The organism is Escherichia sp. MOD1-EC6475 (assembly GCF_003046645.1).
Taxonomy (GTDB): Bacteria; Pseudomonadota; Gammaproteobacteria; order Enterobacterales; family Enterobacteriaceae; genus Escherichia; species Escherichia ruysiae.
The window spans coordinates 1-57,671 of sequence record NZ_PZKQ01000027.1; the positions used below are offsets into that span (position 1 = coordinate 1).

The 57,671-nt window shown below is 51.5% G+C and carries 53 protein-coding genes, 1 tRNA gene, 1 pseudogene and 1 other annotated feature (1 of these 56 running past the window's edge); of the genes and pseudogenes, 28 read left to right on the forward strand and 27 right to left on the reverse strand.

What is annotated here, in order from left to right; genetic code table 11:
* The 9 genes from A7589_RS09365 to A7589_RS23670 form a co-directional block, all read right to left on the reverse strand.
* Positions 1–473: aromatic amino acid transport family protein (locus A7589_RS09365; RefSeq protein WP_286174494.1), on the reverse strand; the 473-nt coding region annotated here is incomplete at its 3' end.
* Between the two features lie 90 nt (positions 474–563).
* Positions 564–1,979 carry a tryptophanase gene (gene tnaA, locus A7589_RS09370; protein WP_010347274.1) on the reverse strand — a complete coding sequence of 472 codons (1,416 nt, stop codon included), beginning with the start codon at positions 1,977–1,979 and terminating at the stop codon, positions 564–566.
* 220 nt (positions 1,980–2,199) lie between these two features.
* Positions 2,200–2,274, reverse strand: a complete 75-nt coding sequence (tnaC, locus tag A7589_RS09375) for a tryptophanase leader peptide (RefSeq protein WP_032147965.1) — start codon at positions 2,272–2,274, stop codon at positions 2,200–2,202.
* A gap of 241 nt (positions 2,275–2,515) precedes the next feature.
* Positions 2,516–3,880, reverse strand: coding sequence for a tRNA uridine-5-carboxymethylaminomethyl(34) synthesis GTPase MnmE (gene mnmE, locus A7589_RS09380; protein WP_000019084.1), 1,365 nt, complete (start codon positions 3,878–3,880; stop codon positions 2,516–2,518).
* Positions 3,881–3,951: 71 nt separating this feature from the next.
* Positions 3,952–5,598, reverse strand: a complete 1,647-nt coding sequence (gene yidC, locus A7589_RS09385; RefSeq protein WP_000378258.1) for a membrane protein insertase YidC — start codon at positions 5,596–5,598, stop codon at positions 3,952–3,954.
* A 2-nt stretch (positions 5,599–5,600) separates the two neighbouring features.
* The gene (yidD, locus tag A7589_RS09390; RefSeq protein ID WP_001307474.1) at positions 5,601–5,858 is read right to left on the reverse strand and encodes a membrane protein insertion efficiency factor YidD; all 258 of its coding nucleotides are present in this window, start codon (positions 5,856–5,858) and stop codon (positions 5,601–5,603) included.
* Positions 5,822–6,181: a ribonuclease P protein component gene (gene rnpA, locus A7589_RS09395; protein WP_000239730.1), complete on the reverse strand. Its 360-nt coding sequence runs from the start codon at positions 6,179–6,181 to the stop codon at positions 5,822–5,824. The genes yidD and rnpA overlap by 37 nt, the downstream gene beginning before the upstream one ends.
* Positions 6,182–6,197: 16 nt before the next feature.
* Complete coding sequence (gene rpmH, locus A7589_RS09400) at positions 6,198–6,338, reverse strand: 50S ribosomal protein L34 (RefSeq protein ID WP_000831330.1); 141 nt, start codon at positions 6,336–6,338, stop codon at positions 6,198–6,200.
* A gap of 238 nt (positions 6,339–6,576) precedes the next feature.
* Positions 6,577–6,648, reverse strand: coding sequence for a hypothetical protein (locus A7589_RS23670; RefSeq protein ID WP_123056761.1), 72 nt, complete (start codon positions 6,646–6,648; stop codon positions 6,577–6,579).
* A 296-nt stretch (positions 6,649–6,944) separates the two neighbouring features.
* Between A7589_RS23670 and dnaA the strand changes: the two genes are divergently transcribed.
* From dnaA to yidA, 6 genes are all read left to right on the forward strand, one after another.
* The gene (dnaA, locus tag A7589_RS09405; protein ID WP_000059099.1) at positions 6,945–8,345 is read left to right on the forward strand and encodes a chromosomal replication initiator protein DnaA; all 1,401 of its coding nucleotides are present in this window, start codon (positions 6,945–6,947) and stop codon (positions 8,343–8,345) included.
* A 4-nt stretch (positions 8,346–8,349) separates the two neighbouring features.
* Positions 8,350–9,450 (forward strand): DNA polymerase III subunit beta, encoded by a 1,101-nt coding sequence (gene dnaN / locus A7589_RS09410; RefSeq protein WP_000673456.1) that lies wholly within the window; start codon positions 8,350–8,352, stop codon positions 9,448–9,450.
* Positions 9,450–10,523: a DNA replication/repair protein RecF gene (gene recF / locus A7589_RS09415; protein WP_000060088.1), complete on the forward strand. Its 1,074-nt coding sequence runs from the start codon at positions 9,450–9,452 to the stop codon at positions 10,521–10,523. The genes dnaN and recF overlap by 1 nt, the downstream gene beginning before the upstream one ends.
* A 28-nt stretch (positions 10,524–10,551) precedes the next feature.
* Positions 10,552–12,966: a DNA topoisomerase (ATP-hydrolyzing) subunit B gene (gyrB, locus tag A7589_RS09420; protein ID WP_000072052.1), complete on the forward strand. Its 2,415-nt coding sequence runs from the start codon at positions 10,552–10,554 to the stop codon at positions 12,964–12,966.
* 197 nt (positions 12,967–13,163) lie between these two features.
* Complete coding sequence (locus tag A7589_RS09425; RefSeq protein ID WP_473087412.1) at positions 13,164–13,604, forward strand: YidB family protein; 441 nt, start codon at positions 13,164–13,166, stop codon at positions 13,602–13,604.
* Between the two features lie 114 nt (positions 13,605–13,718).
* Positions 13,719–14,531 carry a sugar-phosphatase gene (gene yidA, locus A7589_RS09430; protein WP_000985555.1) on the forward strand — a complete coding sequence of 271 codons (813 nt, stop codon included), beginning with the start codon at positions 13,719–13,721 and terminating at the stop codon, positions 14,529–14,531.
* Positions 14,532–14,574: 43 nt separating this feature from the next.
* On the opposite strand, the gene A7589_RS09435 is transcribed toward yidA, so the two are convergent.
* On the reverse strand, positions 14,575–15,231 hold the full coding sequence (locus A7589_RS09435; protein WP_000055722.1) for a YidX family protein: 657 nt from the start codon (positions 15,229–15,231) through the stop codon (positions 14,575–14,577).
* 53 nt (positions 15,232–15,284) lie between these two features.
* Positions 15,285–16,388: a colicin M resistance lipid reductase CbrA gene (gene cbrA / locus A7589_RS09440; protein ID WP_016231523.1), complete on the reverse strand. Its 1,104-nt coding sequence runs from the start codon at positions 16,386–16,388 to the stop codon at positions 15,285–15,287.
* A 100-nt stretch (positions 16,389–16,488) separates the two neighbouring features.
* On the opposite strand from cbrA, the gene A7589_RS09445 reads away from it, so the two are divergent.
* Entirely contained in the window at positions 16,489–17,703 is a 1,215-nt protein-coding gene (locus tag A7589_RS09445; protein WP_010350484.1) for a YidR family protein, read from the forward strand.
* Here the strand turns inward: A7589_RS09445 and A7589_RS09450 are convergent, their stop codons facing one another.
* Positions 17,704–18,036 carry a YceK/YidQ family lipoprotein gene (locus tag A7589_RS09450; protein WP_064732606.1) on the reverse strand — a complete coding sequence of 111 codons (333 nt, stop codon included), beginning with the start codon at positions 18,034–18,036 and terminating at the stop codon, positions 17,704–17,706. It abuts the gene before it with no gap.
* A 238-nt stretch (positions 18,037–18,274) separates the two neighbouring features.
* Positions 18,275–18,347, forward strand: a sequence feature (ROSE (Repression Of Heat Shock gene Expression) occurs in the 5'-region of heat shock genes and acts as an RNA thermometer to modulate expression.).
* Between A7589_RS09450 and ibpA the strand changes: the two genes are divergently transcribed.
* From ibpA to A7589_RS09465, 3 genes are all read left to right on the forward strand, one after another.
* Positions 18,341–18,754: a small heat shock chaperone IbpA gene (ibpA, locus tag A7589_RS09455; protein WP_001243437.1), complete on the forward strand. Its 414-nt coding sequence runs from the start codon at positions 18,341–18,343 to the stop codon at positions 18,752–18,754. Its footprint overlaps the feature before it by 7 nt.
* Before the next feature lie 111 nt (positions 18,755–18,865).
* A complete protein-coding gene (gene ibpB, locus A7589_RS09460; protein WP_001243431.1) occupies positions 18,866–19,294 on the forward strand; it encodes a small heat shock chaperone IbpB in 429 nt (142 codons plus the stop codon).
* A 196-nt stretch (positions 19,295–19,490) separates the two neighbouring features.
* The gene (locus A7589_RS09465; protein ID WP_016159930.1) at positions 19,491–21,152 is read left to right on the forward strand and encodes a putative transporter; all 1,662 of its coding nucleotides are present in this window, start codon (positions 19,491–19,493) and stop codon (positions 21,150–21,152) included.
* Between the two features lie 66 nt (positions 21,153–21,218).
* Here the strand turns inward: A7589_RS09465 and yidI are convergent, their stop codons facing one another.
* Complete coding sequence (gene yidI, locus A7589_RS09470) at positions 21,219–21,668, reverse strand: inner membrane protein YidI (protein ID WP_000352014.1); 450 nt, start codon at positions 21,666–21,668, stop codon at positions 21,219–21,221.
* A 107-nt stretch (positions 21,669–21,775) separates the two neighbouring features.
* Between yidI and A7589_RS09475 the strand changes: the two genes are divergently transcribed.
* From A7589_RS09475 to A7589_RS09485, 3 genes are read left to right on the forward strand one after another with little or no spacing between them, the layout of a single operon-like run.
* A complete protein-coding gene (locus tag A7589_RS09475) occupies positions 21,776–22,123 on the forward strand; it encodes a YidH family protein (protein ID WP_000703956.1) in 348 nt (115 codons plus the stop codon).
* Positions 22,113–22,475, forward strand: a complete 363-nt coding sequence (locus A7589_RS09480) for a DUF202 domain-containing protein (RefSeq protein ID WP_001285299.1) — start codon at positions 22,113–22,115, stop codon at positions 22,473–22,475. Before A7589_RS09475 ends, A7589_RS09480 begins: the two co-directional genes overlap by 11 nt.
* A complete protein-coding gene (locus A7589_RS09485) occupies positions 22,472–22,969 on the forward strand; it encodes a radical SAM protein (protein ID WP_000148079.1) in 498 nt (165 codons plus the stop codon). The genes A7589_RS09480 and A7589_RS09485 overlap by 4 nt, the downstream gene beginning before the upstream one ends.
* 6 nt (positions 22,970–22,975) lie before the next feature.
* On the opposite strand, the gene emrD is transcribed toward A7589_RS09485, so the two are convergent.
* Both emrD and tisB read right to left on the reverse strand, forming a co-directional pair.
* Complete coding sequence (gene emrD, locus A7589_RS09490; RefSeq protein WP_016159931.1) at positions 22,976–24,160, reverse strand: multidrug efflux MFS transporter EmrD; 1,185 nt, start codon at positions 24,158–24,160, stop codon at positions 22,976–22,978.
* A 282-nt stretch (positions 24,161–24,442) separates the two neighbouring features.
* A complete protein-coding gene (gene tisB, locus A7589_RS09500) occupies positions 24,443–24,532 on the reverse strand; it encodes a type I toxin-antitoxin system toxin TisB (protein WP_000060506.1) in 90 nt (29 codons plus the stop codon).
* Positions 24,533–25,095: 563 nt separating this feature from the next.
* On the opposite strand from tisB, the gene ivbL reads away from it, so the two are divergent.
* From ivbL to uhpT, 7 genes are all read left to right on the forward strand, one after another.
* Positions 25,096–25,194: an ilvB operon leader peptide IvbL gene (gene ivbL / locus A7589_RS09520; protein WP_016159932.1), complete on the forward strand. Its 99-nt coding sequence runs from the start codon at positions 25,096–25,098 to the stop codon at positions 25,192–25,194.
* A 104-nt stretch (positions 25,195–25,298) separates the two neighbouring features.
* The gene (gene ilvB, locus A7589_RS09525) at positions 25,299–26,987 is read left to right on the forward strand and encodes an acetolactate synthase large subunit (RefSeq protein ID WP_000168415.1); all 1,689 of its coding nucleotides are present in this window, start codon (positions 25,299–25,301) and stop codon (positions 26,985–26,987) included.
* Positions 26,988–26,990: 3 nt separating this feature from the next.
* A complete protein-coding gene (gene ilvN, locus A7589_RS09530; RefSeq protein ID WP_001181709.1) occupies positions 26,991–27,281 on the forward strand; it encodes an acetolactate synthase small subunit in 291 nt (96 codons plus the stop codon).
* 73 nt (positions 27,282–27,354) lie between these two features.
* Positions 27,355–27,945 carry a response regulator transcription factor UhpA gene (gene uhpA / locus A7589_RS09535; protein ID WP_000633679.1) on the forward strand — a complete coding sequence of 197 codons (591 nt, stop codon included), beginning with the start codon at positions 27,355–27,357 and terminating at the stop codon, positions 27,943–27,945.
* On the forward strand, positions 27,945–29,453 hold the full coding sequence (gene uhpB, locus A7589_RS09540; RefSeq protein ID WP_010350494.1) for a signal transduction histidine-protein kinase/phosphatase UhpB: 1,509 nt from the start codon (positions 27,945–27,947) through the stop codon (positions 29,451–29,453). Before uhpA ends, uhpB begins: the two co-directional genes overlap by 1 nt.
* A 9-nt stretch (positions 29,454–29,462) precedes the next feature.
* Entirely contained in the window at positions 29,463–30,782 is a 1,320-nt protein-coding gene (gene uhpC, locus A7589_RS09545) for an MFS transporter family glucose-6-phosphate receptor UhpC (protein ID WP_010354443.1), read from the forward strand.
* Between the two features lie 202 nt (positions 30,783–30,984).
* On the forward strand, positions 30,985–32,376 hold the full coding sequence (uhpT, locus tag A7589_RS09550; RefSeq protein WP_000879190.1) for a hexose-6-phosphate:phosphate antiporter UhpT: 1,392 nt from the start codon (positions 30,985–30,987) through the stop codon (positions 32,374–32,376).
* A gap of 43 nt (positions 32,377–32,419) precedes the next feature.
* On the opposite strand, the gene adeD is transcribed toward uhpT, so the two are convergent.
* Positions 32,420–34,186 (reverse strand): adenine deaminase, encoded by a 1,767-nt coding sequence (adeD, locus tag A7589_RS09555; protein WP_021551665.1) that lies wholly within the window; start codon positions 34,184–34,186, stop codon positions 32,420–32,422.
* A gap of 174 nt (positions 34,187–34,360) precedes the next feature.
* On the opposite strand from adeD, the gene adeQ reads away from it, so the two are divergent.
* The 3 genes from adeQ to nepI all read left to right on the forward strand — a co-directional run bounded on the left by adeQ (position 34,361) and on the right by nepI (position 37,601).
* Positions 34,361–35,695, forward strand: coding sequence for an adenine permease AdeQ (gene adeQ / locus A7589_RS09560; protein ID WP_016159934.1), 1,335 nt, complete (start codon positions 34,361–34,363; stop codon positions 35,693–35,695).
* Between the two features lie 52 nt (positions 35,696–35,747).
* Complete coding sequence (locus A7589_RS09565; RefSeq protein WP_010354440.1) at positions 35,748–36,200, forward strand: DUF1198 domain-containing protein; 453 nt, start codon at positions 35,748–35,750, stop codon at positions 36,198–36,200.
* A gap of 210 nt (positions 36,201–36,410) precedes the next feature.
* Positions 36,411–37,601, forward strand: coding sequence for a purine ribonucleoside efflux pump NepI (nepI, locus tag A7589_RS09575; RefSeq protein ID WP_001289202.1), 1,191 nt, complete (start codon positions 36,411–36,413; stop codon positions 37,599–37,601).
* A gap of 41 nt (positions 37,602–37,642) precedes the next feature.
* Here nepI and yicS read toward each other — a convergent pair whose 3' ends face one another.
* Complete coding sequence (yicS, locus tag A7589_RS09580) at positions 37,643–37,936, reverse strand: protein YicS (protein WP_010350505.1); 294 nt, start codon at positions 37,934–37,936, stop codon at positions 37,643–37,645.
* Between the two features lie 219 nt (positions 37,937–38,155).
* On the opposite strand from yicS, the gene nlpA reads away from it, so the two are divergent.
* Complete coding sequence (gene nlpA / locus A7589_RS09585) at positions 38,156–38,974, forward strand: lipoprotein NlpA (RefSeq protein WP_000779441.1); 819 nt, start codon at positions 38,156–38,158, stop codon at positions 38,972–38,974.
* Between the two features lie 3 nt (positions 38,975–38,977).
* Here nlpA and A7589_RS09590 read toward each other — a convergent pair.
* A pseudogene (locus A7589_RS09590) lies at positions 38,978–39,902 on the reverse strand (carboxylate/amino acid/amine transporter).
* A gap of 484 nt (positions 39,903–40,386) precedes the next feature.
* Between A7589_RS09590 and fliB the strand changes: the two are divergent.
* On the forward strand, positions 40,387–41,604 hold the full coding sequence (gene fliB, locus A7589_RS09595; RefSeq protein ID WP_001165569.1) for a flagellin lysine-N-methylase: 1,218 nt from the start codon (positions 40,387–40,389) through the stop codon (positions 41,602–41,604).
* 162 nt (positions 41,605–41,766) lie between these two features.
* On the opposite strand, the gene A7589_RS09600 is transcribed toward fliB, so the two are convergent.
* Positions 41,767–41,861, reverse strand: a tRNA-Sec gene (locus A7589_RS09600).
* A gap of 305 nt (positions 41,862–42,166) precedes the next feature.
* Here A7589_RS09600 and yicI point away from each other — a divergent pair.
* On the forward strand, positions 42,167–44,485 hold the full coding sequence (gene yicI, locus A7589_RS09605) for an alpha-xylosidase (protein WP_000702869.1): 2,319 nt from the start codon (positions 42,167–42,169) through the stop codon (positions 44,483–44,485).
* 52 nt (positions 44,486–44,537) lie between these two features.
* Here the strand turns inward: yicI and A7589_RS09610 are convergent, their stop codons facing one another.
* Positions 44,538–46,247, reverse strand: coding sequence for an AsmA family protein (locus tag A7589_RS09610; RefSeq protein ID WP_105282458.1), 1,710 nt, complete (start codon positions 46,245–46,247; stop codon positions 44,538–44,540).
* A 120-nt stretch (positions 46,248–46,367) separates the two neighbouring features.
* Positions 46,368–47,759, reverse strand: a complete 1,392-nt coding sequence (gene xanP / locus A7589_RS09615) for a xanthine/proton symporter XanP (RefSeq protein WP_010352595.1) — start codon at positions 47,757–47,759, stop codon at positions 46,368–46,370.
* 279 nt (positions 47,760–48,038) lie between these two features.
* Here xanP and gltS point away from each other — a divergent pair, with 279 nt between their 5' ends.
* Positions 48,039–49,244, forward strand: coding sequence for a sodium/glutamate symporter (gltS, locus tag A7589_RS09620; protein WP_000468835.1), 1,206 nt, complete (start codon positions 48,039–48,041; stop codon positions 49,242–49,244).
* Positions 49,245–49,431: 187 nt separating this feature from the next.
* Here the strand turns inward: gltS and recG are convergent, their stop codons facing one another.
* From recG to gmk, 5 genes are read right to left on the reverse strand one after another with little or no spacing between them, the layout of a single operon-like run.
* Entirely contained in the window at positions 49,432–51,513 is a 2,082-nt protein-coding gene (recG, locus tag A7589_RS09625) for an ATP-dependent DNA helicase RecG (RefSeq protein ID WP_000678476.1), read from the reverse strand.
* Positions 51,514–51,518: 5 nt separating this feature from the next.
* Positions 51,519–52,208 carry a tRNA (guanosine(18)-2'-O)-methyltransferase TrmH gene (gene trmH / locus A7589_RS09630; protein WP_001070180.1) on the reverse strand — a complete coding sequence of 230 codons (690 nt, stop codon included), beginning with the start codon at positions 52,206–52,208 and terminating at the stop codon, positions 51,519–51,521.
* Between the two features lie 6 nt (positions 52,209–52,214).
* Positions 52,215–54,323, reverse strand: a complete 2,109-nt coding sequence (gene spoT / locus A7589_RS09635; RefSeq protein ID WP_000280472.1) for a bifunctional GTP diphosphokinase/guanosine-3',5'-bis pyrophosphate 3'-pyrophosphohydrolase — start codon at positions 54,321–54,323, stop codon at positions 52,215–52,217.
* 18 nt (positions 54,324–54,341) lie between these two features.
* Positions 54,342–54,617 (reverse strand): DNA-directed RNA polymerase subunit omega, encoded by a 276-nt coding sequence (rpoZ, locus tag A7589_RS09640; protein ID WP_000135057.1) that lies wholly within the window; start codon positions 54,615–54,617, stop codon positions 54,342–54,344.
* A gap of 54 nt (positions 54,618–54,671) precedes the next feature.
* Positions 54,672–55,295 carry a guanylate kinase gene (gene gmk / locus A7589_RS09645; protein ID WP_010356049.1) on the reverse strand — a complete coding sequence of 208 codons (624 nt, stop codon included), beginning with the start codon at positions 55,293–55,295 and terminating at the stop codon, positions 54,672–54,674.
* 257 nt (positions 55,296–55,552) lie between these two features.
* On the opposite strand from gmk, the gene ligB reads away from it, so the two are divergent.
* Entirely contained in the window at positions 55,553–57,238 is a 1,686-nt protein-coding gene (ligB, locus tag A7589_RS09660) for an NAD-dependent DNA ligase LigB (RefSeq protein WP_010356047.1), read from the forward strand.
* Here ligB and A7589_RS09665 read toward each other — a convergent pair.
* A protein-coding gene (locus A7589_RS09665; protein WP_000924289.1) for a trimeric intracellular cation channel family protein crosses the window boundary here: on the reverse strand, positions 57,235–57,671 show its 3' portion. It continues 181 nt past the right edge of the window; the window shows 437 of its 618 coding nt (coding positions 182–618); its start codon lies beyond the right edge, outside the window; its stop codon occupies positions 57,235–57,237. The genes ligB and A7589_RS09665 overlap by 4 nt on opposite strands.

A 57,671-nucleotide genomic window follows, 5' to 3' on the forward strand; every position in this document is an offset into this window, starting at 1 on the left:
GGTTCAGGGGGCCAGTCTATAATACGGCTGGCGGCTAACGAACTTATCCATAATATGCTGGCGACGAAAATGGCCGTGCAGATCCCGACAATGCGAGGATTGGCATGGTAGCCCAAATTCATTGATATCGTTTCGCTAATGATCGCGCCGTTAGCAGAGATATAGGCGTAAGTGAGAATATAGAGAACGAAGGCAACGGTAATGCCGCTGATAATGTTCCAGGTGTTACCGATTAAATCTTTAGTGATGGTATTAAAACTGGAGCCGACGGGATAATTTAAATTTGCTTCTAATAATAGTAACCCAGAATGTAGCATTGAAAACCAGGCAATGATAAGGATAAAGGCACCCCAGAAAAACCAGGCGCCGGCAAGATCAACAGGTAAAGCAAACATACCTCCACCGATTACTGTACCTGCTATAACCATAACACCCCAAAATGCAGAGTGTTTTTTTTCTGCTTGTTCAGTCATGATGCCACCTTTAGAGGAAGGCTATTTTTGTTATTGAGGATGTAGGGAATGGAGTGGCTAACATCCTTATAGCCACTCTGAGTGTATTAATTAAACTTCTTTCAGTTTTGCGGTGAAGTGACGCAATACTTTCGGTTCGTAGGTAAAGGTCAATCCTTTAATATTGGCTGCATTTTCTTTCACATGTTTGAAGGCTTCAATAATAAAGTCCATATGTGTTTGAGTATAGGTCGCGCGTGGAATGGTTAAACGCAGCAATTCTGCCGGGCACGGCAGTTGTTTACCGGTTTTCGGATCGCGGCCTAACAGGAAAGACCCAATTTCTACCGCACGGATACCGGCGACTTTATACAGCTCGCACGCCAGCGCCTGTGCCGGGAACTGATCTGCCGGAATATGCGGCAACAGTTTACCGGCATCAACGAATGCCGCGTGACCGCCCGCTTGCTGGCAGACAACGCCAATCTCTTCCAGACCATCGACCAGATACTGCACCTGCGCAATACGATAGGCCAGCCAGTCATGATTCATGCCGTCATACAGACCTACCGCCAGACGCTCCATCGCGCCGCCTTCCAGTCCACCATAAGTCGGGAAACCTTCCTGCACCACGCAAAGGGTTCTGCACTCGGTATAGACATCGAAGAAGCTGTCGTCTTTCACGCACAGCAGGCCGCCCATTGGCACCATCGCATCTTTCTTGGCGGACATTGCCAGCATATCGGCATATTTGTAGGTTTCGCGGGTAATCTGCTCGATAGTCCAGTCTTTGTATTCAGCTTCACGTTGCTTGATGAAATAGGCGTTTTCAGCAAAGCGCGCGGAGTCCATCACTACAGGAATGTCATATTTCTTCGCAATGCTGTACATCGCTTTCATATTTGCCAGAGATACCGGCTGACCGCCTGCGGAGTTACTGGTGATGGTAGCAACGATATACGGCACGTTATTCGGGCCAACTTCTTCAATACCGCGTTCTAATCCTTCGAGGTCAAAGTTGCCTTTAAAGTCGTAACGCACGCCAGTATCGAAGGCTTCTTTGATATAGACGTTACGCACAGTACAGCCGTTAATCTGGCTATGGCCCTGAGTGGTGTCGAAGAAATAATTCGAGAACGCTACCATTTTGCTGCGATCCAGGCCTTTTTCCTGCTCGCGTTTTTTAATCAGTACCGGAATGTAGATTTGCTCTGCGCCACGCCCCTGGTGAGTCGGAATGGTGTATTGATAACCAAAGATATTCTTCACTGACTCGGCTAATGCGTAGTAGCTGCGGCTGCCGCTGTAGGCTTCGTCGCCGCGCATCATCGCTGCCTGCATACTTTGAGTTACCGCTCCGGTGCCACTGTCGGTCAGTAAATCGATAAACACATCTTCGCTATCCAGCAGAAATGGGTTCATACCGGATTTAATAATCGCTTCTTCACGGTAAGCACGAGTGGTACGTTTTACTGGCTCAATAACACGAATGCGGAACGGTTCAGGGAGGTGTTTAAAGTTTTCCATTGCATAATCCTTCATTTATTTTAATTGCAGTGATCCCTGTGAATATTACATTTGCAATATCTATTAATTTCCCACATATATACAAGAACCGTTACTGCTTTAAGAAAGCAATTAAATCAGTAATAGCGTATATAAAAAAAGAAAATAAAGACGTAGCAAACTCATAGATCACATTGAATCTAATTCGGTTTGACTCTGATGATGGCTACAGAAGGGCAAATTAAGGGCGGTGATCGACAATTCTGTTGTCAATATTAAACCACTTTGAGGTCACACATATATGTAAGGTATTCATAATGTACTTATCCTCGAAAGACACAACGTTACAGTATAATACTCAAGATTTTTGTCTATTCTGAAATTGTTTAAATGTGAATCGAATCACAAACGGTTGCGAAACAATATTAAATGCTTTTTTAAGAAAATAAGTTACGTAAGAAGGCTAAGGTTTATAAAAAGGGTTGAGTAATAATAAGAGTGCTAACAAGAAAGCAAAGCCGCATCAGGCAATCTGGATGCGGCTTTGTAGGTACGGGTTACTTACCGATACAGAAGCTGGAGAAAATTCGCCCCAGCAGATCGTCAGAAGTAAATTCCCCGGTGATTTCGCTTAAGTTTTGCTGTGCCAGGCGTAGTTCTTCCGCAAGCAATTCACCCGCCCATGCACCTAACAGTTGCGCTTTGCCCTGTTGCAGATGCTCCGCCGCTTGTTCTAGCGCCTGCAGGTGACGACGGCGCGCCAGGAAACCGCCTTCCATATTAGTGTCGAAACCCATGCTCTGTTTGAGATGGTTACGCAACACATCCACGCCTTCGCCAGTCCTTGCAGAGAGACGAATCAACGCGTGACCGTTCACTTCGCTCATTCCCAGCGTTTCGCCGGTGATATCAGCTTTATTGCGCACAACAGTGATCGGTAGTTTCGCAGGCAGACGGGCGATAAATTCCGGCCAGATTTCTGCCGGATCAACGGCGTCTGTCGTCGTGCCATCAACCATAAACAGCACGCGGTCGGCCTGTTCAATTTCCTGCCACGCTCGCTCGATACCAATACGTTCAACTTCATCGCTGGCTTCACGTAGCCCGGCGGTATCGATGATATGCAGTGGCATTCCGTCAATGTGGATATGCTCACGCAGCACGTCACGCGTGGTTCCGGCTATATCAGTCACTATCGCCGCTTCACGCCCTGCCAGCGCGTTTAACAGGCTCGATTTACCGGCGTTAGGACGCCCGGCAATCACCACCTTCATCCCTTCGCGCAGCAGACTGCCCTGACGTGCTTCTGCACGTACTGCATCGAGATCGGCAATCACGTCATTGAGCTGGGCTTCAATTTTACCGTCGGAGAGGAAATCGATCTCTTCATCGGGGAAATCAATCGCCGCTTCGACGTAAATGCGCAAGTGGGTGAGGGCTTCAACCAGATGATTGACCCGTGCGGAGAACGCGCCTTGCAGTGAGTTAAGCGCCGAACGAGCCGCCTGTTCTGAGCTGGCGTCGATAAGATCCGCAATCGCTTCGGCCTGGGCTAAATCGAGTTTATCGTTAAGAAACGCGCGTTCTGAAAACTCACCAGGGCGAGCAATCCGCAGTCCAGGAATGGTCAGAATACGTTTTAACAGCAGGTCGAGGATGACCGGACCGCCATGACCTTGCAGTTCCAGCACATCTTCACCGGTGAACGAATTCGGGCCAGGGAACCATAGCGCGATGCCCTGATCCAGCACGCTGCCGTCGGCGTCTTTGAACGGAAGATAATCGGCGTAGCGCGGCTTCGGCAATTTACCCAGCACGGTTTCGGCAACTTCACGGGCTTTGAGGCCGGAGATGCGCAGGATGCCCACACCACCGCGTCCCGGTGGGGTTGCCTGGGCGACGATAGTGTCGTTATGGCTCATGGTTTATCTCATCAATACAAATAAAAAAGGCGGTCAACTGACCGCCCTTATTTTAGCGAAAACTCACCGAATCAGGATTTTTTCTTCTCGCGGCTATGCAGACCACGTTTTTCCAGACCACGGTAAATCAGCTGCTGCTGAATAATGGTTACCAGGTTGCTGACGATATAGTACAGCACCAGACCTGACGGGAACCACAGGAAGAACACGGTGAAGATGACCGGCATGAAGGTCATGATCTTCTGCTGCATCGGGTCGGTCACGGTGGTCGGCGACATCTTCTGAATGAAGAACATCGTTACGCCCATCAGGATCGGCAGGATGTAGTACGGGTCCTGTGCAGACAGGTCGTGGATCCACAGTGCAAATGGCGCCTGGCGCAGCTCAACGGAACCCATCAGCATGTAGTACAACGCCAGGAAGATTGGCATCTGGATCAGCAGCGGGAAGCAGCCGCCCAGCGGGTTAACCTTCTCAGCTTTATACAGCGCCATCATTTCCTGGCTGATACGCTGTTTGTCATCGCCCAGACGCTCACGCATTGCCTGAATCTTCGGCTGCAGCATACGCATCTTCGCCATGGAGGTGTACTGCGCTTTGGTCAGCGGGTACATGATGCCACGAACGATAAAGGTGATGATGATAATGGAGAAGCCCCAGTTACCCACAAAGCTATGGATCCATTTCAGCAGTTTGAACAGCGGCTGAGAGATGAACCACAACCAACCGTAATCAACGGTCAGATCCAGGTGCGGAGCAACGGCCGCCATTTTGTCCTGGATTTCCGGGCCAACCCACAGGGTGCTGTTCATCGCGCCAGTCTGACCTGGCTGAACCAGTACCGGCTGAGACTTATAGCCGATAGCGGCAATGCCGTTACCCAGATTAGCGGTATAGAAGTTGTTGGTGCCGTCGTTATGCGGGATCCATGCAGTTGCGAAATACTGTTGCAGCATCGCAACCCAACCACCTTTCGAAGAGATGTTCAGGTTTTCGTTGTCAGCAATAGTATCGAACTTGTATTTCTCGTACTTCTCGTCAGGCGTGGAGTACGCCGCGCCACGGAAGGTATGCAGCGCAAAGTTGCTGCTTCCGGTATCGAGATGCGGTGGCAGAGTGATGGATTGCTTCAACTGACCAAAAGTGGAGATCTCCAGCGGTTTTTCGCCAGCGTTCTGCACGTTGTAGTTGACGTTGACAGCGTAATCACCACGTTTCAGGACAAACGTTTTGGTAAACGTGTTGCCTGCCGCGTCGGTATACGTCATCGGCACCTGCAGTTCGTTTTGACCCTCCGCCAGCACATAAGCGTCTTTTTCGACGTTATACAGCGGACGCGGGCCATTAGCCGGGTTATCCGGGCCATCACGACCGGTCAGACCGCTCTGTGCCTGATAAATAAACTGCGGTGAGGTTTCCAGCAGCTGGAACGGCTGGGTAGAGTTCAGCTCTTTCGGGTAAGCCGGCAGCAGGGCCTGCTCAACATCACCACCACGGGTGTTGATGGTCAGATCAAGCACGTCGGTTTTAACCGAAATCAGTTTCCCCTGGCCACTGGCCGGTACGCCCTGGTCGGCGGCGCTACCCGCTGCGGTGGTCGTTGTCTGCGTGGTCTGTTGAGCCTGAGGTTGCGGGTTTTTATCCTGCTCCCAGGCTTGCCAGATCATGAAAGACACGAACAGCAAAGCGATGACTAAAAGATTGCGTTGCGAATCCATCGTTAGTGTTCTCTGGTATCAAATGGTCCGGGCGGGACGGGATCGTCACCACCAGGGTGTAAAGGGTGGCATTTTAATACGCGTTTCACCGTCAACCAACTGCCTTTTATCACTCCAAACCTGCGCAATGCCTCAATTCCGTAGCTTGAACAGGTTGGAGTGAAACGACAATGCGGCCCGAGTAGCGGACTAATCAGGCGTTGGTAGACCCGAATGAGGGCTATCAGGACCCGCGAGCCAGGCGACAGTGGCGGCGCCATAATTTTTCCAACGCTTCCGAGAGAGCACGGTTATCGAGGTCGGCAACCCCTTTTTTCGCCACCACCACGAAATCCATAGCCGGGAGTTCATGTTGGCGTAGACGGAAGCTTTCACGCGTCAGACGTTTAATCCGATTGCGTTCATGCGCTCGTCGAACGTTTTTCTTGGCGACTGTAAGACCGATACGGGGATGCCCCAGCGAATTCAGGCGGCCGAGGATGGTGATTTGCGGCGTGCCAGCCCGTTGTGGCTGCTGGAAGACGAATGTGAATTGACTGGGAGTTAACAAGCGTAACTCCCTGGGAAATGCGAGCTTAACCACTCAGGGGTTAGCTTTATTACTTAGAAACGGTCAGACGAGCACGGCCTTTAGCACGACGACGTGCCAGTACCTGACGACCATTTTTAGTAGCCATACGAGCACGGAAGCCGTGAGAACGGTTGCGCTTCAGTACAGACGGTTGAAAAGTGCGTTTCATGGCGATTTCTACCTAAACTTGAATAAATTCAATGGCTTTATTGGATATCCGTCCGAAAATCGAACGATGGACACCGAAGCCATGGGTGATTAAAGAGGCCGGATTGTAATAATTGTACACTCCGGAGTCAATTCTCTTTCCTTATTTACCGCGCTTTTCCGCACCTTTTCACAGGGAAAAAGTGCAACTGTATACCGGTGAAAACCAGCATTGCGCGCCGGGTGGAGGATTATACGGGCTACCAGGTAAAGCGCAAGGATCGCTCAGGATCTTTATTAGATCGATTAAGACTAATTTTGTTTATGGTCATTAAATTTTCCAATATGCGGCCTAAATCGTGCCCGCCTTGTGCCTGGATCGTTTACACTTAACGGGTTCTGGAAAGCCCTGTGGATAAATCGGGAAAATCTGTGAGAAACAGAAGATCTCTTGCGCAGTTTAGGCTATGATCCTCGGTCCCGATCGTTTTGCAGGATCTTGATCGGGCATATAACCGCAGACAGCGGTTCGTGCGTCACCCTCATGCAGGGTCTTTTCGACGTGCGTCAACAATCATGAATGTTTCAGCCTTAGTCATAATCGACTTTTGTTCGAGTGGAGTCCGCCGTGTCACTTTCGCTTTGGCAGCAGTGTCTTGCCCGATTGCAGGATGAGTTACCAGCCACAGAATTTAGTATGTGGATACGCCCATTGCAGGCGGAACTGAGCGATAACACGCTGGCCTTGTACGCGCCAAACCGTTTTGTCCTCGACTGGGTACGGGACAAGTACCTCAATAATATCAATGGACTGCTAACCAGTTTCTGCGGAGCGGATGCCCCACAGCTGCGTTTTGAAGTGGGTACAAAGCCCGTGACACAAACGCTGAAAGTCCCTGCCAGTAACACCGTTGCACCCGCTCAGGCAGCTCAGGTGCAACCGCAACGTGCTGCACCTGCGACGCGCTCGGGTTGGGATAACGTTCCGGCTCCGGCAGAACCGACCTATCGTTCCAACGTTAACGTTAAACATACATTTGATAACTTCGTCGAAGGTAAATCTAACCAACTGGCGCGCGCGGCGGCTCGCCAGGTGGCAGACAACCCTGGCGGCGCCTATAACCCGTTGTTCCTTTATGGCGGCACGGGGCTGGGGAAAACTCACCTGCTCCATGCGGTGGGCAATGGCATTATGGCGCGCAAGCCCAATGCCAAAGTGGTTTATATGCACTCCGAACGTTTTGTGCAGGATATGGTAAAAGCCCTGCAAAACAACGCGATTGAAGAGTTTAAACGCTACTACCGTTCTGTTGATGCGCTGCTGATCGACGATATTCAGTTTTTTGCTAATAAAGAACGATCCCAGGAAGAGTTTTTCCACACCTTCAACGCCCTGCTTGAAGGTAATCAGCAGATCATTCTCACCTCGGATCGCTATCCGAAAGAGATCAACGGCGTTGAGGATCGTTTGAAATCCCGCTTTGGCTGGGGACTGACTGTGGCGATCGAACCGCCAGAGCTGGAAACTCGCGTGGCGATCCTGATGAAAAAGGCTGACGAAAACGACATTCGTTTGCCGGGCGAAGTGGCGTTCTTTATCGCCAAGCGTCTACGATCTAACGTACGTGAGCTGGAAGGGGCGCTGAACCGCGTCATTGCTAACGCCAACTTTACCGGACGGGCGATCACCATCGACTTCGTGCGTGAGGCGCTGCGCGACTTGCTGGCATTGCAGGAAAAACTGGTCACCATCGACAATATTCAGAAGACGGTGGCAGAGTACTACAAGATCAAAGTCGCGGATCTCCTTTCCAAGCGTCGATCTCGCTCGGTGGCGCGTCCGCGCCAGATGGCGATGGCGCTGGCGAAAGAGCTGACTAACCACAGTCTGCCAGAGATCGGCGATGCGTTTGGCGGTCGTGACCACACGACGGTGCTTCATGCCTGCCGTAAGATCGAGCAGTTGCGTGAAGAGAGCCATGATATCAAAGAAGATTTTTCAAATTTAATCAGAACATTGTCATCTTAATCCTATGAAATTTACCGTAGAACGTGAGCATTTATTAAAACCGCTACAACAGGTGAGCGGTCCGTTAGGTGGTCGTCCTACGCTACCGATTCTCGGTAATCTGCTGTTACAGGTTGCTGACGGTACGTTGTCGCTGACCGGTACTGATCTCGAGATGGAAATGGTGGCACGTGTTGCGCTGATTCAGCCGCACGAACCAGGGGCGACGACCGTTCCGGCGCGCAAATTCTTTGATATCTGCCGTGGTCTGCCTGAAGGCGCGGAAATTGCCGTGCAACTGGAAGGTGAGCGGATGCTGGTACGCTCCGGGCGTAGCCGTTTTTCGCTTTCTACCCTGCCTGCGGCAGATTTCCCGAACCTCGATGACTGGCAGAGTGAAGTTGAATTTACCCTGCCGCAGGCGACAATGAAGCGTCTGATTGAAGCGACCCAGTTTTCAATGGCGCATCAGGACGTTCGTTATTATTTAAACGGTATGCTGTTCGAAACCGAAGGTGAAGAGCTGCGCACCGTGGCGACCGACGGTCACCGTCTGGCGGTCTGCTCAATGCCGATTGGTCAGTCTTTGCCGAGCCATTCGGTGATTGTGCCGCGTAAAGGCGTGATTGAACTCATGCGTATGCTCGACGGCGGCGACAATCCGCTGCGCGTGCAAATTGGCAGCAACAACATTCGCGCCCACGTTGGCGACTTTATCTTCACCTCCAAACTGGTGGATGGTCGCTTCCCGGATTACCGTCGCGTTCTGCCGAAGAACCCGGACAAACATCTGGAAGCAGGCTGCGATCTCCTCAAGCAGGCTTTTGCTCGTGCGGCGATTCTCTCTAACGAGAAATTCCGTGGCGTGCGTCTGTATGTCAGTGAAAATCAGCTGAAAATCACCGCTAATAACCCAGAACAGGAAGAAGCGGAAGAGATCCTCGACGTCACCTACAGCGGCGCAGAGATGGAAATCGGCTTTAATGTCAGCTATGTGCTGGATGTTCTGAACGCGCTGAAATGCGAAAACGTGCGCATGATGCTGACTGATTCGGTTTCCAGTGTGCAGATTGAAGATGCCGCCAGCCAGAGCGCGGCTTATGTTGTCATGCCAATGAGACTGTAATGTCCCTCACCCGCTTGTTGATCCGCGATTTCCGCAATATCGAAAACGCGGATCTCGCTTTATCTCTTGGCTTTAACTTTCTGGTGGGTGCCAACGGCAGTGGCAAAACCAGCGTGCTGGAAGCCATCTATACGCTCGGTCACGGTCGGGCGTTTCGTAGTTTGCAGATTGGTCGCGTCATTCGCCATGAGCAGGAGGCGTTTATTCTCCACGGGCGATTACAGGGTGAAGAGCGCGAGACGGCAATTGGTTTAACCAAAGATAAACAGGGCGACAGCAAAGTCCGCATCGATGGTACTGACGGGCATAAAGTTGCGGAGCTGGCGCACCTGATGCCGATGCAACTGATAACGCCAGAAGGGTTTACTTTACTCAACGGCGGCCCCAAATACAGAAGAGCATTCCTCGACTGGGGATGCTTTCACAACGAACCCGGATTTTTCACCGCCTGGAGCAATCTCAAGCGTTTGCTCAAGCAGCGCAATGCGGCGCTGCGCCAGGTGACACGTTACGAACAGCTACGCCCGTGGGATAAAGAACTGATCCCGCTGGCGGAGCAAATCAGCACCTGGCGCGCGGAGTATAGCGCCGGTATCGCTGCCGATATGGCTGATACCTGTAAGCAATTTCTTCCTGAGTTTTCTCTGACTTTCTCTTTCCAGCGCGGCTGGGAGAAAGAGACAGAGTACGCTGAGGTGCTGGAACGTAATTTTGAACGCGATCGCCAGCTAACCTACACCGCGCACGGCCCGCACAAAGCGGACTTACGCATTCGCGCCGACGGTGCTCCGGTGGAAGATACCTTATCGCGTGGGCAGCTAAAGCTGCTGATGTGCGCCTTACGTCTGGCGCAAGGAGAGTTCCTCACCCGTGAAAGCGGGCGGCGGTGTCTCTACCTGATAGATGATTTTGCCTCTGAGCTTGATGATGAGCGTCGCGGACTGCTTGCCAGCCGCTTAAAAGCGACGCAATCACAGGTCTTTGTCAGTGCGATCAGTGCTGAACACGTTATAGACATGTCGGACGAAAATTCGAAGATGTTTACCGTGGAAAAGGGTAAAATAACGGATTAACCCAAGTATAAATGAGCGAGAAACGTTGATGTCGAATTCTTATGACTCCTCCAGTATCAAAGTCCTGAAAGGGCTGGATGCGGTGCGTAAGCGCCCTGGTATGTATATCGGCGACACGGATGACGGCACCGGTCTGCACCACATGGTATTCGAGGTGGTAGATAACGCTATCGACGAAGCGCTCGCGGGTCACTGTAAAGAAATTATCGTCACCATTCACGCCGATAACTCTGTCTCCGTACAGGATGACGGGCGCGGTATTCCGACCGGTATTCACCCGGAAGAGGGCGTATCGGCGGCGGAAGTGATCATGACTGTCCTGCACGCAGGCGGTAAATTTGACGATAACTCCTATAAAGTGTCCGGCGGTCTGCACGGCGTTGGTGTTTCGGTAGTAAACGCCCTGTCGCAAAAACTGGAGCTGGTTATCCAGCGTGAAGGTAAAATTCACCGTCAGATCTACGAGCACGGTGTACCGCAGGCACCGCTGGCGGTTACCGGCGATACCGATAAAACCGGCACTATGGTACGTTTCTGGCCAAGCCTCGAAACGTTCACCAATGTGACCGAGTTCGAATATGAAATCCTGGCGAAACGTCTGCGTGAGTTGTCGTTCCTCAACTCTGGCGTTTCCATTCGCCTGAAAGACAAGCGTGATGGTAAAGAAGACCACTTCCACTATGAAGGTGGTATCAAGGCGTTTGTCGAGTATCTGAACAAGAATAAAACGCCAATCCACCCGAATATCTTCTACTTCTCCACCGAAAAAGACGGTATCGGCGTCGAAGTGGCATTGCAGTGGAACGATGGCTTCCAGGAAAACATCTACTGCTTTACTAACAACATTCCGCAGCGTGACGGCGGTACTCACCTGGCAGGTTTCCGTGCGGCGATGACCCGTACACTGAACGCCTACATGGACAAAGAAGGCTACAGCAAAAAAGCCAAAGTCAGCGCCACCGGCGACGATGCGCGTGAAGGGTTGATTGCGGTTGTGTCTGTGAAAGTACCAGACCCGAAATTCTCCTCCCAGACCAAAGACAAACTGGTTTCTTCTGAGGTGAAATCGGCGGTAGAACAGCAGATGAACGAACTGCTGGCAGAATACCTGCTGGAAAACCCAACTGACGCGAAAATCGTGGTCGGCAAAATCATTGATGCTGCCCGTGCGCGTGAAGCTGCACGTCGCGCCCGTGAAATGACGCGTCGTAAAGGCGCGCTGGACTTAGCTGGCCTGCCGGGCAAACTGGCGGACTGTCAGGAACGCGACCCGGCGCTTTCCGAACTGTACCTTGTGGAAGGGGACTCTGCGGGCGGCTCTGCAAAACAGGGGCGTAACCGCAAGAACCAGGCGATTCTGCCGCTGAAGGGTAAAATCCTCAACGTTGAGAAAGCCCGTTTCGATAAGATGCTTGCTTCCCAGGAAGTGGCGACGCTTATCACCGCGCTTGGTTGTGGTATCGGTCGTGACGAATACAATCCGGACAAACTGCGTTATCACAGCATCATCATCATGACCGATGCGGACGTCGACGGCTCGCACATTCGTACATTGCTGTTGACCTTCTTCTATCGTCAGATGCCGGAAATCATCGAACGCGGTCATGTCTACATTGCTCAACCGCCGCTGTACAAAGTGAAGAAAGGCAAGCAAGAGCAGTACATTAAAGACGATGAAGCGATGGATCAGTACCAAATTTCTATCGCTCTGGATGGTGCATCTTTGCATACCAACGCCAGTGCACCAGCTTTAGCTGGCGAAGCGTTAGAAAAACTGGTGTCGGAGTACAATGCGGCGCAGAAAATGATCGTTCGCATGGAACGTCGCTATCCGAAAGCAATGCTGAAAGAGCTTATCTATCAGCCGACGCTGACGGAAGCGGATCTCTCTGACGAGCAGATTGTGACCCGCTGGGTGAACGCGCTGGTCAGCGAACTGAACGACAAAGAACAGCACGGCAGCCAGTGGAAGTTTGATGTCCACACCAATGCCGAGAAAAACCTGTTCGAGCCGATTGTTCGCGTGCGTACCCACGGCGTGGATACTGACTATCCGCTGGATCACGAGTTTATCACCGGCGGCGAATATCGTCGTATCTGCACGCTGGGCGAGAAACTGCGTGGCTTGCTGGAAGAAGATGCGTTTATTGAACGTGGTGAACGTCGTCAGCCGGTAGCCAGCTTCGAGCAGGCGCTGGACTGGCTGGTGAAAGAGTCCCGTCGCGGCCTCTCCATCCAGCGTTATAAAGGTCTGGGCGAGATGAACCCGGAACAGCTGTGGGAAACCACTATGGACCCGGAAAGCCGTCGTATGCTGCGCGTTACCGTTAAGGATGCGATTGCCGCCGACCAGCTGTTCACCACGCTGATGGGCGACGCCGTAGAACCGCGTCGTGCGTTTATCGAAGAGAACGCCCTGAAAGCGGCGAATATCGATATTTAATGGCGTTAACCATGCGAGCGTGCCTGATGCGCTACGCTTATCAGTCCTACGAGACTCCTGCAATGTATTGAATTTGCATGATTTTGTAGGCCGGATAAGGCGTTAACGCCGCATCCGGCAAGAAGCTATAAAAAAAGGGCGGAGATCATCTCCGCCCTTTTTATTTCTGCAATCCGCAATTATCATCCCGCAGAACTATACTTTTTGGGTCAACACGTAACGCTTTACAGGTGATTATCATGGGGCTTTTTGATGAAGTTGTCGGTGCCTTTCTGAAAGGCGATGCGGGAAAATATCAGGCGATTTTAAGTTGGGTTGAGGAGCAGGGAGGCATCCAGGTGCTGCTGGAAAAACTGCAAAGTGGCGGTTTAGGTGCCATTCTCTCAACCTGGTTGAGTAATCAACAGGGCAATCAGCCGGTGAGTGGCGAGCAACTGGAGTCGGCGCTCGGCACAAACGCGGTGTCCGATCTCGGGCAAAAACTCGGCGTAGATACCAGTGTTGCTTCCAACATGCTGGCGGAACAATTGCCGAAGATTATTGATGCCCTCTCGCCGCAGGGTGAAGTGTCACCACAAGCCAATAACGATCTGCTTTCCGCTGGTATGGAGTTACTGAAAGGGAAACTCTTCCGCTAAGCAAAAGGGGAGCACGCAACGCGCGTTGCATCCCCCTTTTCCCTCGGGTGTTGTACTGATTTTTGAGCGGAATCGCGTTAGCATGGGTCAGGAACCAATCTACCTGGGGAACTCATGGCTATCAAACTCATTGCTATCGATATGGATGGCACCCTTCTGCTGCCCGATCACACCATTTCTCCCGCTGTTAAAAACGCGATTGCCGCCGCTCGCGCCCGTGGCGTGAATGTTGTGCTGACAACAGGGCGTCCTTATGCAGGTGTTCACAACTACCTGAAAGAACTGCATATGGAACAGCCGGGCGACTACTGCATTACTTACAATGGCGCGCTGGTGCAGAAGGCCGCTGATGGTAGCACCGTAGCGCAAACCGCTCTCAGCTATGACGACTACCGTTTCCTGGAAAAACTCTCTCGTGAAGTCGGTTCTCACTTCCACGCGCTGGATCGCACCACGCTGTACACCGCCAACCGCGATATCAGTTACTACACGGTGCATGAGTCGTTTGTGGCCACCATTCCGCTGGTATTCTGCGAAGCGGAGAAAATGAACCCTGACACCCAGTTCCTGAAAGTGATGATGATTGATGAACCCGCCATCCTCGACCAGGCCATCGCGCGCATTCCGCAGGAAGTAAAAGAGAAATACACCGTGCTGAAAAGTGCACCGTACTTCCTCGAAATCCTCGATAAACGCGTCAATAAAGGCACCGGCGTGAAATCGCTGGCGGAAGTGTTGGGCATTAAGCCGGAAGAAATTATGGCGATTGGCGATCAGGAAAACGACATCGCAATGATTGAATATGCAGGCGTTGGTGTGGCGATGGATAACGCCATCCCGTCAGTGAAAGAAGTGGCAAACTTTGTCACCAAATCCAACCTTGAAGATGGCGTGGCGTTTGCAATCGAAAAGTATGTGCTGAATTAATCAATGGGCGGGCAAACAGCATAAATGTGTTTGCCCGCAGCGATTAACAATTTCTGGTCGTGCATAAAATCAGGAACTGGAGTGGTGAAGTCACAATATCCAGCGTAATGGTGACTGGCAGCAGCGCATTAGCGAGTCCGCGCGGGACGCCATTTGTTGTTTTGTACTCATAAAATCCCACCGTAAAGGGCTGATGGAAAACCATCACATTTGAGTAATCCGCTTTTTTATTTTTCTGGTGGATAGAGCCTTTCAGGCCGTCCAGCATCCATGTACAACGCTGAGAATCACACACAAAACCATATTGTGTCGCCAGTGCTTTATCTTCCTCGTTATCCCAGTCGTAATAGAGCGTTATTGCACCAGAAAAATTCGTATCACTGCTGCTTAAAATAAATTTCGCATTATCGGAAACGGTGATTCTTTCGCCATGAATAGCCGGATCGTTCAGCATTTTAACCACCTCACCGCCGCCGGTGGTCAACAGGTAGTCCAGCGATTCGCCAACAAAAACATAGCCTTTCGTTCCGTTACTGTCTTCAGCCAGCGATAACCCCTTAATCGTGTCTGACCGCCATTGCTGGGCATGTGGACGGCTTGCGGTATTGGAAACCAACCCCCAGGTGATACATCCGGTCAACGCAAATGCCAAAAAACACAAACCGGCAGCCTTAAAAAATCCCTTAAAATTCAAACTCATGATTAATCCTTTAAACAACAATGAAACAGCTGAAAGCATACCTTTCTTTTCACTTATTTAGGATAAAGCATCCTGCTTTCAGAATAGTGCCCGGCGCAATTCATCTGCGGAATATGCGCCACACCACTGCGCATAATCCACTTTCTTAAGGCAGGTGCAGTCAGGCATCGGCTTTTTAATATCTTGCCGTAGAGTTTTAAACGCAATTTGCGGGTGGCGCGCCAGTAGGCGGTATTGATCTTCTCTGGCTGCTTCAGTAATACCGAACGAAGAATGTCTGCGCTATCGAGCGCATAGCTAATCCCCTCCAGTGAGCTGGCGCTGATGAATCCCGCCGCTTCACCAATAAGAAAGGCGTTGTCCTTACCGCAGACAAAATCCTGCCAGCGTGAGGGAAATAACACCGTGCATTTTTCGCTTTTCACCGCTTTGCCAAACTGGAACTGAAAGGCGTTCATTTTTTCTTTCAGCGCCGCGAAACGCGCCTGACCGTCTTTCATCGGATAGGCTCCGCCAAAGATAAAATAACCGTCTTTGCTAATACTCCATGAATAACAGTCCGTTATCGCATTATCAAAGATACAGGAGTAGAACGGCACCGGATGTTTCTCTGCGAACCACTGCTGGATAGCGACATATTTACGAATCTGATGATCCGGGTAGAGATGTCGCCGCACCATCGAGTTGGCACCATCGGCACCGATCAGATAGCGGGCGGTAATATGCTGCTCCCAGCCGTCTGCGCGAAAAATGACATGCCATTTATCATCCTCACGCCAGATTTTTCGACACAGGCTGTCGTGGTAAACCTCAACGCTGGCGGGGATCAGTGACTTCATCCACAAGTCGAAAGCATGGCGATTAATATTGATATAGCTCCGTTGGTAGTTACGCGTGAGCGATGCGGCGACGTCGACGGTTTTGACGCTGAAAATCTGCGGATTGGCGATCACATCGACAGGAAGCGTCAGTCCATCGCGAATAAAAGAACGCTGTGCGTCCGGTGCCAACAGACCGCCACAAGGCTTGCTGAAACCTTCAGTACCGCACTGGTGCTTTTTATCCAGCGCGATCACCTGCATTTTGCCTGCTAACTGCCGCGCCAGCGCCGAACCTGCCGGGCCGAGGCCAATAATCGCCACGTCGAAATGTTCCATCTTTTTACTCACATTCATCACGATGGCAAAAGACTATTGTCTGAAAGTGAAGTCCTTGTGAAGTATGATGGCGGGAACCGTTTTGTATCAGGATCACGCCATGAAACAACTCACCAACGCTTCACGAAATCACTTGCTCACCAATACCAATACCTGGACACCCGACAGCCAGTGGCTGGTGTTTGATGTGCGCCCTTCTGGCGCGTCGTTTACCGGCGAGACCATTGAGCGCGTGAATATCCATACCGGCGAGGTCGAGGTTATCTACCGGGCGTCACAGGGCGCACACGTCGGCGTGGTGACCGTTCATCCGAAGTCAGAGAAATATGTCTTCATCCACGGTCCTGAAAATCCTGATGAAACATGGCATTACGATTTCCATCACCGTCGGGGTGTGATTGCTGAAGGCGGCAAAGTGAGTAATCTCGATGCAATGGATATTACCGTTCCGTACACTCCAGGGGCGCTACGCGGCGGCAGCCATGTGCATGTTTTTAGCCCGAACGGTGAAATGGTGAGTTTTACTTATAACGACCATGTAATGCATGAACTTGATTCGGCGCTGGATTTGCGAAACGTCGGGGTGGCGTCACCGTTTGGCCCGGTCAACGTACAAAAGCAGCATCCGCGTGAATACAGCGGTAGCCACTGGTGCGTGCTGGTGAGTAAAACTACGCCCACGCCGCAGCCTGGCAGTGATGAAATCAATCGCGCTTATGAAGAAGGATGGGTAGGAAACCACGCACTGGCGTTTATTGGCGACACGCTTTCGCAAAAGGGCGAGAAAGTGCCGGAGCTGTTTATTGTTGAGCTGCCGCAAGATGAAACAGGCTGGAAAGCAACAAGTGATGCGCCGTTAAGCGGAACGGAAACAACCCTGCCCGCGCCACCGCGCGGCGTCGTGCAGCGACGTTTAACCTTTACACACCATCGGACTTATCCGGGGTTAGTCAACGTCCCGCGCCACTGGGTACGCTGTAACCCGCAGGGAACGCAAATCGCGTTTTTAATGCGCGATGATTACGGCATTGTGCAACTGTGGCTTATCTCGCCAAAGGGCGGTGAGCCGCGCCAGTTAACTCATAACAAAACGGATATTCAGTCTGCATTTAACTGGCATCCGTCAGGAGAATGGTTGGGCTTTGTGCTGGATAATCGGATTGCTTGTGCCCATGCGCAAAGCGGTGAGGTTGAGTATTTAACTGATAATCACGCCAACCCACCTTCGGCAGACGCCGTGGTCTTCTCGCCGGACGGTAAATGGCTGGCGTGGATGGAAGCAGGTCAGCTGTGGATCACCGAAACGGGTCGCTAGTCAGTTCGCTGGCATTCTGGCTGGTGGAATGACGGCATTGATGGCTTGCGCGTCGGCTTCGCTTTTTTCCACGCGCGAGCGCACCGAACTGTCTTTGCGGAACGCATCCCACGGCAGCAAAAGTGTGTCCATGACTGCGGTAAATGGCATATCGAGAATCGCCAGCGATTTGGTTCCCCAGTTTGTCGTGTCATCGCCAATCATGGTGACACTAGCGCGGGTGCCGGGATACGTTCCCTCCTTACCTCCGGTATGGGACATTACGCTGGAGCATCCTCCGAGTAATGTCATTCCGCTGCATATCATGGACGCTAACAACACATTTCTTATCATAATAAATTCATCTGTTAATCGTGGGTGTTGGCATGATGTGTTATAGCGATCCCTTGCCGAAAATAACATCATCATCATGTCGCACTGTGGCGGCTATCGCACTTTAACGTTTCGTGCTGTCCTCCAGTCTATGCAATAGACCACAAACTGCAAAAAAAAGTCCGTTGGAAAGGCTTGAAAAGTGCATATCCAGACCCATTTTTATACCGTAGCTGATGAGAACGCGCCTGATGGGTGTTCTGGCTACCCGACCTGTCCATTGTGGAAGGTCTTATATTCTCGCTGATTTCAGGAGCTATTGATTATGCGTAACTTTGATTTATCCCCGCTTTACCGTTCTGCTATTGGATTTGACCGTTTGTTTAACCACTTAGAAAACAACCAGAGCCAGAGTAATGGTGGCTACCCTCCGTATAACGTTGAACTGGTAGACGAAAACCATTACCGCATTGCTATCGCAGTCGCGGGTTTTGCTGAGAGTGAACTGGAAATTACCGCCCAGGACAATCTGCTGGTGGTGAAAGGTGCTCATGCTGACGAACAAAAAGAGCGCACCTATCTGTACCAGGGCATCGCTGAACGCAACTTTGAACGCAAATTCCAGTTAGCCGAGAACATTCATGTTCGTGGTGCTAACCTGGTAAATGGTCTGCTGTATATCGATCTCGAACGTGTGATCCCGGAAGCGAAAAAACCGCGCCGTATCGAAATCAACTAATTCCCTAAGGCCGCCAGGCGCGGCCTGACATTTCCATGCTCGCCGTCAGGGAGCATATGCGAATCTTCGGATTTGCAGGTACTTACTCGCTTCTTAGAAGGAGAAATGACTATGCGTAACTTCGATTTATCCCCACTGATGCGTCAATGGATCGGTTTTGACAAACTGGCCAACGCATTGCAAAACGCCGGTGAAAGCCAGAGCTTCCCGCCGTACAACATTGAGAAAAGCGACGATAACCACTACCGCATTACTCTGGCGTTGGCTGGTTTCCGTCAGGAAGATTTAGAGATTCAACTGGAAGGTACGCGCCTGAGCGTAAAAGGCACGCCTGAGCAGCCAAAAGAAGAGAAGAAATGGCTGCATCAAGGGCTTATGAATCAGCCGTTTAGCCTGAGCTTTACGCTGGCTGAAAATATGGAGGTCTCTGGCGCAACCTTCGTTAATGGTTTACTGCATATTGATCTAATTCGTAATGAGCCTGAACCCATCGCAGCGCAGCGTATCGCTATCAGCGAACGTCCCGCGTTAAATAGCTAATTAGCTATTCTCTTTGCCCCGCCAGTTTGGTGGGGCTTTTTTTTGCCTGCAATCTTCAACAATGTTTTAATTTTCGCCAGGTTAAGATGTTCCGGCACTTTCTTTACCGTGATAATGTGCGCCATAAGGCAAATCTGCTTCACCGATTCAGCCATAATCCGTAGCAATTAAAATGTTATTTCAAGAGAAATGGACGATGAGTGATATAGCATTAACGGTCAGTATTCTGGCTTTGGTGGCGGTCGTCGGTTTGTTTATCGGCAACGTCAAGTTTCGCGGCATAGGATTAGGTATTGGCGGCGTGCTGTTTGGTGGGATCATCGTCGGCCATTTCGTTTCTCAGGCTGGGATGACATTAAGTAGCGATATGCTGCATGTTATCCAGGAATTTGGCCTGATCTTGTTTGTTTATACCATCGGGATTCAGGTGGGGCCGGGCTTCTTTGCCTCATTGCGCGTCTCCGGGTTACGCCTCAACTTGTTTGCTGTTCTGATAGTCATTATCGGCGGTCTGGTTACCGCTATCCTGCATAAACTTTTCGATATTCCACTGCCTGTGGTGCTGGGGATTTTCTCTGGCGCGGTCACCAATACGCCAGCATTGGGGGCAGGTCAGCAAATCTTACGCGATCTCGGCACACCGATGGAGATGGTCGATCAGATGGGGATGAGTTACGCGATGGCGTATCCATTCGGCATTTGTGGGATTTTGTTCACCATGTGGATGCTGCGGGTTATTTTCCGCGTCAATGTTGAGACTGAGGCCCAGCAGCACGAGTCCACGCGAACCAACGGCGGTGCGCTAATCAGGACGATTAACATCCGTGTTGAGAACCCTAATTTGCATAATTTAGCCATTAAAGATGTGCCGATTCTTAATGGCGATAAAGTTATCTGCTCACGATTGAAACGAGAAGAAACCCTAAAAGTGCCTTCGCCAGAGACCGTTATTCAACTTGGCGATTTGCTGCATCTGGTGGGACAGCCTGCGGATTTGCATAATGCACAACTGGTGATTGGTCAGGAGGTGGATACTTCGCTATCAACGAAAGGCACCGATTTGCGCGTCGAACGCGTGGTGGTCACCAATGAAAATGTGCTCGGTAAACGTATTCGCGACCTGCACTTTAAAGAACGCTATGACGTTGTTATCTCGCGCCTGAACCGTGCCGGGGTTGAACTGGTCGCCAGTGGCGATATTAGCCTGCAATTTGGCGATATCCTCAACCTGGTGGGGCGGCCTTCTGCTATTGATGCCGTTGCCAATGTATTAGGTAATGCGCAGCAAAAACTGCAACAGGTTCAGATGTTACCGGTGTTTATTGGTATCGGTCTTGGCGTGTTGTTAGGCTCCATTCCCGTGTTTGTGCCTGGATTCCCGGCGGCATTGAAGCTGGGGCTGGCGGGGGGGCCGCTGATTATGGCGCTGATCCTTGGGCGTATCGGCAGTATCGGCAAGCTTTACTGGTTTATGCCACCAAGCGCCAACCTGGCGCTGCGGGAGCTGGGGATCGTACTGTTCCTCTCGGTAGTGGGTCTGAAATCCGGCGGCGATTTTGTCGATACCCTGGTCAATGGTGAAGGGCTAAGCTGGATTGGTTATGGTGCCCTGATCACTGCAATTCCGCTGATTACAGTCGGCATTCTGGCGCGGATGTTAGCCAAAATGAATTACCTGACCATGTGCGGGATGTTGGCTGGCTCCATGACCGATCCTCCGGCGCTGGCGTTTGCCAATAATCTTCATCCTACCAGCGGTGCGGCGGCACTCTCTTACGCCACGGTGTATCCGTTAGTCATGTTCCTGCGCATTATCACACCACAGTTACTTGCGGTGCTTTTCTGGAGTATCGGTTAATTCTTTTGCGGGTGGAGTTGCCGTAAACGGCACACCACCCGGCATTTCAGAACACCACCGAGCCGCTTAAACCAGTGAACCGCCGGTCAGGAAGGAAAAGATCAGGAATATCAGCAGAAGACCGCAGATGATGCCGATACCAAAAAGCAAGGTATGGAAAGCCAGCGTCCCGCCGCCAAAAACCAGAGCGCCGCGAATGCCCCAGCGATTTTCCTTACGCATACCGCCAACAAATGCGCAAAGTAGCGCGGCAATGGCCAGTGCGATGCCGCCTTGATCGAGGATTTTATCGATATCAGGCGTCTCTTTTTTCTCCACTGTCGTAATTTTTTCACCTTTTATTCCAGCGAGAAGACCTCTTTTAATTTCAGCCGTTTTGTCCGCCACGATGCTTTCAAGCGTTGGCGGCGGTGCGGAAAAAGGGCCGAAGGAAAAGTGGATAATGCCCATCATTAAAGCGATGGCACCGAACAGCATACCCAGTGAACTGATTTTATTTTGCGCTAAGATATCCATCTGACCTCCTTGTAGCGGATGGCAAAGCATATCAAGAAAACATCGACCGAAATTCCTAAAAATAGACGGATAAAACATCACTATTGTGAAATTGCAAAGGAGCCATAATGAAAATATCCCGCCTCGGTGAAGCACCCGATTACCGCTTCTCGTTGGCTAATGAGCGTACATTTTTGGCGTGGATCCGTACTGCATTAGGGTTTCTGGCAGCAGGTGTGGGGCTGGATCAGCTTGCGCCGGATTTCGCCACGCCAGTCATTCGCGAGCTGCTGGCGTTATTGCTATGCTTATTTTCTGGCGGACTGGCAATGTATGGTTACTTGCGCTGGTTACGCAATGAAAAAGCGATGCGTCTGAAAGAAGATTTACCCTACACCAACAGCTTATTAATCATCAGCTTAATATTGATGATCGTGGCGGTGATCGTTATGGGACTGGTATTGTATGTCGGATAGCCGCAAAGCCAGACGGATTGCCGACCCTGGCCTTCAGCCGGAACGCACATCGCTGGCATGGTTTCGCACCATGCTGGGCTATGGCGCGTTGATGGCGCTGGCCATCAAACACAACTGGCATCAGTCAGGCATATTGTTCTGGATTTCTATTGGCATCCTCGCCTTTGTGGCACTAATCCTCTGGCGCTATACACGAAATCGTAATTTAATGGATGTGGTTAATAGCGATTTTTCCCAAATTTGCGTAATCCGTGACAAATTTATGATCTCCCTCGCGGTGTTATCTCTCGCAATACTGTTTGCTGTTACGCATATACACCAACTTATCGTATTAATTGAGAGAATCACATGACAGGAAGTCAGGTTATAGATGCTAAAGAGGACAGGCATAAACTGGTTGTAGAGTATAAAGATGCATTACAACCAGATGATTTTTATCAGAATTTCAAACAGAGGGGCATCCGCGCCGTGCAACTCATTCCCCATATAGAATTTGATGACCGGGGCGAGCTGACGGCAGCGTCGGTGACAACCGAGTTATGGGGACAATTTTTAATCGCCCTGTTCGAGTGTTGGGTGCGGACAGATATCAGTCGTATATCAATCGAGCTTTTTGATGTCACGCTGCAAAAATGGTGCGGGAACGACAGCCAACAACCACGGCGGGGCTGTCAGGAGTGTGACTGGTATCTCCTGTGCCCTCATGCCAGGGATGGTCAGTCGGGCAAGGTACTTTGTGCTGGCTATCAGGCTTTTTATTCCCACTCCGCGCCGCACATGCGGGTAATGCGCGACTTGATAAAGCAGCATCGTTCTCCAGTGGAGTTGATGACGATGCTGTGGTGAGGTGAGTTAAACGGGCTGTCCCTGCTGCGACATCCGCGTCGCCAGCGGCAGCCAACACAGCACGATCAACAATCCCATTAAGGTCATCAATAACCCCAGGCTGCCCTGACCGGTTTGCGGCAACATCGCGGAGAGCGACGCCAGCACGCCGGAACCAATGTTTTGCAGACCACCGACCAGTGCGCCAGCCGTGCCCGCCAGGAAGGGGAAAGGCTCCATCGCGCCGCTGGTTGCCAGCGGAAATAGCATCCCGGCACCGAAAAAGAACAGTGCTGCGGGAACGAGCAGCGTCCAGACATTCATCACGCCAAACCAACTGGGGAGCCACATCATCAGTCCTGCCAGCAGGCAACAGATAACGGACTGCCACATCAACGAAGCGAACCGTTTATTCGGGCGTCCGGCAAACCATGCACCGAAAAATGCCGCCGGAATTGGCAGAATAAACAAAATACTGACCGTCATACTGCTCAGTCCTAATACTGCGCCCATCAGCACACCAGAACAGGCTTCGAAGGCGGCGATCCCTGCCAGACCGCCAATCAGCATCAGTAAATAGCAGTTAAAACCGCCATTTCCAAAGAGCGTTTTGTAGCTGGTGAGCAGACGCGTACGCGGCGCATCGACAGGGCGCGTTTCTGGCATCCAGCGCGCCATACTGAAGGTCACGCCAGCACAAAGCACCAGTAAAAACAGGTAGCAGGCCCGCCAGTTCCACATGGTATCCAGTAGGCCGCCAATTAATGGTGCGAGCAAAGGGCTGACCAGAATACCCATATTTAACATGCTATTAGCGTGGCGTAGCTGTGTCCGTTCATACAAATCACGCGGCAATGTACGTGCCATTACACCACCGACACCGGTTCCCATCCCCTGCATTGCGCTGGCAGTAATCAATACCGTCAGGCTGGAGGTGGTGACCGCAACCAGCGTCGCTAACATAAAAATGGACATTCCGACGAGGATCACCGGCCGACGACCAACCCTGTCGGAAATTGGGCCATAAAATAGTTGTGAGACACCGTAGGTCAGCAGATAAGCGCCCATTACGCTCTGCACCGCCCCTTCACGGACGTTGAGATCGCGCGCCATATCGGCAATAGCAGGAATATAAATAGTTTGCGCCATCTGACCGACGGCCACGAGTAATACCAACATCAATAATAAATTGACGTTTCTATGCCTTTTCATTATCACAGACGCTTATAAAAATATATTTAGAATAAGTTACTACGCATTCGAATAAATGCGGGAGAGAAATCTATCACATTGATAAATGTTAGCCAGATATATATGAGGAATAGTAATAAGAAAAACGGCAGAATATATAAACAAAAGCGGCAATAAATGTTGCCGGAATAGGGATAAAACCTTAACGCCACATCCGCCAGCATCGCATCCGCCACTCATTTGCAAGCAGAATATGAAAGGGGAGCGGTTTCCCGCTCCCCTTTAGTGCGGCTTGAATCTGAATTACTTAAGATATTTCAGAACAGCATCAAGCAGTTGCAGTGCTGCAACAATGAGTTTGAGGATAAGAATGGCGATATCCACCAGGCTCATACGCGTCTCCTGTGGTTCAGGAGCACTACCAGCCGACGTACCTTTCCGCTGCCTGTGGTCGGCTGTTGTGCACGCGGTATCTCAAGGAGAAACGTTGTGCTGTTGACATAACACAGTGTGCTCACGCGGGGTTAAGGCGCTGACGGCACCACCCGTTTCAGCCAGGACTTAGTGCGCCGGGTAACGATGCGGCCCCGCATAACACATTGCGTACAGTGATATTATAGAATTGCACTGTATAAATAAACAGTAATTTTTAGACAAAACGCAAACTGTGATCGATACTCAACTATGCGCTAAATAAGTCAAAATTCGTGCCGAAATTGCGTGTTCTACGTGGAACACGTATACTTTCAGTGTTGACATAATACAGTGTGCTTTGCGGTTACCAGCCGCGAGCGGCTGACGAAACCTCGCTCCGGCGGGGTTTTTTGTTACCCGCGATTTCAGTACAAAACGTGATCAATCCCTCAATTTTCCCTTGATGAAAAATTTTCCATTGTCTCCCCTGTAAACCTGTGCTTGTATAAATATTGTTAAACACAAAACCAACAAGGTCCCCAATGACTATTTCCATGCTCAACGCAAAACTACTACCAACTGCGCCATCCGCCGCAGTGGTCGTCGTGCGTGTGGTGGTGGTCGTCGGCAATGCGCCGTAGGGACTGGAACAACACACGATTCCAAAACCCCGCCGGCGCAAACCGGGCGGGGTTTTTCGTTTAAGCACCCCCGGAAAGTCGGCTCAAAAGAAAAGGACTGGAGCATGGCAAGTTCGGGCATAACATCGACACGCAAGCGTTTTACCGGCGCAGAATTTATCGTTCATTTTCTGGAACAGCAGGGCATTAAGATTGTGACGGGGATACCGGGCGGCTCGATTCTCCCTGTCTATGACGCCTTAAGCCAAAGCACGCAAATCCGCCATATTCTGGCTCGTCACGAACAGGGCGCGGGATTTATCGCCCAGGGGATGGCGCGTACCGACGGCAAACCAGCGGTTTGCATGGCCTGTAGTGGGCCGGGGGCGACTAACCTGGTGACCGCCATTGCCGATGCGCGGCTGGACTCCATCCCGCTGATTTGCATCACCGGTCAGGTTCCGGCCTCGATGATTGGCACCGACGCCTTTCAGGAAGTCGATACCTACGGCATCTCTATCCCCATCACCAAACATAACTATCTGGTCAGGCATATCGAAGAACTCCCGCAGGTCATGAGCGATGCCTTCCGCATTGCGCAATCAGGCCGTCCTGGCCCGGTGTGGATAGACATTCCTAAGGATGTGCAAACAGCGGTTTTTGAGATTGAAGAACAGCCGGCTATGGCAGAAAAAGCCGCCGCACCCGCCTTTAGCGAAGAGAGTATTTGTGATGCGGCAGCGATGATTAACGCTGCCAAACGTCCGATACTTTATCTGGGCGGCGGTGTGATCAACGCACCTGAGCGGGTGCGTGAACTGGCAGAGAAAGCGCAATTGCCCACCACTATGACCTTAATGGCGCTGGGCATGTTGCCAAAAGCGCATCCACTGTCGCTGGGTATGCTGGGGATGCACGGCGTGCGCAGCACCAACTATATCTTGCAGGAGGCGGATCTGCTGATTGTTCTCGGAGCACGTTTTGATGACCGGGCGATTGGCAAAACCGAGGAGTTCTGTCCGAACGCCAAAATCATCCATGTGGATATCGACCGCGCAGAGCTGGGTAAAGTGAAGCAACCGCATGTAGCGATTCAGGCGGATGTCGATGACGTGCTGGCGCAACTGATCCCGCAGGTGGAAGCCCAGCCGCGAGAAGAGTGGCATCAACTGGTGGCTGATTTACAGCGCGAATACCCGTGTCCAATTCCAAAAGCGTGCGATCCCTTAACACATTACGGCCTGATTAATGCCGTTGCCGCCTGCGTGGATGACAACGCGATTATTACCACCGATGTTGGTCAACATCAGATGTGGACGGCGCAGGCTTATCCGCTCAATCGTCCACGTCAGTGGCTGACCTCTGGCGGGCTGGGAACGATGGGCTTTGGTCTGCCTGCGGCGATTGGCGCGGCGCTGGCGAACCCTGATCGCAAAGTGTTGTGTTTTTCCGGTGACGGCAGTCTGATGATGAATATTCAGGAGATGGCCACCGCCAGCGAAAACCAGCTTGATGTCAAAATCATTCTGATGAACAACGAAGCTCTGGGGCTGGTGCATCAGCAACAAAGTCTGTTCTACAAGCAGGGTGTTTTTGCCGCTACCTATCCGGGCAAAATCAATTTTATGCAGATTGCCGCCGGATTCGGCCTCGAAACGTGTGATTTGAATAATGAAGCCGATCCGCAGGCCGCGTTGCAAGAAATTATTAATCGTCCTGGTCCGGCACTGATTCATGTACGGATTGATGCGGAAGAAAAAGTTTACCCGATGGTGCCGCCAGGTGCGGCGAATACTGAAATGGTGGGGGAATGAACCATGCAAAATACAACTCATGACAACGTGATTCTGGAACTCACCGTTCGCAACCATCCTGGTGTAATGACGCATGTTTGTGGGCTTTTTGCCCGCCGCGCCTTTAACGTTGAAGGCATTCTCTGTCTGCCTGTTCAGGACAGCGACAAAAGCCATATCTGGCTACTGGTGAATGATGATCAGCGGCTGGAGCAGATGATAAGCCAGATCGACAAACTGGAAGATGTGGTAAAAGTGCAGCGTAATCAGTCCGACCCGACCATGTTTAACAAGATTGCTGTGTTCTTTCAGTAACCGCTCAAGGCTTGAACAGCGGCGCGCTTATCGTTAAGGTAAGCGCGTTTTTTTTACCCGCCAGGACAAGACCATGATAACCGTTGCCCTTATAGACGATCACCTTATCGTCCGCTCCGGCTTTGCGCAGTTGCTGGGGCTGGAACCTGATTTGCAGGTAGTTGCCGAGTTTGGTTCGGGGCGCGAGGCGCTGACCGGGTTGCCAGGGCGCGGTGTGCAGGTGTGTATTTGCGACATTTCCATGCCGGATATTTCCGGACTGGAGTTATTAAGCCAGCTTCCAAAAGGTATGGCGACGATTATGCTCTCCGTTCATGACAGTCCGGCGCTGGTTGAACAGGCGCTCAATGCGGGCGCACGCGGCTTTCTCTCCAAACGCTGTAGCCCGGACGAACTGATCGCTGCGGTGCATACCGTTGCCACGGGCGGCTGTTATCTGACGCCAGATATCGCCATTAAACTGGCATCCGGTCGCCAGGATCCGCTGACCAAACGCGAACGTCAGGTGGCGGAAAAGCTGGCGCAAGGGATGGCGGTGAAAGAGATTGCCGCTGAACTGGGCTTGTCGCCGAAAACTGTGCACGTACATCGCGCTAATCTGATGGACAAACTGGGCGTCAGTAACGATGTTGAACTGGCTCGCCGCATGTTTGATGGCTGGTGATGAAGACATTTTTCTCCCGCTTAAATACTGTAATTTCCTGCTTTTTTATCTTCTCTGCTGCATGGTTTTGCCTGTGGAGTATTAGCCTGCATCTGGTTGAACGACCGGATCTGGCGGTATTGCTGTTTCCGTTTGGTCTGCGACTGGGGCTGATGTTGCAATGCCCGCGCGGATACTGGCCCGTGTTGCTGGGCGCGGAATGGCTGCTGATTTACTGGCTGACGCAGGCTGTCGGGTTAACGCATTTTCCGTTATTGATGATCGGTAGTTTATTGACGTTACTGCCCGTGGCGTTGATTTCCCGCTTTCGCCATCAGCGCGACTGGCGCACATTGTTGTTACAGGGGGCTGCGTTGACGGCGGCAGCGTTGTTACAGTCGCTGCCCTGGCTTTGGCACGGGTATGGTAACGAATCGTGGAACGCGCTGTTATTAACCTTAACTGGTGGTCTGACGCTGGCTCCTGTTTGCCTTGTGTTCTGGCACTACCTGGCGAATAACACCTGGCTGCCGCTGGGGCCGTCGCTGGTTTCTCAGCCGATAAACTGGCGCGGGCGGCATCTGATTTGGTACTTGCTGCTGTTTGTTATCAGCCTCTGGCTGCAACTGGGGTTGCCGAACGAACTGTCGCGTTTTACGCCATTCTGCCTGGCGCTGCCGATTATCGCTCTGGCCTGGCACTATGGTTGGCAAGGGGCGCTGATTGCGACGTTGATGAATGCCATTGCGCTGATTGCCAGCCAGACATGGCGCGATCATCCGGTAGATTTATTGCTCTCGCTTCTGGTGCAAAGTTTGACGGGGCTGTTACTTGGCGCAGGTATTCAGCGACTGCGTGAGCTTAACCAGTCGCTACAAAAGGAGCTGGCACGCAATCAGCATCTTGCCGAACGTTTGCTGGAAACCGAAGAGAGCGTGCGCCGCGATGTGGCGCGTGAACTGCACGACGATATCGGTCAGACCATCACTGCCATTCGTACTCAGGCGGGCATTGTTCAGCGGCTGGCGGCAGATAACGCCAGCGTGAAGCAGAGCGGGCAGTTAATCGAACAACTGTCGCTGGGAGTTTACGACGCGGTGCGCCGCTTGTTAGGGCGGTTACGTCCGCGCCAGTTGGATGATCTCACCCTGGAGCAGGCTATCCGTTCACTGATGCGAGAAATGGAGCTGGAAGGTCGCGGCATTGTCAGTCATCTCGAATGGCGGATAGATGAATCAGCATTAAGTGAAAACCAGCGTGTGACGCTGTTTCGAGTCTGCCAGGAAGGGCTGAACAACATTGTGAAACATGCCGATGCCAGTGCGGTCACGCTGCAAGGCTGGCAGCAGGATGAGCGATTGATGCTGGTGATTGACGACGATGGTAGCGGTTTGCCGCCAGATTCAGGTCAACACGGTTTTGGTCTCACCGGAATGCGCGAGCGCGTAACGGCGTTGGGCGGCACCTTGACCATATCCTGTCTGCACGGCACGCGCGTCAGTGTCTCTCTACCCCAACGTTATGTGTAAGGCTTGATGATGTTGCAGTTCCTGAAAGCGCCTGCCGACGCGCCGCTGATAAGCGATAAACGTGAAATTGATGCCCGCTATCGCTACTGGCGTCGGCATATTTTGCTGACAATCTGGTTGGGCTATGCGCTGTTTTATTTCACGCGTAAGAGTTTTAACGCCGCGATGCCGGAAATCCTCGCCACCGGCGTGCTAAGTCGTAGCGATATCGGCCTGTTAGCAACCCTGTTTTACATCACCTACGGTTTGTCGAAGTTTGTTTCCGGCATTGTCAGCGACCGCTCAAATGCGCGTTATTTTATGGGGATGGGGCTTATTGCGACTGGCATCATCAACATTCTGTTTGGATTTTCCACTTCGCTATGGGCGTTTGCCGTGCTCTGGGTGTTGAACGCTTTTTTCCAGGGCTGGGGTTCGCCGGTTTGTGCGCGGCTGTTAACCGCCTGGTATTCACGTACCGAGCGCGGCGGTTGGTGGGCGTTATGGAACACGGCGCATAACGTTGGCGGCGCGTTGATCCCCATTGTGATGGCAGCAGTCGCGCTGCATTATAGCTGGCGTATCGGGATGATGGTTGCCGGCTGTATGGCGATAGTTGTGGGGATTTTTCTCTGCTGGCGACTGCGCGATCGCCCGCAGGCATTAGGTTTACCGGCGGTCGGCGAATGGCGGCACGACGCGCTGGAGGTTGCCCAGCAGCAGGAAGGAGCAGGGCTGACGCGTAAAGAGATCCTCACCAAATATGTGTTGCTGAATCCGTATATCTGGTTGCTTTCGTTCTGCTACGTGCTGGTCTACGTGGTTCGCGCAGCGATCAACGACTGGGGCAACTTGTACATGTCCGAGACGCTTGGCGTCGATCTGGTCACGGCGAATACAGCAGTGACGATGTTTGAACTGGGCGGATTTATCGGTGCGCTGGTTGCCGGTTGGGGTTCGGACAAACTATTTAATGGTAATCGTGGGCCGATGAATTTGATTTTCGCCGCCGGGATTTTGCTTTCAGTCGGCTCGCTGTGGCTGATGCCTTTTGCCAGCTACGTGATGCAGGCGACTTGCTTCTTCATCATTGGTTTTTTTGTTTTTGGCCCACAGATGTTAATCGGTATGGCGGCGGCAGAGTGTTCCCACAAAGAAGCGGCAGGGGCGGCGACGGGGTTTGTCGGCTTGTTTGCTTACCTGGGAGCGTCGCTTGCTGGTTGGCCACTGGCGAAAGTGCTCGATACCTGGCACTGGAGCGGTTTTTTTGTGGTTATCTCTATTGCCGCCGGGATTTCGGCCTTGTTATTACTGCCCTTTTTGAATGCTCAGGCACCGCGCGAAGCGTGATACATCTCACCTTTTTACCTCATATCCGGCAAAACTAAGAAATTTTCCAGGTTTTGCCTGGACACTATCTCAGGCCTGATTGGCCGCTGATTTTTACAATGCCATCATTCATTAATTCTTTCCCCAATTAATTCAAGTCGCAGGAATACATGCAGCTAAAGCACCTGCGGCTTGAAGAATGATGGGAAATCAGGAGTAACCCATGCTGGCTTTCCTCAACCAGGTTCGCAAGCCGACTCTGGATCTTCCGCTCGAAGTGCGGCGCAAAATGTGGTTCAAACCGTTCATGCAATCCTACCTGGTGGTCTTTATTGGCTACCTGACGATGTATCTGATTCGCAAGAACTTTAACATTGCGCAGAACGACATGATCTCCACTTACGGGTTGAGCATGACGCAGCTGGGGATGATTGGCCTGGGCTTCTCCATCACTTACGGCGTGGGTAAAACGCTGGTTTCCTACTATGCCGACGGCAAAAACACTAAACAGTTCCTGCCGTTCATGCTGATTCTCTCCGCCATTTGTATGCTGGGCTTCAGCGCCAGCATGGGCAGCGGCTCGGTTAGCCTGTTCCTGATGATTGCCTTCTACGCCTTAAGCGGCTTTTTCCAGAGTACCGGCGGCTCATGCAGTTACTCCACCATCACCAAATGGACGCCACGTCGTAAGCGCGGGACGTTCCTCGGTTTCTGGAACATTTCCCACAACCTCGGTGGCGCGGGCGCGGCGGGTGTGGCGCTGTTCGGTGCAAATTACCTGTTCGACGGTCATGTGATCGGCATGTTTATCTTCCCGTCGATTATCGCGCTGATTGTCGGTTTTATCGGCCTGCGTTACGGCAGTGACTCCCCTGAAGCTTATGGCCTCGGTAAAGCCGAAGAACTGTTTGGTGAAGAGATCAGCGAAGAGGACAAAGAGACTGAGTCCACGGATATGACCAAGTGGCAGATCTTTGTTGAGTATGTGCTGAAAAACAAAGTGATCTGGCTGCTGTGCTTCGCCAACATCTTCCTGTACGTGGTACGTATTGGTATCGACCAGTGGTCAACCGTGTACGCGTTCCAGGAACTGAAACTCTCTAAAGCGGTGGCGATTCAGGGCTTTACGCTGTTTGAAGCAGGCGCACTGGTCGGTACGCTGCTGTGGGGCTGGCTCTCTGACCTGGCGAACGGCCGCCGTGGCCTGGTCGCCTGCATCGCGCTGGCGCTGATTATCGCGACACTCGGTGTGTATCAGCACGCCAGCAATCAATATATCTACCTGGCTTCTCTCTTTGCATTAGGTTTCCTGGTATTTGGTCCGCAACTGTTGATTGGCGTGGCGGCTGTTGGCTTTGTACCGAAAAAAGCGATCGGCGCAGCCGACGGGATTAAAGGCACCTTCGCCTACCTGATTGGTGACAGCTTTGCCAAGCTAGGTCTGGGGATGATTGCCGATGGTACTCCGGTATTCGGCCTCACCGGCTGGGCTGGAACCTTCGCCGCGCTGGATATCGCCGCAATTGGCTGTATCTGCCTGATGGCGATAGTCGCGGTAATGGAAGAACGCAAAATCCGCCGCGAGAAAAAAATTCAGCAGTTGACAGTGGCATAAACGTAACTGGTGACTTTTGCCCGGCATGACGCCGGGCATTTTTTTATTCTGCAATTTCCAGCGTAGTGAAGGCAAACTTCTCGCCATCAAACAACCCCTGGCTGGTCAGTTTCAACGCGGGGATCACTGGCAGGGAAAGAAACGCCATCTGAATAAACGGTTCATCCGGTAACGGACCACATTCGCGGGCGGCGACTTTCAGGGCGTCAATTTGTTCCGCCAGCGACTGCGCCGTGTCGGTGCTCATCAGCCCGGCAATGGGCAACGGTAGATGGCTCTGCACCTGACCGTCACGTACAACACACAGCCCGCCGCCATCCTGAATCACCTGATTTACCGCCAGCGCCATCTCTTCCGCACTGCGACCGATCACCACAATGTTATGGCTGTCATGGCTAACCGTCGCAGCCAGTGCACCTTCATTCAGGCCAAAGCCGCCAAGCAAACCACAAGCCGGAGCCAGTCGTTGCCCGTAACGCTCAAGCACGGCAATAAAGCACACATCATTGCGATCAAAACCATTTTCGCTGTAGACGCTGGAGCGGGAGTGCGTAATCAGCTCATTATGGATAACGTCAATGACCCGATAGCGTTTTCCGGGCGTAAATTGCAGGGCAAAGTCGCTGGCGGAAACCGGCTGGCGAGCAATAGTATTGCCATACGGTGGGGCGGATTGCGCCAGTCTCGCCGACTCTTGTGCTTGCAAGGTTTGCGCGTCAATCGGTTCGCCTTTCACCAGTACCTGCTGCACCGTGACCTTCCGCGCATCACTTAACAGGACGATATCGGCCTGCTTGCCGGGCGCCAGTAAACCGAGATGATTAAGACCAAAATGGCGTGCTGTTGACCAACTGGCTACGCGATATGCCACATGCAGCGGCACATTGTGCTGTTCGATCAGGCGGCGAATTAAGGCATCGATATGCCCTTCATGGGCGATTTCCCACGGGTTACGGTCATCGGTACAGAGCATACATTGCGGGCTGTTAAATTCGTTGATTAACGGTGCCAGCGCGTTAAGGTTACGGGCAGCGGACCCTTCGCGGATCATCAACGACATGCCGAGTTGTAATTTCCGACGGCCTTCTTCCAGCAAATAGCTCTCATGGCAGTTTTCAATACCGGCGGCAATATAGGCGTTAAGTTCTTTACCGCCTAAACCGGGGCAGTGACCGTCCAGCGTCAGATGACGAAACGCGTCCAGTTTATCGAGCAGCGCATCCTGCCCGCTAATTACGCCAGGGTAGTCCATCATCTCCGCGAGGCCAGTAACCTGCGGGTGATCTCGCCAGGCGAGCATCTGTTCGAGAGTAAAACTGGCGCCGTTTACATCGCAGCCTTCCAGTGCGGGTACGCAAGAGCTGACTTGCAAATACTGATTCTGCTTTGCCTGTTCGGCGCAGCGGGCAAACCAGGCGAATCCGGCTTCGCCCATGACATTGACGATTTCATGGGGATCGCAAATAACAGTTGTCAGGCCGCGTGGCAGGGTGGCTGTTTCAAAGGTGACCGGCGTCATCATGCTGGATTCAATATGCAGGTGAGCATCAATAAATCCTGGTACTGCCGTTGCGCCGTTAGCATCAATTCGGTGTAAAGCCGGAGCGTTGACGTATTCTGCGCCAACACCAGCAATGTAACGTCCTTTAATCACAATCGGGCCGGAAATTTCTCCGCCATTGATCAGATCCAGAATAGAGACATTATCAATAATATAATCGGCAACGGCTTCGCCACGGGAAACGGCTAACAATTCCTGGTATTCGCTCCGACTAATGTAATGAAATTTATGGCTAATAGAATTATTCATGTTTTTCTCATTTTGATTTTATCAAATTGATTATTATTTATCATAAAGAAACGTCGCGAGATTATTAAAGAATATCCATTAATGTGCAATTGAAATGTGATAATTATCACTGAACCAGTGTTGTCATTTGTTTTACAAAAGCAAGGATTTAAAATTCCTTCAATGGACAAAAAAATGAATAATGACAATACCGATTACGTGAGTAATGAATCAGGGACGCTTTCGCGATTATTTAAACTTCCTCAACATGGAACCACCGTCCGCACAGAATTGATTGCGGGGATGACCACTTTTTTAACCATGGTGTACATCGTTTTTGTTAACCCGCAAATCCTTGGTGCGGCACAAATGGATCCGAAAGTGGTATTTGTCACCACTTGTTTAATTGCCGGTATTGGCAGCATTGCGATGGGGATATTTGCTAACTTGCCCGTGGCGCTGGCACCGGCGATGGGGCTGAACGCCTTCTTCGCGTTCGTGGTCGTGGGGGCGATGGGGATCTCCTGGCAGACCGGGATGGGAGCCATATTTTGGGGCGCAATCGGACTGTTTTTGCTCACGCTTTTTCGTATCCGTTACTGGATGATTTCCAACATTCCGTTAAGTTTACGTATTGGTATCACCAGTGGTATCGGGTTATTTATTGCCTTGATGGGATTAAAAAATACCGGTGTTATTGTCGCCAATAAAGATACGCTGGTTATGATTGGCGATTTAAGTTCTCACGGCGTGTTGTTAGGTATTTTAGGTTTTTTTATTATAACTGTGTTGTCATCACGTAATTTTCATGCGGCGGTGTTGGTTTCTATTGTTGTTACTTCCTGCTGTGGATTATTTTTCGGTGATGTTCATTTTAGCGGCATCTATTCCATTCCACCCGATATTAGCGGTGTCATTGGTGAAGTCGATTTGAGCGGTGCGTTGTCGCTTGAACTTGCCGGTATCATTTTCTCCTTTATGCTGATCAACCTATTTGATTCATCAGGAACATTAATTGGTGTAACTGATAAAGCTGGCTTAATAGATAGTAACGGTAAATTCCCCAATATGAATAAGGCGCTGTATGTCGATAGCGTCAGTTCGGTGGCGGGTGCGTTTATCGGCACCTCGTCTGTTACCGCCTATATTGAAAGTACTTCAGGTGTGGCGGTCGGTGGCCGCACGGGGCTGACTGCGGTTGTGGTCGGCGTTATGTTCCTGTTGGTTATGTTCTTCTCACCGCTGGTGGCAATGGTTCCCCCCTATGCGACTGCCGGGGCGCTCATCTTCGTGGGCGTGTTAATGACCTCAAGTCTGGCGCGCGTTAACTGGGATGATTTTACCGAATCGGTGCCCGCATTTATTACTACGGTGATGATGCCCTTTACTTTCTCGATCACCGAAGGTATCGCGCTGGGCTTTATGTCGTACTGCATTATGAAAGTCTGTACCGGGCGCTGGCGTGATCTGAACCTGTGTGTGGTGGTTGTAGCGGCGCTGTTTGCGCTGAAAATCATCCTGGTGGATTAGTATCTGATAAGTGTTTCCAGATATCATGAGTGTCAGTTACGCAGGAGAACTCATGATCTGGATAATGCTCGCTACGCTGGCGGTGGTGTTTGTGGTTGGTTTTCGGGTGCTGACATCCGGAGCCAGAAAGGCGATTCGCCGCCTGAGCGATCGGCTGAATATTGATGTCGTACCCATCGAATCGATGGTCGATCAGATGGGAAAGTCAGCGGGTGACGAATTTTTACGTTATCTGCATCGCCCGGATGAGTCGCACCTGCAAAATGCTGCGCAGGTGTTGCTCATCTGGCAAATTGTCATTGTCGATGGCAGCGAACAGAATCTGTTGCAATGGCATCGGATTTTACAAAAAGCCCGCCTCGCAGCTCCCATTACCGACGCTCAGGTCAGGCTGGCGCTGGGTTTTCTGCGCGAAACAGAACCTGAAATGCAGGAGATTAACGCTTTCCAGATGCGCTATAACGCGTTCTTTCAGCCTGCCGAGGGCGTTCATTGGCTGCATTAAAACCGCTTCGTCTTATCAGCCTACAGACCGCGCCTGACCTGTAGGGGGGATAAGGCGTTCATGCTGCATTCGGTAATCTTTGCCCTGTTCCGTTTCGATCTTAACTCCAGCTCAAGCAACACCGTAAAAGTTGCAAAAACGTTAAATGCGTCACACATTTCAATGCTAGACTGACCGGCTTTTCCCCTGAAACATGCCACGGGTAACACCATGAGTGAACATATCGAAGAAAACTGTGGCGCGGATGCCATCACCCGACCGAACTGGTCAGCCGTTTTCTCGGTGGCGTTTTGCGTCGCCTGCCTGATTATCGTTGAGTTTTTGCCTGTTAGTTTGCTGACGCCGATGGCGCAGGATTTAGGGATTTCGGAAGGGCTTGCCGGGCAATCGGTGACTGTGACCGCCTTTGTGGCGATGTTTTCCAGTTTGTTTATTACCCAGACAATTCAGGCCACCGACCGCCGCTACGTTGTCATTCTGTTCGCCGTCTTGCTGACGCTCTCTTGCTTGCTGGTTTCCTTTGCCAGCTCGTTCAGAATGTTATTAATCGGTCGAGCCTGTCTCGGGCTGGCGCTGGGCGGATTCTGGGCGATGTCAGCGTCGCTGACCATGCGTCTGGTGCCGCCTCGTACGGTGCCGAAGGCGCTGTCGGTGATCTTCGGCGCGGTTTCTATTGCGCTGGTGATTGCCGCGCCGTTAGGCAGCTTTTTAGGCGAGCTTATCGGCTGGCGCAATGTCTTTAATGCGGCAGCGGTGATGGGCGTGCTGTGTATTATCTGGATTATCAAATCATTGCCTTCGCTGCCTGGCGAACCCTCGCATCAGAAACAAAATACCTTCCGCCTGTTGCAGCGTCCGGGGGTGATGGCCGGGATGATTGCTATCTTTATGTCCTTTGCGGGGCAGTTCGCTTTCTTCACGTATATTCGGCCTGTGTATATGAATCTGGCGGGATTCGGCGTGGATGGCTTAACACTGGTACTGCTGAGTTTTGGTATCGCCAGTTTTGTCGGTACGTCGCTTTCGTCGATCATTCTTAAACGTTCAGTAAAACTGGCCTTAGCGGGAGCACCGTTAGTGCTTGCTCTTAGTGCGCTGGTACTGACGTTGTGGGGAAGCGATAAAATTGTTGCTACCGGCGTGGCGATTATCTGGGGGCTGACCTTTGCTTTAATTCCCGTGGGCTGGTCAACGTGGATCACCCGCTCATTAGCCGACCAGGCAGAAAAGGCGGGATCTATTCAGGTGGCTGTTATTCAGCTTGCCAATACCTGCGGCGCGGCAATTGGCGGTTATGCACTGGATAACATTGGCCTGACTTCGCCGTTAATATTGTCCGGCACGTTGATGTTGCTTACCGCGCTGTTGGTTACTGCAAAAGTGAAAATGAAGAAATCCTGATATCAGGCTAAAGAAGTGTTGGTCAGCGGCTGTTGCCGCTCTTACATATCCGGGCATTCTACCCTGCCCAACGCTTCCCAGTAGTTACTCTGATTATTACGCTCCATCGCCACGATGGCTTCGCGTATGTGTTGTTTGTTGCTTTCATCAGACAACATTAACTTTTCCCACGCTTCATCTGATAACGATGCCTGAGGGGTACAAATTTTTCGCAAATCCTGTAATACCGTATTTTTCTCTTTCGCCGATTGTAACGAGCTAAAAGGCGACTCGGCATATACGATACCCGGCATCGCGAAAACAGCGAAAATAAGAAGCAGCGTCGTTGGTTTCATGAGTTCTACCTTTTTACAAATGGCATCGAATGAAGCATAAGTGTAGTTTGTTTTCATCGCTCTAATCATGCTGTACGAAACGCGTTTTAGTATTCAGTAAGAAGTGCCAGACCTTATATTCCTCTTTTATTCCTTTTTCTTCTTATCGATAGCATTTCGTTTTTTAACCGCAGCGACCTTACCGCTATAGTCAGGTAATCATTAATAAAAGGATAAAAAATGAAACTGACAACACATCATCTACGAACAGGAGTAGCGTTATTACTGGCAGGAATACTACTGGCAGGCTGCGACCAGCAAAGTAGCGATACAAAACACATTAAAGTTGGGGTCATAAACGGTGCCGAACAGGATGTGGCGGAAGTCGCTAAAAAAGTGGCTAAAGAGAAGTATGGCCTTGAGGTTGAACTGATTGGATTTAGTGGTTCATTGCTGCCGAACGATGCAACAAATCATGGTGAACTGGATGCCAATGTATTCCAGCATCGCCCTTTCCTTGAACAGGATAATCAGGCGCACGGTTATAAACTGGTGGCGGTGGGGAATACCTTTGTCTTCCCCATGGCGGGCTATTCGAAAAAAATCAAAACGGTCGATCAGCTAGAAGATGGGGCGACAGTGGCGATTCCGAATGATCCGACCAACCTTGGGCGGGCGCTGTTACTTTTGCAAAAAGAGAAACTGATTACGTTGAAAGAAGGGAAAGGTTTACTGCCAACGGCATTGGATATTACCGATAACCCGCGTCATTTGCAGATAATGGAACTGGAGGGGGCACAGTTGCCGCGTGTACTGGACGACCCGAAAGTGGATGTGGCGATTATCAGCACGACTTATATTCAGCAAACCGGGCTTTCCCCGGTGCATGACAGCGTATTTATTGAAGATAAAAATTCGCCGTATGTGAACATTCTGGTGGCGCGGGAAGATAACAAGGATGCAGAAAACGTGAAGGAATTTTTGCAATCTTATCAATCACCGGAAGTTGCTAAAGCGGCAGAAACTATCTTTAACGGTGGCGCGGTGCCGGGCTGGTAATTATCAACCGCGCCGCGCCGGACGATTACATTTTTCTGGCGCGGCGGCGGGAATCCATTGAAATCAAAATCACCGATGACAGAATCAGCAGCGTTCCCAGCCAGTCAGGTAATGTGAAAGTGATCCCCAGCAGCAGTAAAGAGAGCAGCGCGCTACTTAATGGTTCTGCACAGCTCAAAATGCTGGCTTTTGGCCCGCCAATTAACTGTGCGCCTTTCAGATACAGACTAAAAGTCAGCGAAGTTCCAATTACCACCAGATAGAAAAACGCCAGAATCAGACTGCCATTAACCACAAAATTTGTTCCTTGTCCGGCATAAAAGGGCAGCAGGATCAGACCACCAATGAGCATACTCCAGCCAACCATTGGCAGCGTGCCGTAACGGGCAATGAGCGTTGAGGGGTATGTCGTATAGAATGCGGCAGCAAATGCCGAGGCGATACCCCAGAATAACGCAGCAGGAGAGATCGATAATGACGTCGGATTACCGTGTGTCACCAATAAAAACGTACCAATCAGCGATGTCAGAATGGCGCAAAAAACCAGGATGCCGGGGCGTGATTTACGTACCAGTGAGAACCATGCCACGATAATCGTTGGTGATAAAAATTGCAGCACCGTTGCTGTAGCGGCATTGGATTTTTCAATTGTCAGTAAGAAAGTCAGCTGGACGGTCAGTGCGCCAACAACGGAAAAAATCAGCAGGCTGATGGCATCTTTATGATTTTTAATGATTGAGAAGACTTTATCGCCGTGGACAAAGGAGAGCGTTAGCAGAATAAAACCGGCAAATATCAGTCGCGTCATGGTAAGAAACTGCGATGACATCTGGCTTTGCTCCATGATGTATTGTGCGCAGACACCTGAACTTCCCCACAATACGGCGGCAATTAGAACGTTCAGCATCCCCTTTCTGGTGGAACCCATTTTTCCCCTCTGCATACGGTTTTGTCGTTTATGTATGCAGGCATGATAGCAAAAATGGCAAGGATGGCTCTGTTCATATAAAGCATATTTATGTTGCCTTTCAGCAATAGTTACGCATCTTTATCAATAACAGGCAGGCCGTTGATACGTCTGACATTATTATCGCCAGCCAGAAGCAATCTAAAAATAAAATCGACCGTGAGGCTTTTATATTATTCTCGTCGGAACCATGAATATTCTTCTCATAAGTATCCTTCATGGTTTGCGTAGGTCGTTATTCAAAAGCATCGAAATTTCTTATCACGTCGCAATGAAATATTTTGCATTAGCGTCGCTGACAAATAGCGTGGGTAATTTGATGAGGTCGAGCATTATTCTTTATCTTTATGAAACGCGTGAAATGCTTATTAAACCGTCATGTTATGGCGTTATCATTTTTTTCTGACAACATGCTACTGTTCGCTTTTTAAACGCGAAGAATGCTATGCAAATCCATAAAGTGATCAAACCCGAGTTTGTGAAGAAGTTTTCCTGTGTCGGTCCTGACTGCCTGATTTCCTGTTGTCAGGGATGGCAAATAGATATCGACAAGAAAACTCATCATGATTACCTCAACGCACACCATCCGGAAATCTCCAACCTGGCGAAAGAGAATTTGATGCTGGTGCGAAAAGGTAAACAAAGATATTCGAGAATTAAGCTGGACGCGCAGGGACAGTGTCCGTTTCTCGACGAAAATAAACTCTGCCTGGTTCATCGCGAGCTGGGAGGCAACGCGCTTTCAGTTACCTGTTCTACTTATCCACGTTGTAAAAAGCACTACGCGGATACAACTCGTTATTCGATGACGCTTTCATGTCCAGAAGTAGCCCGGCTGGTATTGTTCGATGCCGACAGCATGTTAGTGCATGAACAAGATGAGCTGCTGGCGAAGGCGAAAAACAATATCATCGCCCGGCAGCAGCCGGTTAATCAGATCCAACAGATTGTGCATCTCTTTGCCTGGCACCTTCTACAGGCACCATCGTTGAACGTTGAAGAGAACCTGATGGCGCTGGCACAGTTTATGGTTTACTTGCAACGCATTGAGTTCGATCTGCATCGCCATTTTGCGCAGGCCGAACAGTATCATCAGGAACTATTAAGCGAGCTGGCGGCAGGTATAAGTTTGATTCATCGCTCAACGTCAACGGAGTCGGTTGGATTGAAGGTGCGCGCGCTGTCGGCATTGGGTTCACTTATCGCGAATGAAGGCGCCAGGGATAACATTATCGCTGGGGTGCATCGGAAGATGGCGGCGTATTTAAACATTACAGCCAGTACGGATAAGCAGGATCTGGTCGACAAGTTTGCAGTTCTGGATAAGCAATGGCAGCAACTTTGCCAGGATTCTATCCTTAGCGCCCCGCATGTATTGCGCAATTTACTGACCTACAAAATTTACCACTGTCATTTTCCGGATGCTGATTTCTCAACGATCATGCGCCAGGTTTACCGTTTAATCCTCGATTATTTCTATATTAAGCATTTGTTGAGTGTGACATCGCTGGAAGTAACTCCTGATGAGGCAACGGTGTTAAAGATTGTGGCGAGCCTTGCCGAGAAAACCTTGCATTCGCCAATTATCAATCAGCGGATGGATAAAGCGATTGACATGATCAATGCCGGGGACGATCTCTCCTGCCTGCTGTTGATTTGTTAAATTCGCCTGCCGGAGACTGGGTTAAGTCTTTGTCTGACATGTCGCCGCCATTGCAATAAATGTTAAGAAAGAACTCGGTTAAGCCGATTGAATCATGAACAGAAGAAAATGTCTGGTTTTAATCGTATTACAAGGGATTGGTGAACGTCAGAAGAGGCATTTTGGCGGAAGATCACAGGAGTCGAACCTGCCCGGGACCGCTGGCGGCCCCAACTGGATTTGAAGTCCAGCCGCCTCACCGGAGACGACGATCTTCCGCGCCTCGATTGCTACATGGAGGCGGGGCGCATTATAGCTACTTCCTCGCCTTATCACATCCCCCATCACACTTTTTTCCGTATCGTTTCGTCTTGCCATGATCCCTTTCACAGAAACCTTCAGCAAATCCATAAGTTACATTTTGGCGCTACCGCGATCACAGAAAACAAGAAACGTAAGTTGATAACAAAAAATAGCAATATCCGCACTCTTAAGGATGGTTTACTTTCGGGCTGTCTGACTGGCGCCTTCTTCACTTGTCATGCTTGCGGTAACAAAAATTTCAGAACGAAAGGAACGGATTATGAAAATCAGCGATGGAAACTGGCTTATTCAACCTGGTCTTAATTTGATTCACCCCATCCAGGTTTTTGATGTTGAGCTGCGGGGAAAGGAGATGGTGGTTTACGCCGCGCCGCGTGATGTGCGGGAGCGTACCTGGCAGTTGGATACGCCACTGTTTACGCTGCGCTTTTTTTCACCTCAGGAAGGTGTGGTTGGCGTGCGGATTGAGCATTTTCAAGGGGCGCTGGATAACGGTCCGCACTACCCGCTTAATGTGTTGCATGACGTTCCGGTGGAGATGCAAAACACAATTGAATATGCCGAGCTGAAGAGCGGTAATTTGAGTGTTCGTGTTACCAAAGGTGAATTCTGGTCGCTCGATTTTCTGCGCAATGGTGTGCGTATTACCGGTAGCCAGTTGAAAAATAACGGCTATATACAGGACACCAACACCAACCGTAGCTACATGTTTGAGCGCCTGGATCTCGGTGTCGGTGAAACAGTATACGGTCTGGGGGAACGCTTCACCGCGCTGGTGCGTAACGGTCAGACGGTGGAAACCTGGAACCGTGACGGCGGAACCAGCACCGAACAGGCGTACAAAAACATCCCGTTCTATATCACCAACCGTGGCTACGGCGTGCTGGTTAATCATCCGCAGTGCGTCTCGTTTGAAGTGGGATCGGAGAAAGTCTCCAAAGTGCAGTTCAGCGTCGAGGGTGAATATCTCGAATACTTTGTTATAGATGGCCCGACGCCGAAAGCGGTGCTCGATCGTTATACCCGTTTTACCGGGCGTCCGGCACTGCCGCCAGCATGGTCCTTTGGTTTGTGGTTAACGACTTCATTTACCACTAATTATGACGAAGCTACGGTAAACAGCTTTATCGACGGCATGGCGGAACGTAATCTGCCGCTACATGTTTTCCACTTCGACTGTTTCTGGATGAAAGCCTTCCAGTGGTGCGATTTTGAGTGGGATCCGGTCACTTTCCCTGACCCGGAAGGGATGATTCGCCGCCTGAAAGCGAAAGGGCTGAAAATCTGCGTCTGGATTAACCCCTATATAGGGCAAAAATCGCCGGTATTTAAAGCGTTGCAAGAGAAAGGATATTTACTCAAACGCCCGGACGGCTCGTTATGGCAATGGGATAAATGGCAGCCAGGCCTGGCGATTTATGATTTTACCAACCCAGATGCCTGCAAATGGTACGCCGATAAACTGAAAGGCCTGGTAGCGATGGGCGTCGATTGCTTTAAGACCGACTTTGGCGAACGTATTCCAACAGACGTTCAGTGGTTTGACGGTTCCGATCCGCAGAAAATGCATAATCATTATGCGTACATCTACAACGAACTGGTATGGAACGTCCTGAAAGACACTGTCGGTGAGGAAGAGGCCGTCCTGTTTGCCCGTTCCGCTTCTGTGGGCGCACAGCAATTTCCCGTGCACTGGGGCGGAGACTGCTACGCCAATTACGAATCGATGGCGGAAAGCCTGCGCGGCGGGTTATCTATTGGCCTTTCCGGTTTTGGTTTCTGGAGCCACGATATCGGTGGCTTTGAGAATACCGCTCCGGCACACGTTTACAAACGCTGGTGCGCATTTGGTTTGCTCTCCAGCCATAGCCGTTTGCATGGCAGCAAATCTTATCGTGTGCCGTGGGCCTATGATGATGAATCCTGCGATGTCGTGCGCCATTTCACACAGCTTAAATGCCGCATGATGCCGTATCTGTACCGCGAAGCCGCTCGTGCTAACGCGCTGGGTACGCCGATGATGCGCGCAATGGTGATGGAGTTCCCGGACGATCCAGCCTGTGATTATCTTGACCGTCAATACATGTTGGGCGACAGCGTGATGGTTGCGCCAGTGTTCTCTGAAGCGGGCGATGTACAGTTTTATCTGCCAGAAGGTCGCTGGACGCATCTGTGGCATAACGATGAAACAGAAGGCAGCCGTTGGCATAAACAGCAGCATAATTTTCTTAGTTTGCCGGTTTACGTGCGTGACAACACCTTACTGGCGCTGGGGAACAATGATCAACGCCCCGACTACGCGTGGCATGAAGGCACGGCTTTCCAGCTTTTTAATCTGCAAGACGGGCGTGAAGCTGTCTGTGAAGTGCCCGCCGCCGATGGTTCGGTGATCTTCACCCTGAAAGCGGCGCGTACTGGCAATACGATTACCGTGACAGGCGCGGGCGAGGCGAAGAACTGGACACTGTGCTTGCGTAATATTGCGAAAGTAAATGGTTTGCAAGGCGGTTCGCAGACCGAAACTGAGTTGGGTGTGGTGGTGTCGCCAGTGGGTAACTCACTGACAATTATGCTGTAATTTGTTGAAAAAATGCCGGGTACGGCTATGTCGTGCCCGGCGAGATTGATTTTTACTGCACTGGCTCCGTTGACGTGACTTCGCCACTGGAAACGACGCCAGCATTCATGGTTTGTGTTACCTGCTGCTTTTCTGCGTTCACAGCATGGAGTTGTCCGTTAACCGTAGGTTTTAGCGGTACATCGGTCTGAATATCGCCGCTGGCGGTGAGCTGAATATTGCCATCGCCCGTAATCGGTAACTCTGGCCATCCCCACTGTTGCAAAATGTTCATCGGCACACCGCGTCCGTTCAGGCTGATATGGGTCTGGCGCTGCGGCGTTTGTGAGACGCTGGCAGTAGCTTCAAGAATGCCTTTCTCGGTAAACGCGCTAAGTTCGCTGATATTCACCGTGCTGCTATTGGCGGTTAGCGCCAGCGACGGGCGACGAACGTCGACACGATTGAACGTTGCGGCGGCGGCATTCAGGTTCGCCGTGCCACTCCAGACGCCCCACTTATGATCGGCAACCAGCGTCAGATTCGCGCCATAACCATCCAGCGCAGTGAGCTGCCACGGGAAGTTCGGATCGATATCAATGATCAGGTTGCGGCTGGCGCTGAATCTCTTCAGTAGCAGGCGGTTTAACCAGCCTGGGGTCGTTTCCATCCACAACTGTTGCCAGTTTTTCGGCAAGGTATATTCCAGCCCGACAATCGCTGCATCGTCGAGGATCAGCGTTTTCCCGTCGCGTTGCCAGTTCCCTGACGTTCGGACCATTCCGCCTTCCCAGCGGCTGGTGAACTGGCGAAGCGCCACGCCCTGTGGGGAAAACTCCGCGTTCATAATCGGGTCAAATAAATGCAGCGAACCATAAATAAACTCGCTGGCGTTCATTGACAGCTTGCCTTCCTGCGTCTGCCAGTCATCTTTAATGAAGGTCATGTTGCGCAAGCTGAGATCGAGGTCGGTCACCGCCCAGTCCGGGCCTTGCAGGCGAGCGTCGATCACTTCAAGGCGGCCAATCTGCAACGACGGGACAGAGCGCAAAGGTGCAAAGAAATCGGTCAGAGATTTTTCGCTTTGCAGACGGATATCAGCCAGGCGCAGATTTTCCACCTGCCAGCTACCATCGGCATTACGCTGCGCATTACCGGTTAATGAACCACGGGCGATATCGGCGCCCAGATTCGTAAGCGTGACGCGATCGTTATCAATAGTGCCTTCAATCAGTACATTGGTAGCAGCAACATCGTTGAGCGACAGAGAGCCGGCACTGAACTGAATTTGAGCCTTCGTGCCCAGGACTTTACCGGCTTCCGGCGACCACGGAACGACGCCGCCATTTACTCGCTGTGCGCTGAGATTCCACTCGCTATTGGGGCTGTTAAACGCCATATCACGCAGTTGCAGACGATCCGCTTTGAACGGTAGTGGCGCGGTCTGGCCGGTGAGATTTAGCGTCCCGTTTTCCAGCAGGATAGTATCAACATGGCGTGGCTCGCTCAGTTGCCGACTACTTAGCGCAATATCGACACTTTTCGCCACCAAAGTGGCAGGTTGACCATCGCGACCGAATGTGACGTTCTCCAGCACGATATGAGATGGCGCGGAAAAGCGGTGATCCATCGCCCCGAAGGTCAAATGATAGTCGCTATTTCTGGAGATCCATGCGCTGATATGCTCTGCTCCCCAGCGGGTTTGCAGCAGGAAATAGAGGCCAGCGATCGCCACGAATAGCGCGATGAAAATGTAGAGAAGCAGCTTCCCAATAAATTTCATGGTCTTCCATCCCGTGAAATGCACATAAGGGAGTTATGCACGATTTACGCGCATTCCTCAAGGCGGGAATGGAGAAAGCGAGTGGCTACGGCGGTAAAGAATTTTACCGCCGCGAGTAGATTACTGTTTTTCTGGCGGGAAAATCAGATTCAGCACAATGGCAGTGATACCGCCAGCGGCGATCCCGGAGGAGAGCAGGTTTTTCAGCCAGTCAGGGGCAAACTGTAAAATCAGCGGCTGCTGAGAAACGCCCAGACCGACCGCCAGCGACAGCGCGATAATCAGAATGGCCCGACGGTTCAGCGGCTCACGAGAAACGATACGCACACCGGATGCGGCGATAGTACCAAACATCACCAGCGTAGCGCCGCCAAGTACCGGCTCAGGAATATGCTGCACAAAACCGCTCACAGCCGGGAACAGGCCGAGCACAATCAGCATCAGCGCAACGACAAAACCGACATAACGGCTGGCAACACCGGTCAACTGGATCACACCGTTGTTCTGCCCGAAGCAGGAGTTCGGGAAGGTGTTAAATACCGCCGACACAAACGAGTTCAGGCCATTCGCCAGCACGCCGCCTTTCAGACGTTTCATGTACAGCGGACCAGAAACCGGTTGTTCGGAAACGTCGGAGGTGGCGGTGATATCGCCAATAGTTTCCAGCGAGGTGATCATAAAGACCAGCATCAGCGGCAACAGCAGACTCCATTCAATACCAAGCCCGTAATAGAGCGGTGTTGGCACCATAATCAGTTCTTGCGTCATCGGCTCGTTGCTTTCTGGCAACATGCCCATAAACCACGCCAGCGCATATCCGGCTGCCATCGCAATCACCAGCGAGGCCACGCGTAAGTAAGGGTTACGTTGACGGTTAAGCAGAATGATTAAAGCTAAGACCACACCCGCCAGCAGCAGATTTTTCGGTGCGCCAAAGGTGTTATCGTTCATGGCCGCATAACCGCCGCCAATGGACGTTAACCCAACCTGTATTAGCGACAGGCCGATAATCATCACCACTACGCCAGAAACCAGCGGCGTAATAATGCGGCGCGCCAGGTGCAAAACGCGGGAGATTACCATTTCGGTGCAGCTTGCCAGCATCAGTGTGCCGAAGAGCGCCGCCATCATGGTTGGAACATCGGCGCCACCGGTCTTCAGTGCCGTTCCACCCATAATCAGCGGGGCAACGAAGTTAAAGCTGGTGCCCTGAATAGACAACAACCCGGAACCAACCGGCCCCCAGGCTTTAATCTGAATAATCGACGCTACACCGGAGGCAAACAGCGACATACTAATAATGTGTTGCGTGTCCTGTGCTGGTAAACCCAGCGCCTGGCAGATTAACAATGCTGGCGTGATTACCGCGACAAACATCGCCAGCAGATGCTGACAGGCGGCAAACAGAGTTTGAGCAAGCGGCGGACGATCTTCAAGACGATAAATCAGTTCGCTGTTTTGAGTCTGCGCAACCGGTTGCGCATTTTCTGACTCTAGGGTGGAAACAGACATCGAAAACAATCCCGTGGTGGCAAAGCGGGCATTTTAGCTGACCGAAAGGTAAAAGCAAACGTTTGCCATGCATTCTTCTAAATATTTAAATGCGATAAATGCACTTTTTTATATAACTTTTGGTTGTTTTCTGCTTAAAATCCATGCCATTTTTTTATTTTCAGCTGAGAATTCGAACCGGGATAGCATGACTCGATACTCGTCATATTTCGCCCTAATGCACATGCGCGATGAAGTATGACGAGTGTGAAAGAGTGGTGCGGACACAAAGGAGTAACTATGTTTCATCTCGATACTTTAGCAACGCTTGTTGCTGCAACGCTGACGTTGCTGCTCGGGCGCAAGTTGGTCCATTCCGTCTCCTTTCTGAAGAAATACACCATACCTGAACCAGTTGCCGGAGGGTTGCTGGTGGCACTGGCGCTGCTGGTGCTGAAAAAAAGTATGGGCTGGGAAGTCAATTTTGATATGTCCCTGCGCGATCCGTTGATGCTGGCATTCTTCGCAACCATTGGTCTGAATGCCAATATTGCCAGCCTGCGTGCCGGTGGGCGTGTGGTGGGGATTTTCCTCATCGTGGTTGTTGGCCTGTTGGTGATGCAAAATGCTATCGGCATTGGGATGGCAAGCCTGTTAGGGCTTGATCCGCTGATGGGGCTGCTGGCCGGTTCTATTACGCTTTCTGGCGGACACGGTACGGGAGCTGCGTGGAGTAAATTGTTCATTGAACGTTATGGCTTCACCAACGCGACGGAAGTGGCGATGGCCTGTGCAACTTTTGGTCTGGTGCTGGGCGGCTTGATTGGGGGGCCGGTGGCGCGGTATCTGGTGAAGCACTCCACCACGCCGAACGGTATTCCGGATGACCAGGAAGTCCCCACCGCATTTGAAAAGCCGGACGTGGGGCGCATGATCACTTCGCTGGTACTAATTGAAACCATCGCGCTGATTGCTATCTGTCTGACGGTGGGGAAAATTGTTGCGCAACTTTTGGCTGGCACCGCTTTTGAATTGCCAACCTTCGTTTGCGTGCTTTTTGTGGGCGTGATTCTGAGCAACGGTTTGTCCATGATGGGCTTTTACCGTGTCTTTGAGCGTGCGGTATCGGTTCTGGGTAACGTAAGCCTGTCGTTGTTCCTGGCGATGGCGTTGATGGGGCTGAAGCTGTGGGAGCTGGCTTCGCTGGCGCTGCCGATGCTGGCGATTCTGGTCGCACAGACTATCTTCATGGCGTTGTACGCTATCTTTGTCACCTGGCGCATGATGGGCAAAAACTACGATGCGGCGGTGCTGGCTGCGGGTCACTGTGGTTTTGGCCTTGGTGCAACGCCAACGGCAATCGCCAACATGCAGGCGATTACCGAACGCTTTGGCCCGTCGCACATGGCCTTCCTGGTGGTGCCGATGGTCGGTGCGTTCTTTATCGATATCGTTAACGCCCTGGTGATTAAGCTGTATTTGATGTTGCCGATTTTTGCGGGGTAACCGATGAAGCGGCGGTATGCGTGCCGCCGCAACAAAGACAAATGCCAGATACGCTTCGCTTATCTGGCCTGCGTAATGATTCTCAATTTATTGATTTTGTGAGTTTTTTGTAGGCCGGATAAGGCGCTCACGCCGCATCCGGCAGGAAGGTAATCAATCTGAAACGGCGGTCTTCTCTCCGCCGTCTTTATGCGTTCGAGTAGCGTTCCGTCTCCGGCATCCAGCGTTCTATCAGGGCTTTTGCCTGCTGCGGATAACGTTCGTGAATATGCCGTGCCAGGCGCTGAACTTCTGGGATCATGGCCTGATCGCGCAATAAATCTGCCACTTTAAATTCGGCATTACCCGTCTGACGCGTACCTAACAGTTCACCAGGACCGCGAATCTCCAAATCTTTTTGTGCAATCACAAACCCGTCGCTGCTGTCACGCAGCACTTGCAGGCGAATTTGCGCCGTTTTGGAGAGCGGCGTTTTGTAGAGCAGCACGCAGTGAGAAGCCACCGCGCCACGTCCCACGCGCCCGCGAAGCTGGTGTAACTGCGCCAGACCCAGGCGCTCCGGGTTTTCGATAATCATCAGGCTGGCGTTAGGCACATCAACGCCGACTTCAATGACGGTAGTGGCAACCAACAGGTGTAACTCGCCTTGTTTAAACGACGCCATCACCGCCTGTTTCTCGGCAGGTTTCATACGCCCATGTACCAGGCCAACATTCAACTCTGGTAGTGCCAGTTTCAACTCTTCCCACGTGGCTTCTGCTGCCTGCGCTTCCAGTAACTCTGACTCTTCAATCAACGTACAAACCCAGTAAGCCTGACGTCCTTCAGTCATGCAGGCGTGACGCACGCGGTCAATGATGTCGTTACGGCGTGTATCCGGGATAGCAACGGTAGTCACTGGTGTACGCCCTGGCGGCAGTTCATCAATGACCGAGGTATCGAGATCGGCATAGGCGGTCATTGCCAGCGTGCGGGGGATCGGCGTCGCGGTCATGATCAACTGATGCGGATGGACCCCTTGCTGCTGGCCTTTTTCCCACAATGCCAGACGCTGATGCACACCGAAACGATGCTGTTCGTCGATGATCACCAGCGCCAGACCGTTAAACTGTACCTGCTCCTGGAAGATGGCGTGAGTGCCGACAATCATCTGCACCTGACCGTTGGCGATGGCTTCCTGCTGCGCCAGTCGCGCTTTACCTTTCTGCTTGCCAGCCAGCCAGCCCACTTCAATACCCAGCGGCTCAAACCAGTTGCGAAAGTTATTGGCGTGCTGTTCGGCGAGCAACTCGGTTGGTGCCATCAGCGCCACCTGTTTCCCGTGAGCAATTGCACGCAGCGCGGCGAGGGCAGCAACCAGCGTTTTACCGGAACCTACATCGCCTTGTACCAGACGCATCATGGGAACATCCAGCGCCATATCGCGCTCGATCTCCGCTACCACACGTGCCTGAGCGCCCGTTGGTTTGAACGGTAAGGCGGCAAGGAGTTTATTTTTCAGCGAGTCATTGGCGCTAAGCGGTTGGGCATGAAAACGTTGGGCTCCAGCGCGTAACGCCAGCATACTGAGGTTGTGCGCCAGTAGTTCTTCCAGAATCAGACGACGTTGTGCCGGATGCTGCCCGCTTTCCAGATCGCTGAGTTGCAGTGTCGGCGGCGGGCGATGCAGCGTTCTCAAGGCTTCCGGCAGCGTCATCATCCCTTGTGACAGTTCCGGCGGCAACAGTTCTTCAATAGCGCAGGTGTCGAGCAGCTCCAGCGCCTGGTCGGTTAATTTACGCAGCGTTGTCTGTTTAACGCCTTCAGTCGTTGGGTAAACCGGCGTAAGCGTTTCCTGTAGCTCCGGGGTACTGAGATCACCCTGTACGCGATATTCCGGATGGATCATCTCCGCGCCATATTTGCCGCGCTTTGCTTCGCCGTAGGCCAGCACGCGGCGGCCCGTCGCCAGGCTATTTTTCATCGCCGCGCTGAAATTGAAAAAGCGCATGGTGAGAATGCCGGAACCGTCGCTAATCTGGCAGGTCATCATCCGCCGACCGCCGAAGGAGATATTGCAGTTCAGCACTTCGCCTTCCACCGTGGCATAAACGCCCGGCAGTAGCTCACCGATGGGGTAGAGATGGGTGCGATCTTCGTAGCGCAGAGGAAGGTGTAACAGTAAGTCCTGCACGGTATGCAGGTTGATTTTCGCCAGCTTGTTACTTTGCGCCGCGCCAACGCCCGTTAGGGAACTGAGCGGGACAGCATCTAACAGGCGACCTTTCATGGCGCTTACCCTGCAGCCTGCATGGTGGCCCACCAGTTAGCATCGGCTTCAATTTCACCTTGCTGATTGACGTGGGGGTAGGGCAGACCTTTGCGTTTTGCGACTTTCGCCAATACCGGATAGCCGCCTTCAAACAGCAGGCGTTGTTGTTCTGCTTCCGGTAACATGCTGTTTTCACGCAGATACATGCCAGCGTTTTGCCGCTGACGCTGGGCTTCGTAAAGAATGAGTGCTGATGCGACGGAGACGTTCAGCGACTGCACCATGCCGATCATCGGAATGATGATGTCCTGATCCGCCAGTGCTAACGCTTCCTGCGTGATGCCCGTTTTCTCCTGACCCATCAAAATACAGGTCGGGCGGGTGTAATCAATTTCGCGGAAATCGACGGCGTTATCAGAAAGATGTGTAGCCAGAATCTGCATTCCCTGGCCTTTCAGATGGGCGACAGCATCGCCAATGGTGCGGTGCGTTTTCACCTGTACCCAACTGTTGCTGCCAGCCGCAGCCGAGGCCATAGTGCGCATCCGGCTGCCAGGCCAGACGGCATGAACTTCATGTACGCCAACGGCATCTGCGGTACGAATGATCGCAGAAACGTTATGGGGTTTGTGAACCTGTTCCATGCAGACGGTCAGATCAGGCTGCCGCCTGGCGAGCATTTCACAGATGCGTGCATAACGTGTTGGGTTCATAAAACATTAATTTCTGTTTCGGGTGACTTTAATCACGTCTGGCATCACACGGATTTTGCGCATGATATTTGCCAGATGTACGCGATCCCGGGCGGTCAGGCGAATAAAGGCACTGTAGACGCGACCATCTTTCTCTTCCGTATTCAAACTTTGAATATTGGAATTGGTGGTGTTGATCGCCGCTGTCAGGTTTGCCAGCGCACCCTGATGGTTGAACATTTCCACCTTGATTTCAGTAATGAACTCCTGCGCCGTCTCTTTATCCCATTCCACAGCCATAAACTTCTCTGGCTCTTTCTGGTAGCCACGGATGTTACGGCAGGACTCATGGTGGATCACCAGACCTTTACCGGGGCTAACATGGGCGATGATCGGGTCGCCGGGAATAGGGCGGCAGCATTTCGCAAAAGTGATTAACACGCCATCAGCGCCTTTAATCGGCAGATGCCCGTGGCTTTGGGTTGCTGGTGGAATGGAACCGTCTCCCTGCTGGAGATTCTTCGCTACCACTACGCTCATTGCATTGCCAAGACCGATTTCTGCCAGCAAATCGTCAAGCGTCGCTAGTTTCATGCGATCCAGTTCGCGCTGAATATTTTCCTGCGGGATTTCATTCAGCTTACGGCTGCCACCCAACGCGTGGTTGAGCAGGCGACGACCCAGGCTGACGGAATCATCACGCTTGAGGTTTTTCAGCAACTGGCGAATTTTGGCGCGTGCTTTCGAGCTGACGACAAAGTTCAGCCAGGCGGCATTCGGGCGAGCGCCCGGTGCGGTAATGATTTCAACGGTTTGTCCGCTGGAGAGTGGCTGCGACAGCGGGTAAGGCTGACGATCAACTCGCGCACCCACGCAGGCATGACCGATATCGGTATGCACCGCGTACGCGAAGTCAACAGGCGTGGCACCGGCAGGCAGTTCGACAATGCGTCCTTCCGGTGTGAAAACGTAAATCTCATCCGGGAAGAGATCGGATTTAACGCTCTCGATAAATTCAAATGAGCTACCGGCGCTCTGCTGAAGCTCCAGCAGGCTCTGCATCCAACGCTGGGCGCGGATTTGCGCAGTGGTGCTGGTCTCGCCGTGCTCTTTATAAGCCCAGTGTGCGGCAACACCCATCTCCGCCATTTGATCCATATCTTCGGTACGGATCTGGACTTCAACCGGAACGCCGTGGGGGCCAATCATTGAGGTGTGCAAAGACTGATAACCGTTCGCTTTTGGAATGGCGATGTAGTCTTTCACGCGACCTGGACGCGGCTTATACAGGCTGTGCATCTGACCGAGCACGCGATAACAGGTATCGGAATCATTGACGATCACGCGGAAGGCGTAGATATCCATGATTGAGTGAAAACGCTGCTCTTTGAGCACCATTTTGCAGTAAATCGAATAAAGATGTTTCTCGCGACCACTGACGCGACACGGTATTCCCGCTTCCTGCAAACGTCCTTCGATTTCAGAGAGGATTTTTTGGATCATCTCTTTACGGTTGCCGCGCGCGGCTTTCACCACTTCTTTAATTACGCGGTAACGGTTGGGATACAGCGCCTCAAAACCCAACTCTTCGAGTTCGGTTTTAATGTGGTGGATACCTAAACGGTGTGCCAGCGGGCTGTAAATTTCGAGAGTTTCGCGGGCGATGCGGCGACGTTTGTCTGGGCGAAGTGAGCCCAGCGTGCGCATGTTATGGGTACGGTCTGCGAGTTTGATGAGGATAACGCGGATATCCTGCACCATCGCCATAATCATCTTGCGAAAGTTTTCGGCCTGCGCCTCTTTCTTATCGCGAAACTTGAGTTTATCAAGTTTCGACACCCCCTCTACCAGCTCGGCGACGCTTTTGCCAAAAAGCTGTTCCATGTCCTGGTAGGTGGCGGGAGTATCTTCAATCACGTCATGCAGCAGGGCAGCCATCAGCGTTTCATAGTCGAGTTTCATCTCGGCCAGAATGCAGGCAACCGCTACCGGGTGCGTGATATAGGGTTCACCGCTTGAACGTGTTTGCCCCTCGTGAGCATCACGTGCAACGAGATACGCCTGCCGCAGACGCTTAATTTGGTCTTCTGGCAGGTAGTTTTGAATCAGTTGATTCAGGCTTTCAAACAGATACAAGGGCGACCCGCTTTGTGATTAACGACGACCTTCAGCAATAGCGGTAACGGCTTGAATTTCAGCGGCTTCCTGCTCTTGCTGTTCCTGGCGTTCGCGAACATCAAGGATCTGGTTGTTGATCAGACCTTCTTCGATTTCGCGCAGCGCGATTACTGTGGTTTTATCGTTTTCTTCCGGTACTAGCGGATCCTTTCCGCCTACCTGCATCTGACGAGCGCGACGCGCGGCGACCAGTACCAGGTCAAAACGGTTACCAATTTTCTCTACAGCGTCCTGAACAGTTACGCGTGCCATACTTAAAAAGCTCCACAGGTGAAGAAATGACTGGGCATGATACTGAAAGAAGGTTCAGTCTGCCAACAATTTGCTGATTAAAGCGTCATGACGTTGCTTTTGGCGACTCATGCGCAAGCGTTCGGCGCGAATAATGGTCTTCAGATCACCCAGTGCGGTGTCAAAATCATCATTCACAATCAAATAATCATATTCGGCGTAATGGCTCATTTCTGCAACTGCTTGCGCCATACGCTTTGCAATGACCTCTTCGCTGTCCTGACCGCGACCGCGTAGACGGCGGTCCAGTTCAATTTTGGACGGCGGTAAAATAAAGATACTCCGCGCGTGCGGCATCTTCTGGCGAATTTGCTGCGCACCCTGCCAGTCGATATCGAGAAAAACATCGACACCGGTCGCCAGGACTTGCTCAATGGCCTCACGCGAAGTGCCATAGTAATTACCAAAAACTTCTGCGTGTTCGAGGAACGCATCTCTGCTAATCATTTCTTTAAATTCATCATGATTAACAAAGAAATAATGTTCACCGTGGACTTCACCAGGACGCGGTTGGCGTGTGGTGTGTGAAACAGAAACCTGGGTGTCATACAACGGTTGGGTTTTTAATAAAGCCTGAATCAGGCTGGATTTACCCGCGCCACTGGGGGCAGAAACAATATAAAGCGTGCCTTGAGCCATGAGTATCTTTCGTATGTGATTAGCGAAATAAAACCTACATACGAGCTTATTATACACGGCGCGGCCATGTGACGTAGCCCTTGCTCACACTTTTTGCGCAAAGTTGTTGCGTTTTGCGTAGCTGCTTCCGCATTTGCCAGTGATTCACTGCAATCAGAACGATTCTCTGGAAGCGTCCTCGCACACTTCGTTTTTGCCACTCGGATTTACATTCACTACGTTGTATACCTGCCCGCCTGACTACAGCGGAGGTGATGATGAAAGTATGGATAGCGGTGTTAATGGGGATTTTGTGCTGGCAATCATCGGCGCAGGCCGTCTGCCCAGCCTGGTCGCCCGCCAGAGCGCATGAAGAAATTTCCCGCCTGCAACAACAAATAAAACAGTGGGACGATGATTACTGGAAATTAGGGAAAAGTGACGTGGAAGACAGTGTTTACGATCAGATAAGTGCCCGTCTTACGCAGTGGCAACGTTGTTTTGGTGAAGAGACGCATCGTGACGCCATGATGCCGCTTTTAAACGGCACGGTTATCCATCCGGTTGCACATACGGGCGTACGCAAAATGGCGGATAAAAATGCGTTAAGCCTGTGGATGCGTGAACGCAGCGATCTTTGGGTGCAACCAAAAGTTGATGGTGTTGCGGTAACTCTGGTCTACCGTGAGGGAAAACTGATTAAAGCGATCAGTCGTGGTAATGGTCTGAAAGGCGAAGACTGGACGCAGAAAGTACGTTCGATTCCTTCTGTACCACAATCCGTCAGCGGACCTTTAGCCAACAGTACGCTGCAGGGCGAAATATTTCTCCAGCGTGAGGGGCATATCCAACAACAAATGGGGGGAATGAATGCGCGCTCGAAAGTCGCGGGCATGATGATGCGGCAGAACAATACTGACGCGCAAAATTCACTTGGCGTGTTTATCTGGGCGTGGCCGGATGGACCGCAGTTAATGACCGAGCGATTGCAACAGCTTGCAGCCGCAGGGTTTAGCCTGACGCAGGCGTACACTCGCGCAGTAAAAAATGCTGATGAGGTTGAGCGGATACGTAATGAGTGGTGGAAAACAGCGTTACCCTTTGTTACCGATGGTGTCGTTGTGCGAGCGGCGAAAGAACCCGAATCCATCCATTGGCTACCGGGTCAGGCGAACTGGTTGGTGGCGTGGAAATATCAACCCGTGGCACAGGTTGCCGAAGTGAATGCGATTCAGTTTGCGGTGGGTAAGAGCGGCAAAATATCGGTGGTGGCGTCACTCGCGCCTGTCATGCTGGATGATAAAAAAGTTCAGCGGGTGAATATTGGTTCCGTCAGGCGCTGGCAGGAATGGGATATTGCGCCTGGCGATCAAATTCTCGTCAGTCTCGCCGGTCAGGGTATTCCACGCATTGATGATGTGGTCTGGCGCGGAACGGAACGTACTAAACCAATGCCGCCAGAAAACCGCTTTAATTCGTTGACCTGCTACTTTGCTTCTGATGTTTGTCAGGAGCAATTCGTTTCACGGCTAGTCTGGCTGGGGTCAAAACAGGTTTTGGGTCTGGACGGCATTGGTGAAGCTGGCTGGCGTGCGCTGCATCAGACTCATCGTTTTGAGCATATCTTTTCATGGCTTCAGTTAACGCCAGAGCAATTACGGAACACGCCGGGGATAGCGAAAAGCAAAAGCGAGCAGTTATGGCATCAGTTTAATCTGGCACGTAAGCAGCCTTTTACCCGCTGGGTGATGGCAATGGGAATACCCTTAACCCAGGCGGCGCTTAACGCCAGCGATTCCAGCACCTGGGAGCAAGTTTTGCAGAGAAGCGAACAGCATTGGCGGCAACTGCCAGAGACAGGATCTCGTCGTGCCAGCCAACTTATTGAATGGAAAGATAATGGGCAAATCAAGATGCTGGGCAACTGGCTGGCTGCCCAGCAGATCACAGGTTTTGTACCTTAGTGACCTTCGTGGCTGTAGTAAAAGACGGGTAAACCCAGCTTAAGACGCAGCGCCAGCAAGCGAGCGAAAAAGCCAAACACCAGAGTGGAAATAATCACCACATCATGGTTAGAGACGTAGTGTTGCAACGCGATATAGAGTACGGCGGAGGCAAATGAAACCCCAGCATACAGCTCTTTCTGAAAGACCAGCGGGATGCGTTTACAGAACATATCGCGCAAAACGCCGCCAAACACACCGGTCGTCACCGCCGCGACAACGGCAATGATCGGACCGTGCCCCATATCCAGCGCGACTTGTGCACCAATAATAGAAAAAACTACCAGCCCGAGCGCATCAAGCACCAGAAAGACTTTGCGCAGATAAGGCATCACCGGGGCAACAATAGTGGTCAGTACGGCGGCTGTGGCGACAATAATCACATATTCCGGAT

Excerpts from the sequence above, each read along its gene's own strand:
- tnaA (WP_010347274.1), bottom strand. The coding sequence starts at position 1,979 with ATGGAAAACTTTAAACACCTCCCTGAACCGTTCCGCATTCGTGTTATT.
- mnmE (WP_000019084.1), bottom strand. The coding sequence starts at position 3,880 with ATGAGCCATAACGACACTATCGTCGCCCAGGCAACCCCACCGGGACGC.
- yidC (WP_000378258.1), bottom strand. The coding sequence starts at position 5,598 with ATGGATTCGCAACGCAATCTTTTAGTCATCGCTTTGCTGTTCGTGTCT.
- yidD (WP_001307474.1), bottom strand. The coding sequence starts at position 5,858 with ATGGCGCCGCCACTGTCGCCTGGCTCGCGGGTCCTGATAGCCCTCATT.
- rpmH (WP_000831330.1), bottom strand. The coding sequence starts at position 6,338 with ATGAAACGCACTTTTCAACCGTCTGTACTGAAGCGCAACCGTTCTCAC.
- dnaN (WP_000673456.1), top strand. The coding sequence starts at position 8,350 with ATGAAATTTACCGTAGAACGTGAGCATTTATTAAAACCGCTACAACAG.
- recF (WP_000060088.1), top strand. The coding sequence starts at position 9,450 with ATGTCCCTCACCCGCTTGTTGATCCGCGATTTCCGCAATATCGAAAAC.
- gyrB (WP_000072052.1), top strand. The coding sequence starts at position 10,552 with ATGTCGAATTCTTATGACTCCTCCAGTATCAAAGTCCTGAAAGGGCTG.
- yidA (WP_000985555.1), top strand. The coding sequence starts at position 13,719 with ATGGCTATCAAACTCATTGCTATCGATATGGATGGCACCCTTCTGCTG.
- A7589_RS09435 (WP_000055722.1), bottom strand. The coding sequence starts at position 15,231 with ATGAGTTTGAATTTTAAGGGATTTTTTAAGGCTGCCGGTTTGTGTTTT.
- cbrA (WP_016231523.1), bottom strand. The coding sequence starts at position 16,388 with ATGGAACATTTCGACGTGGCGATTATTGGCCTCGGCCCGGCAGGTTCG.
- A7589_RS09445 (WP_010350484.1), top strand. The coding sequence starts at position 16,489 with ATGAAACAACTCACCAACGCTTCACGAAATCACTTGCTCACCAATACC.
- A7589_RS09450 (WP_064732606.1), bottom strand. The coding sequence starts at position 18,036 with ATGATAAGAAATGTGTTGTTAGCGTCCATGATATGCAGCGGAATGACA.
- ibpA (WP_001243437.1), top strand. The coding sequence starts at position 18,341 with ATGCGTAACTTTGATTTATCCCCGCTTTACCGTTCTGCTATTGGATTT.
- ibpB (WP_001243431.1), top strand. The coding sequence starts at position 18,866 with ATGCGTAACTTCGATTTATCCCCACTGATGCGTCAATGGATCGGTTTT.
- A7589_RS09465 (WP_016159930.1), top strand. The coding sequence starts at position 19,491 with ATGAGTGATATAGCATTAACGGTCAGTATTCTGGCTTTGGTGGCGGTC.
- yidI (WP_000352014.1), bottom strand. The coding sequence starts at position 21,668 with ATGGATATCTTAGCGCAAAATAAAATCAGTTCACTGGGTATGCTGTTC.
- A7589_RS09475 (WP_000703956.1), top strand. The coding sequence starts at position 21,776 with ATGAAAATATCCCGCCTCGGTGAAGCACCCGATTACCGCTTCTCGTTG.
- A7589_RS09480 (WP_001285299.1), top strand. The coding sequence starts at position 22,113 with ATGTCGGATAGCCGCAAAGCCAGACGGATTGCCGACCCTGGCCTTCAG.
- A7589_RS09485 (WP_000148079.1), top strand. The coding sequence starts at position 22,472 with ATGACAGGAAGTCAGGTTATAGATGCTAAAGAGGACAGGCATAAACTG.
- emrD (WP_016159931.1), bottom strand. The coding sequence starts at position 24,160 with ATGAAAAGGCATAGAAACGTCAATTTATTATTGATGTTGGTATTACTC.
- tisB (WP_000060506.1), bottom strand. The coding sequence starts at position 24,532 with ATGAGCCTGGTGGATATCGCCATTCTTATCCTCAAACTCATTGTTGCA.
- ivbL (WP_016159932.1), top strand. The coding sequence starts at position 25,096 with ATGACTATTTCCATGCTCAACGCAAAACTACTACCAACTGCGCCATCC.
- ilvB (WP_000168415.1), top strand. The coding sequence starts at position 25,299 with ATGGCAAGTTCGGGCATAACATCGACACGCAAGCGTTTTACCGGCGCA.
- ilvN (WP_001181709.1), top strand. The coding sequence starts at position 26,991 with ATGCAAAATACAACTCATGACAACGTGATTCTGGAACTCACCGTTCGC.
- uhpA (WP_000633679.1), top strand. The coding sequence starts at position 27,355 with ATGATAACCGTTGCCCTTATAGACGATCACCTTATCGTCCGCTCCGGC.
- uhpB (WP_010350494.1), top strand. The coding sequence starts at position 27,945 with ATGAAGACATTTTTCTCCCGCTTAAATACTGTAATTTCCTGCTTTTTT.
- uhpC (WP_010354443.1), top strand. The coding sequence starts at position 29,463 with ATGTTGCAGTTCCTGAAAGCGCCTGCCGACGCGCCGCTGATAAGCGAT.
- uhpT (WP_000879190.1), top strand. The coding sequence starts at position 30,985 with ATGCTGGCTTTCCTCAACCAGGTTCGCAAGCCGACTCTGGATCTTCCG.
- adeD (WP_021551665.1), bottom strand. The coding sequence starts at position 34,186 with ATGAATAATTCTATTAGCCATAAATTTCATTACATTAGTCGGAGCGAA.
- adeQ (WP_016159934.1), top strand. The coding sequence starts at position 34,361 with ATGAATAATGACAATACCGATTACGTGAGTAATGAATCAGGGACGCTT.
- A7589_RS09565 (WP_010354440.1), top strand. The coding sequence starts at position 35,748 with ATGATCTGGATAATGCTCGCTACGCTGGCGGTGGTGTTTGTGGTTGGT.
- nepI (WP_001289202.1), top strand. The coding sequence starts at position 36,411 with ATGAGTGAACATATCGAAGAAAACTGTGGCGCGGATGCCATCACCCGA.
- yicS (WP_010350505.1), bottom strand. The coding sequence starts at position 37,936 with ATGAAACCAACGACGCTGCTTCTTATTTTCGCTGTTTTCGCGATGCCG.
- nlpA (WP_000779441.1), top strand. The coding sequence starts at position 38,156 with ATGAAACTGACAACACATCATCTACGAACAGGAGTAGCGTTATTACTG.
- fliB (WP_001165569.1), top strand. The coding sequence starts at position 40,387 with ATGCAAATCCATAAAGTGATCAAACCCGAGTTTGTGAAGAAGTTTTCC.
- yicI (WP_000702869.1), top strand. The coding sequence starts at position 42,167 with ATGAAAATCAGCGATGGAAACTGGCTTATTCAACCTGGTCTTAATTTG.
- A7589_RS09610 (WP_105282458.1), bottom strand. The coding sequence starts at position 46,247 with ATGAAATTTATTGGGAAGCTGCTTCTCTACATTTTCATCGCGCTATTC.
- xanP (WP_010352595.1), bottom strand. The coding sequence starts at position 47,759 with ATGTCTGTTTCCACCCTAGAGTCAGAAAATGCGCAACCGGTTGCGCAG.
- gltS (WP_000468835.1), top strand. The coding sequence starts at position 48,039 with ATGTTTCATCTCGATACTTTAGCAACGCTTGTTGCTGCAACGCTGACG.
- recG (WP_000678476.1), bottom strand. The coding sequence starts at position 51,513 with ATGAAAGGTCGCCTGTTAGATGCTGTCCCGCTCAGTTCCCTAACGGGC.
- trmH (WP_001070180.1), bottom strand. The coding sequence starts at position 52,208 with ATGAACCCAACACGTTATGCACGCATCTGTGAAATGCTCGCCAGGCGG.
- rpoZ (WP_000135057.1), bottom strand. The coding sequence starts at position 54,617 with ATGGCACGCGTAACTGTTCAGGACGCTGTAGAGAAAATTGGTAACCGT.
- gmk (WP_010356049.1), bottom strand. The coding sequence starts at position 55,295 with ATGGCTCAAGGCACGCTTTATATTGTTTCTGCCCCCAGTGGCGCGGGT.
- ligB (WP_010356047.1), top strand. The coding sequence starts at position 55,553 with ATGAAAGTATGGATAGCGGTGTTAATGGGGATTTTGTGCTGGCAATCA.